59 protein-coding genes and 1 pseudogene (1 of these 60 running past the window's edge) are annotated in these 53,771 nt (G+C 71.2%); 38 read left to right on the plus strand and 22 right to left on the minus strand.

Features of this window, described 5'->3' with window-relative positions; translation table 11 throughout:
• Positions 1 to 40: 40 nt before the first annotated feature.
• Positions 41 to 241, minus strand: a complete 201-nt coding sequence (locus tag Z052_RS19085) for a hypothetical protein (protein ID WP_049930378.1) — start codon at positions 239 to 241, stop codon at positions 41 to 43.
• A gap of 97 nt (positions 242 to 338) precedes the next feature.
• Between Z052_RS19085 and Z052_RS20675 the strand changes: the two genes are divergently transcribed.
• From Z052_RS20675 to Z052_RS19105, 5 genes are all read left to right on the plus strand, one after another.
• A complete protein-coding gene (locus Z052_RS20675; RefSeq protein WP_007345353.1) occupies positions 339 to 515 on the plus strand; it encodes a hypothetical protein in 177 nt (58 codons plus the stop codon).
• A gap of 6 nt (positions 516 to 521) precedes the next feature.
• On the plus strand, positions 522 to 1,031 hold the full coding sequence (locus Z052_RS19090) for a cytochrome c oxidase subunit II (RefSeq protein WP_007345352.1): 510 nt from the start codon (positions 522 to 524) through the stop codon (positions 1,029 to 1,031).
• Positions 1,028 to 2,818 carry a b(o/a)3-type cytochrome-c oxidase subunit 1 gene (locus Z052_RS19095; RefSeq protein ID WP_049930380.1) on the plus strand — a complete coding sequence of 597 codons (1,791 nt, stop codon included), beginning with the start codon at positions 1,028 to 1,030 and terminating at the stop codon, positions 2,816 to 2,818. The genes Z052_RS19090 and Z052_RS19095 overlap by 4 nt, the downstream gene beginning before the upstream one ends.
• Complete coding sequence (locus tag Z052_RS19100) at positions 2,815 to 3,030, plus strand: hypothetical protein (RefSeq protein ID WP_049930382.1); 216 nt, start codon at positions 2,815 to 2,817, stop codon at positions 3,028 to 3,030. The genes Z052_RS19095 and Z052_RS19100 overlap by 4 nt, the downstream gene beginning before the upstream one ends.
• Before the next feature lie 99 nt (positions 3,031 to 3,129).
• The gene (locus tag Z052_RS19105; protein ID WP_049930383.1) at positions 3,130 to 3,516 is read left to right on the plus strand and encodes a co-chaperone YbbN; all 387 of its coding nucleotides are present in this window, start codon (positions 3,130 to 3,132) and stop codon (positions 3,514 to 3,516) included.
• 197 nt (positions 3,517 to 3,713) lie between these two features.
• On the opposite strand, the gene Z052_RS20355 is transcribed toward Z052_RS19105, so the two are convergent.
• Positions 3,714 to 3,851 (minus strand): hypothetical protein, encoded by a 138-nt coding sequence (locus Z052_RS20355; RefSeq protein ID WP_158093601.1) that lies wholly within the window; start codon positions 3,849 to 3,851, stop codon positions 3,714 to 3,716.
• Between the two features lie 82 nt (positions 3,852 to 3,933).
• Here Z052_RS20355 and sufU point away from each other — a divergent pair, with 82 nt between their 5' ends.
• From sufU to Z052_RS19120, 3 genes are all read left to right on the plus strand, one after another.
• Positions 3,934 to 4,356, plus strand: coding sequence for a Fe-S cluster assembly sulfur transfer protein SufU (sufU, locus tag Z052_RS19110; protein WP_049930385.1), 423 nt, complete (start codon positions 3,934 to 3,936; stop codon positions 4,354 to 4,356).
• 88 nt (positions 4,357 to 4,444) lie between these two features.
• Positions 4,445 to 5,179 (plus strand): Sjogren's syndrome/scleroderma autoantigen 1 family protein, encoded by a 735-nt coding sequence (locus Z052_RS19115; RefSeq protein ID WP_094521070.1) that lies wholly within the window; start codon positions 4,445 to 4,447, stop codon positions 5,177 to 5,179.
• A gap of 74 nt (positions 5,180 to 5,253) precedes the next feature.
• Positions 5,254 to 5,892: an IS6 family transposase gene (locus tag Z052_RS19120; protein WP_094521069.1), complete on the plus strand. Its 639-nt coding sequence runs from the start codon at positions 5,254 to 5,256 to the stop codon at positions 5,890 to 5,892.
• A gap of 294 nt (positions 5,893 to 6,186) precedes the next feature.
• Here Z052_RS19120 and glmM read toward each other — a convergent pair whose 3' ends face one another.
• The gene (glmM, locus tag Z052_RS19125) at positions 6,187 to 7,551 is read right to left on the minus strand and encodes a phosphoglucosamine mutase (protein ID WP_049930388.1); all 1,365 of its coding nucleotides are present in this window, start codon (positions 7,549 to 7,551) and stop codon (positions 6,187 to 6,189) included.
• Positions 7,552 to 7,683: 132 nt separating this feature from the next.
• Between glmM and Z052_RS19130 the strand changes: the two genes are divergently transcribed.
• Positions 7,684 to 8,274 carry a hypothetical protein gene (locus tag Z052_RS19130; RefSeq protein WP_086215826.1) on the plus strand — a complete coding sequence of 197 codons (591 nt, stop codon included), beginning with the start codon at positions 7,684 to 7,686 and terminating at the stop codon, positions 8,272 to 8,274.
• A 52-nt stretch (positions 8,275 to 8,326) separates the two neighbouring features.
• Here the strand turns inward: Z052_RS19130 and Z052_RS19135 are convergent, their stop codons facing one another.
• The 4 genes from Z052_RS19135 to Z052_RS19150 all read right to left on the minus strand — a co-directional run bounded on the left by Z052_RS19135 (position 8,327) and on the right by Z052_RS19150 (position 10,664).
• On the minus strand, positions 8,327 to 8,935 hold the full coding sequence (locus Z052_RS19135) for a hypothetical protein (RefSeq protein ID WP_086215825.1): 609 nt from the start codon (positions 8,933 to 8,935) through the stop codon (positions 8,327 to 8,329).
• Between the two features lie 43 nt (positions 8,936 to 8,978).
• Positions 8,979 to 9,371, minus strand: coding sequence for a hypothetical protein (locus Z052_RS19140; RefSeq protein ID WP_086215824.1), 393 nt, complete (start codon positions 9,369 to 9,371; stop codon positions 8,979 to 8,981).
• On the minus strand, positions 9,371 to 10,066 hold the full coding sequence (locus tag Z052_RS19145; protein ID WP_094521068.1) for an ATPase domain-containing protein: 696 nt from the start codon (positions 10,064 to 10,066) through the stop codon (positions 9,371 to 9,373). Before Z052_RS19145 ends, Z052_RS19140 begins: the two co-directional genes overlap by 1 nt.
• A gap of 124 nt (positions 10,067 to 10,190) precedes the next feature.
• Entirely contained in the window at positions 10,191 to 10,664 is a 474-nt protein-coding gene (locus Z052_RS19150; protein ID WP_049930396.1) for a chemotaxis protein CheW, read from the minus strand.
• A gap of 102 nt (positions 10,665 to 10,766) precedes the next feature.
• Here Z052_RS19150 and cheB point away from each other — a divergent pair, with 102 nt between their 5' ends.
• From cheB to Z052_RS19195, 9 genes are all read left to right on the plus strand, one after another.
• Positions 10,767 to 11,861: a chemotaxis-specific protein-glutamate methyltransferase CheB gene (gene cheB / locus Z052_RS19155; protein WP_176450746.1), complete on the plus strand. Its 1,095-nt coding sequence runs from the start codon at positions 10,767 to 10,769 to the stop codon at positions 11,859 to 11,861.
• A complete protein-coding gene (locus Z052_RS19160) occupies positions 11,861 to 14,194 on the plus strand; it encodes a chemotaxis protein CheA (protein WP_094521067.1) in 2,334 nt (777 codons plus the stop codon). Before cheB ends, Z052_RS19160 begins: the two co-directional genes overlap by 1 nt.
• Positions 14,191 to 15,009: a protein-glutamate O-methyltransferase CheR gene (locus tag Z052_RS19165; protein WP_049930399.1), complete on the plus strand. Its 819-nt coding sequence runs from the start codon at positions 14,191 to 14,193 to the stop codon at positions 15,007 to 15,009. The genes Z052_RS19160 and Z052_RS19165 overlap by 4 nt, the downstream gene beginning before the upstream one ends.
• A complete protein-coding gene (locus tag Z052_RS19170) occupies positions 15,009 to 16,223 on the plus strand; it encodes a HEAT repeat domain-containing protein (protein ID WP_094521066.1) in 1,215 nt (404 codons plus the stop codon). Before Z052_RS19165 ends, Z052_RS19170 begins: the two co-directional genes overlap by 1 nt.
• The gene (locus tag Z052_RS19175; RefSeq protein ID WP_049930402.1) at positions 16,224 to 17,096 is read left to right on the plus strand and encodes a CheF family chemotaxis protein; all 873 of its coding nucleotides are present in this window, start codon (positions 16,224 to 16,226) and stop codon (positions 17,094 to 17,096) included.
• Positions 17,097 to 17,174: 78 nt separating this feature from the next.
• On the plus strand, positions 17,175 to 17,888 hold the full coding sequence (locus Z052_RS19180; RefSeq protein ID WP_094521065.1) for an HAD family hydrolase: 714 nt from the start codon (positions 17,175 to 17,177) through the stop codon (positions 17,886 to 17,888).
• Positions 17,885 to 18,577 (plus strand): class II aldolase/adducin family protein, encoded by a 693-nt coding sequence (locus Z052_RS19185; protein ID WP_094521064.1) that lies wholly within the window; start codon positions 17,885 to 17,887, stop codon positions 18,575 to 18,577. Before Z052_RS19180 ends, Z052_RS19185 begins: the two co-directional genes overlap by 4 nt.
• 59 nt (positions 18,578 to 18,636) lie before the next feature.
• Positions 18,637 to 19,608 carry a ribose 1,5-bisphosphate isomerase gene (locus Z052_RS19190; RefSeq protein ID WP_086215819.1) on the plus strand — a complete coding sequence of 324 codons (972 nt, stop codon included), beginning with the start codon at positions 18,637 to 18,639 and terminating at the stop codon, positions 19,606 to 19,608.
• Positions 19,605 to 20,861, plus strand: a complete 1,257-nt coding sequence (locus Z052_RS19195) for a carbohydrate kinase family protein (RefSeq protein WP_094521063.1) — start codon at positions 19,605 to 19,607, stop codon at positions 20,859 to 20,861. The genes Z052_RS19190 and Z052_RS19195 overlap by 4 nt, the downstream gene beginning before the upstream one ends.
• A 30-nt stretch (positions 20,862 to 20,891) precedes the next feature.
• Here Z052_RS19195 and Z052_RS19200 read toward each other — a convergent pair whose 3' ends face one another.
• Both Z052_RS19200 and Z052_RS19205 read right to left on the minus strand, forming a co-directional pair.
• Positions 20,892 to 22,079, minus strand: coding sequence for a hypothetical protein (locus tag Z052_RS19200; RefSeq protein ID WP_094521062.1), 1,188 nt, complete (start codon positions 22,077 to 22,079; stop codon positions 20,892 to 20,894).
• Positions 22,080 to 22,186: 107 nt separating this feature from the next.
• Positions 22,187 to 23,308 (minus strand): asparaginase, encoded by a 1,122-nt coding sequence (locus Z052_RS19205; protein WP_094521061.1) that lies wholly within the window; start codon positions 23,306 to 23,308, stop codon positions 22,187 to 22,189.
• A gap of 305 nt (positions 23,309 to 23,613) precedes the next feature.
• On the opposite strand from Z052_RS19205, the gene Z052_RS19210 reads away from it, so the two are divergent.
• The 3 genes from Z052_RS19210 to Z052_RS19220 all read left to right on the plus strand — a co-directional run bounded on the left by Z052_RS19210 (position 23,614) and on the right by Z052_RS19220 (position 26,612).
• The gene (locus tag Z052_RS19210) at positions 23,614 to 23,835 is read left to right on the plus strand and encodes a hypothetical protein (protein WP_049930415.1); all 222 of its coding nucleotides are present in this window, start codon (positions 23,614 to 23,616) and stop codon (positions 23,833 to 23,835) included.
• Between the two features lie 189 nt (positions 23,836 to 24,024).
• Positions 24,025 to 25,683 carry a DUF255 domain-containing protein gene (locus Z052_RS19215; protein WP_094583348.1) on the plus strand — a complete coding sequence of 553 codons (1,659 nt, stop codon included), beginning with the start codon at positions 24,025 to 24,027 and terminating at the stop codon, positions 25,681 to 25,683.
• A 122-nt stretch (positions 25,684 to 25,805) separates the two neighbouring features.
• Positions 25,806 to 26,612 carry a TrmB family transcriptional regulator gene (locus tag Z052_RS19220; RefSeq protein ID WP_049930418.1) on the plus strand — a complete coding sequence of 269 codons (807 nt, stop codon included), beginning with the start codon at positions 25,806 to 25,808 and terminating at the stop codon, positions 26,610 to 26,612.
• Positions 26,613 to 26,652: 40 nt separating this feature from the next.
• On the opposite strand, the gene mptA is transcribed toward Z052_RS19220, so the two are convergent.
• The gene (gene mptA, locus Z052_RS19225; protein ID WP_049930419.1) at positions 26,653 to 27,579 is read right to left on the minus strand and encodes a GTP cyclohydrolase MptA; all 927 of its coding nucleotides are present in this window, start codon (positions 27,577 to 27,579) and stop codon (positions 26,653 to 26,655) included.
• 195 nt (positions 27,580 to 27,774) lie between these two features.
• Here mptA and Z052_RS19230 point away from each other — a divergent pair, with 195 nt between their 5' ends.
• The 3 genes from Z052_RS19230 to Z052_RS19240 all read left to right on the plus strand — a co-directional run bounded on the left by Z052_RS19230 (position 27,775) and on the right by Z052_RS19240 (position 28,934).
• On the plus strand, positions 27,775 to 28,068 hold the full coding sequence (locus Z052_RS19230; protein ID WP_049930420.1) for a 50S ribosomal protein L21e: 294 nt from the start codon (positions 27,775 to 27,777) through the stop codon (positions 28,066 to 28,068).
• A 1-nt stretch (position 28,069) separates the two neighbouring features.
• Positions 28,070 to 28,426: an RNA polymerase Rpb4 family protein gene (locus Z052_RS19235; RefSeq protein ID WP_049930421.1), complete on the plus strand. Its 357-nt coding sequence runs from the start codon at positions 28,070 to 28,072 to the stop codon at positions 28,424 to 28,426.
• Between the two features lie 73 nt (positions 28,427 to 28,499).
• Positions 28,500 to 28,934 carry a universal stress protein gene (locus tag Z052_RS19240; RefSeq protein ID WP_049930422.1) on the plus strand — a complete coding sequence of 145 codons (435 nt, stop codon included), beginning with the start codon at positions 28,500 to 28,502 and terminating at the stop codon, positions 28,932 to 28,934.
• A 43-nt stretch (positions 28,935 to 28,977) separates the two neighbouring features.
• Here Z052_RS19240 and Z052_RS19245 read toward each other — a convergent pair whose 3' ends face one another.
• Together Z052_RS19245 and Z052_RS19250 are read right to left on the minus strand one after the other, a co-directional pair.
• Complete coding sequence (locus Z052_RS19245; RefSeq protein WP_049930684.1) at positions 28,978 to 29,718, minus strand: class I SAM-dependent methyltransferase; 741 nt, start codon at positions 29,716 to 29,718, stop codon at positions 28,978 to 28,980.
• A complete protein-coding gene (locus Z052_RS19250; protein ID WP_094521016.1) occupies positions 29,676 to 30,479 on the minus strand; it encodes a hypothetical protein in 804 nt (267 codons plus the stop codon). The genes Z052_RS19245 and Z052_RS19250 overlap by 43 nt, the downstream gene beginning before the upstream one ends.
• Positions 30,480 to 30,581: 102 nt before the next feature.
• Here Z052_RS19250 and Z052_RS19255 point away from each other — a divergent pair, with 102 nt between their 5' ends.
• The 7 genes from Z052_RS19255 (at position 30,582) to Z052_RS19285 (ending at position 37,001) form a co-directional block, all read left to right on the plus strand.
• Positions 30,582 to 31,232, plus strand: a complete 651-nt coding sequence (locus tag Z052_RS19255; RefSeq protein WP_086215641.1) for a DUF655 domain-containing protein — start codon at positions 30,582 to 30,584, stop codon at positions 31,230 to 31,232.
• 115 nt (positions 31,233 to 31,347) lie between these two features.
• Positions 31,348 to 32,247, plus strand: coding sequence for a 16S ribosomal RNA methyltransferase A (locus Z052_RS19260; protein ID WP_086220330.1), 900 nt, complete (start codon positions 31,348 to 31,350; stop codon positions 32,245 to 32,247).
• 1 nt (position 32,248) lies between these two features.
• Positions 32,249 to 33,445, plus strand: a complete 1,197-nt coding sequence (locus Z052_RS19265; RefSeq protein WP_049930427.1) for a mechanosensitive ion channel family protein — start codon at positions 32,249 to 32,251, stop codon at positions 33,443 to 33,445.
• Positions 33,442 to 34,035, plus strand: a complete 594-nt coding sequence (locus tag Z052_RS19270; protein WP_049930429.1) for a HemK2/MTQ2 family protein methyltransferase — start codon at positions 33,442 to 33,444, stop codon at positions 34,033 to 34,035. The genes Z052_RS19265 and Z052_RS19270 overlap by 4 nt, the downstream gene beginning before the upstream one ends.
• An 81-nt stretch (positions 34,036 to 34,116) precedes the next feature.
• Positions 34,117 to 35,133 (plus strand): 5-methyltetrahydropteroyltriglutamate--homocysteine methyltransferase, encoded by a 1,017-nt coding sequence (locus Z052_RS19275; RefSeq protein WP_089308301.1) that lies wholly within the window; start codon positions 34,117 to 34,119, stop codon positions 35,131 to 35,133.
• On the plus strand, positions 35,133 to 36,206 hold the full coding sequence (locus tag Z052_RS19280) for a methionine synthase (RefSeq protein WP_086215646.1): 1,074 nt from the start codon (positions 35,133 to 35,135) through the stop codon (positions 36,204 to 36,206). The genes Z052_RS19275 and Z052_RS19280 overlap by 1 nt, the downstream gene beginning before the upstream one ends.
• Positions 36,207 to 36,251: 45 nt before the next feature.
• Positions 36,252 to 37,001, plus strand: coding sequence for a sugar phosphate isomerase/epimerase (locus tag Z052_RS19285; protein ID WP_089308300.1), 750 nt, complete (start codon positions 36,252 to 36,254; stop codon positions 36,999 to 37,001).
• A 9-nt stretch (positions 37,002 to 37,010) separates the two neighbouring features.
• Here the strand turns inward: Z052_RS19285 and Z052_RS19290 are convergent, their stop codons facing one another.
• The 3 genes and pseudogenes from Z052_RS19290 to Z052_RS19300 all read right to left on the minus strand — a co-directional run bounded on the left by Z052_RS19290 (position 37,011) and on the right by Z052_RS19300 (position 40,349).
• Positions 37,011 to 37,826 (minus strand): hypothetical protein, encoded by an 816-nt coding sequence (locus tag Z052_RS19290; protein WP_089308299.1) that lies wholly within the window; start codon positions 37,824 to 37,826, stop codon positions 37,011 to 37,013.
• A 77-nt stretch (positions 37,827 to 37,903) separates the two neighbouring features.
• The gene (gene eis / locus Z052_RS19295; protein ID WP_094521015.1) at positions 37,904 to 39,157 is read right to left on the minus strand and encodes an enhanced intracellular survival protein Eis; all 1,254 of its coding nucleotides are present in this window, start codon (positions 39,155 to 39,157) and stop codon (positions 37,904 to 37,906) included.
• 92 nt (positions 39,158 to 39,249) lie between these two features.
• Positions 39,250 to 40,349: pseudogene (locus Z052_RS19300) on the minus strand (NADH:flavin oxidoreductase/NADH oxidase).
• A 113-nt stretch (positions 40,350 to 40,462) separates the two neighbouring features.
• On the opposite strand from Z052_RS19300, the gene Z052_RS20680 reads away from it, so the two are divergent.
• Positions 40,463 to 40,624 carry a hypothetical protein gene (locus Z052_RS20680; protein ID WP_167373079.1) on the plus strand — a complete coding sequence of 54 codons (162 nt, stop codon included), beginning with the start codon at positions 40,463 to 40,465 and terminating at the stop codon, positions 40,622 to 40,624.
• 57 nt (positions 40,625 to 40,681) lie between these two features.
• Here the strand turns inward: Z052_RS20680 and Z052_RS19305 are convergent, their stop codons facing one another.
• From Z052_RS19305 to tbsP, 5 genes are all read right to left on the minus strand, one after another.
• Complete coding sequence (locus tag Z052_RS19305; protein ID WP_094494517.1) at positions 40,682 to 41,260, minus strand: response regulator; 579 nt, start codon at positions 41,258 to 41,260, stop codon at positions 40,682 to 40,684.
• A 298-nt stretch (positions 41,261 to 41,558) separates the two neighbouring features.
• Positions 41,559 to 42,836 (minus strand): aminotransferase class V-fold PLP-dependent enzyme, encoded by a 1,278-nt coding sequence (locus Z052_RS19310; RefSeq protein ID WP_049930443.1) that lies wholly within the window; start codon positions 42,834 to 42,836, stop codon positions 41,559 to 41,561.
• Between the two features lie 185 nt (positions 42,837 to 43,021).
• A complete protein-coding gene (locus Z052_RS19315; RefSeq protein WP_049930444.1) occupies positions 43,022 to 43,360 on the minus strand; it encodes a cupin domain-containing protein in 339 nt (112 codons plus the stop codon).
• 99 nt (positions 43,361 to 43,459) lie between these two features.
• Complete coding sequence (locus Z052_RS19320; RefSeq protein ID WP_094521014.1) at positions 43,460 to 45,151, minus strand: YcaO-like family protein; 1,692 nt, start codon at positions 45,149 to 45,151, stop codon at positions 43,460 to 43,462.
• Between the two features lie 103 nt (positions 45,152 to 45,254).
• Positions 45,255 to 46,076 (minus strand): transcriptional regulator TbsP, encoded by an 822-nt coding sequence (gene tbsP / locus Z052_RS19325; protein ID WP_094521013.1) that lies wholly within the window; start codon positions 46,074 to 46,076, stop codon positions 45,255 to 45,257.
• Between the two features lie 210 nt (positions 46,077 to 46,286).
• On the opposite strand from tbsP, the gene glyA reads away from it, so the two are divergent.
• The 6 genes from glyA (at position 46,287) to Z052_RS19355 (ending at position 52,019) form a co-directional block, all read left to right on the plus strand.
• A complete protein-coding gene (gene glyA, locus Z052_RS19330) occupies positions 46,287 to 47,534 on the plus strand; it encodes a serine hydroxymethyltransferase (RefSeq protein ID WP_094494516.1) in 1,248 nt (415 codons plus the stop codon).
• A 93-nt stretch (positions 47,535 to 47,627) separates the two neighbouring features.
• Positions 47,628 to 48,038: a DUF3054 domain-containing protein gene (locus Z052_RS19335; protein WP_049930450.1), complete on the plus strand. Its 411-nt coding sequence runs from the start codon at positions 47,628 to 47,630 to the stop codon at positions 48,036 to 48,038.
• A 278-nt stretch (positions 48,039 to 48,316) separates the two neighbouring features.
• Positions 48,317 to 48,571, plus strand: coding sequence for a hypothetical protein (locus Z052_RS19340; protein WP_049930451.1), 255 nt, complete (start codon positions 48,317 to 48,319; stop codon positions 48,569 to 48,571).
• 89 nt (positions 48,572 to 48,660) lie between these two features.
• Positions 48,661 to 49,662: an ornithine cyclodeaminase family protein gene (locus tag Z052_RS19345; protein WP_049930452.1), complete on the plus strand. Its 1,002-nt coding sequence runs from the start codon at positions 48,661 to 48,663 to the stop codon at positions 49,660 to 49,662.
• 36 nt (positions 49,663 to 49,698) lie between these two features.
• Positions 49,699 to 50,229, plus strand: a complete 531-nt coding sequence (locus tag Z052_RS19350) for a metallophosphoesterase (RefSeq protein ID WP_094521012.1) — start codon at positions 49,699 to 49,701, stop codon at positions 50,227 to 50,229.
• Between the two features lie 68 nt (positions 50,230 to 50,297).
• The gene (locus Z052_RS19355) at positions 50,298 to 52,019 is read left to right on the plus strand and encodes an aldehyde ferredoxin oxidoreductase family protein (protein ID WP_094521011.1); all 1,722 of its coding nucleotides are present in this window, start codon (positions 50,298 to 50,300) and stop codon (positions 52,017 to 52,019) included.
• A gap of 30 nt (positions 52,020 to 52,049) precedes the next feature.
• On the opposite strand, the gene Z052_RS19360 is transcribed toward Z052_RS19355, so the two are convergent.
• Together Z052_RS19360 and Z052_RS19365 are read right to left on the minus strand one after the other, a co-directional pair.
• A complete protein-coding gene (locus Z052_RS19360) occupies positions 52,050 to 53,765 on the minus strand; it encodes an ATP-binding protein (protein WP_094521010.1) in 1,716 nt (571 codons plus the stop codon).
• A protein-coding gene (locus Z052_RS19365) for a DUF5806 family protein (protein WP_049930460.1) crosses the window boundary here: on the minus strand, positions 53,762 to 53,771 show its end. 701 nt of this gene lie beyond the right edge of the window; the window shows 10 of its 711 coding nt (coding positions 702-711); its start codon lies beyond the right edge, outside the window; its stop codon occupies positions 53,762 to 53,764. Before Z052_RS19365 ends, Z052_RS19360 begins: the two co-directional genes overlap by 4 nt.

Genomic DNA, 53,771 nt, shown 5'->3' on the forward strand with positions numbered 1-53,771 from the left:
CCGCGGACCGGGGGCGGCGGGTCCCGCGGTTCGTGATCGATTACGCGTGCTCGGAGTCGGCCGAGTCGCCGGCGAACCCCGGGAGGGCCCCGCCGGTCGCGATCCGGAGGCTCCCCCAGATGAGCAGGACGTTCACCAGCGTCACCGCCACGACGAACTCCGCCCGATCGGCGATGAACACCATCGCGGGGACGAGTCCGCCGAGGACGAGGAGTACGGCCTGTTGGATCGAGAAGTCCATGCCGTAACCATGCGCTCGCCGGAAATATATAACACCCGTGTTTTCAGGGTGCGAGAACGGGTAGATCTTATATGGCTCTCTACTGTCAAAGTCGCCTATGGGCCAAAGTGAGGCAGCAAACGCTCCGACTGACGATGTCGGCGGCGAGGGAGAGGATTTCGACCCGATCGGCACGCTCACGCTCATCGGAATTTACTTCGCAATCTTGGTACTCGCGTGGGTGTACATCTACTTCGTAGAGTTCCTCGGCCGGGACCTCGTCGTGGTGGGGTGATCACACGTGCACATTCACGCCTACGAGAAGCTCTGGCTCGCGCTGTCGATCGTCCTGATTCTCGCGCTCATCGGCACCGTGACCTACGGCGCGGTCGGTCCCGGCGTGGCGATGGTCGCCGACTCGCAGTCGACGGTCGACGCCGCGGCGCTCGACGAGGACGAGCGGTTCTCCGAGCCCCGCGTCGAGCAGGTGGGCGAAAACGAGTACGAGGCGTACATCGTCGCCTACCAGTTCGGCTTCGAACCGTCTCCGATCGTCGTGCCGGCGAACAGCACCGTGACGTTACACGTCACCTCTCGCGACGTGATACACGGCTTCGAGGTCGTCGGCACGAGTGCGAACACGATGGCCGTCCCCGGCGAGGTCTCGGAGATCACGGTCGAGACCGAGGAGCCGACGGAGTACGGGCTCGTCTGTAACGAGTACTGCGGCGCCGGTCACCACGTCATGGAAGGAAAGATCAACGTCGTGAGCCAGTCGGAGTTCGAGAGCCGCGGAGGTGACTCAGAATGAGCACCGCCATCGAGTCCGAACAGACGTTCGTCGACAAGTTCCCGGACGAGGCGAGGGTCGTCCGCGCGGCCTTCCTGAGCTCCTTCTTCGCCCTGTTGCTCGGCGCGATCTTCGGGATCATCCAGACGCTCCACCGGACCGACGTCGCGCGGATCATCCCCTCGACCGACTACTACACCGTCCTCACCGCGCACGGCGTGTTCATGGTGATCAGCTTCACGATATTCTTCCTCGTCGGGCTGTTCACCTGGGCGCTGACGCGCAGTCTGGACCGGCCGCTCCTGAACATCAAGATCACGTGGACGTGGTACGGGCTGATGGCGACCGGCATGACGCTCACGGGGATCTCGATCCTCGCCGGGTTCGTCGATTCCATCGACATGAGCGCGGACGTGCTGTACACGTTCTACGCGCCGCTTCAGGCGCACCCGCTGTTCTACGCCGGGCTCACCGTGTTCATCGTCGGGACGTGGATCGCGGGCGCCGACTGGTTCCGGACGTTCCTCGCGTGGCGGCGCGAGCACCCCGACGAGCGGATCCCGCTCCAGACGTTCATGGTGCTGACGACGATGACGATGTGGTACATCGCCTCGTCCGCCGTCGCCGCCTCCGTCCTGCTGTTCCTGCTCCCGTGGTCGCTCGGCTTCATCGACCAGGTGAACCCGACGCTCACCCGGACGCTGTTCTGGTTCTTCGGCCACCCGGTCGTCTACTTCTGGCTCATGCCGGCGTACATGCTCTGGTACACCGTCCTGCCGAAGATCGCCGGCGGCCGCCTCTTCAGCGACCCGCTGGCCCGGGTCGTGTTCGTGCTGTTCGTCCTCCTCTCGACGCCGGTCGGGATCCACCACCAGTACCTCGACCCGGGGATCGCCGAGGGGTTCAAGTTCATCTCGATGACGAACACGATGTTCCTGCTGTTGCCCAGCCTGCTCACCGCGTTCACGGTCGTCGCGAGCGTCGAGTACGGCGCCCGTCAGCGCGGCGGCACCGGGCTGTTAGGCTGGCTCACGAACCTCCCGTGGCGCAAGCCGGAGTTCACCGGCATGATGCTTGCCGGCCTGATGTTCGCGGCCGGCGGCTTCTCGGGCATGGTCAACGCCGGGATGAACATCAACTACCTCATCCACAACACGCTGTGGGTGCCGGGTCACTTCCACCTCACCGTCGGGACCGCGGTCGCGCTGACGATGATGGCCGGGACCTACTGGATCTGGCCGCAGATCAGCAACAAGCCGATCTACAGCAGCCAGATCGGGCTGTTCCAGGTCGTCCTCTGGTTCATCGGCATGGCGCTGATGTCGAACGCGATGCACGCGCAGGGGCTCCTCGGCGTCCCGCGACGCACCGCCGAGCCGGAGTACTCCGGCTTCGACTACCCGACGATGTTCGGCGGCTTCGAGGAGCTCAACATCCAGATCGCGATCGGCGGGACCCTGCTCTTCGTCTCGACGATCCTCTTCCTCGGGAACCTCGTGTTGACGATGGGGAACCCGAAGGTGTCCGGGCTCGCGGAGCCGCTCCCCAGTCCGGTCTCCGGCGCGGAGGACGCGCCGCAGGTGCTCGATAACCTCCGCCTGTGGGTCGGCATCGCGCTCACGCTCGTCGTCCTCGCGTACGCGCTGCCGATCGCGGCGATCATCAACCGCGGCGGACTGCTCGGACCGGGCGTCGGCACCTATCCGGTGTGGCTCGCGCCGCTGTTCGACGCGCTGGCAGATGCGGCCGCCCCGCTGTTCGGCGCCGTCGCCGACCTCTCGGCCTCGGTCGTCGAGGTGGTCCGATGAGCGTCGACATCTCTCGCGGCGGGCTGCTCGTGACGCTCGCGATCTTCGGCGTGATCGTCTACGAGCTCCGGACCGTGCTCGACTTCGTCGGTGTCGAGCTGCCGATCATCCCGTACATGGGGGCCGTCTTCGTCCTCGCCGGGGCCTCCGTCTGGTACGTCACGCTGAAGGGCGGGTGGCGGACCGAGCCCGAGCCCGACGAACCGGCGTAGCGACGCCGGTCATTCCCGCCGACGCGCCCTCGCGCTCTTCTCTCCGACGCCGACCGCGTCGACGGAAGCAGTTATCACCGTCGACGCCCAATAATGCGTATGGAATCCAATACTGCCTCGAACGCCTCCGAGGCGCCCTCCTCCGGATCGTCCGGCACCGACCGGCCCGTTTCGCTCGCGGACGAGGACGCTCTTGACGCCTTCGTCGCCGACGCGGACGCCGCGCTCGTGGAGTTTTACACCGACGGCTGCGGCATCTGTGCCAGCATGGAGCCGGTGATCGGGAACGTGGCCCGCGGCGCCGAGGCCGACTTGGCGGTCGGCCTGGTGAATCCCCGCGACGACCCGCCGCTGGTCGAGCGGTTCGACGTGCGGAGCGTCCCGCTGTTCGTCCTCTTCGTCGACGGCGAGCCGGTCGCGCGGCGCGCCGACGGGTTCATTTCGGGCGACGACCTGACGGCGTGGGTCGACGAGCACGCGGCCTGACCGAGGCTGATGTGTCGGTCCGGACTCGTTCCGGGGGGCGCCGACGGACACCACCGAAGCCCCAGTCGCGAGCCGGGCGCACGCTCGTTGCGTTCCTCGCTCAGTCGCTCCACTCTGTCGCTGTGGTACGTACACCGCCTTTGCCCGCCTCACGACTGCCCCTTCGAGTGCCACCCCGTACCGCTCGGCCCCGCACCTCACACCTCCCCAGCCTCGGCGGACGCACCGGCGCGGGCGCCGCCGCGCCGGCCCGCCGCCTCCCTCGCGCGTGCTGGCTTCGCGGCCGCCGCTGACGGCCGCTCGCAGGTGCGAGCCACCGCACTTTCCGTACTCACTCGTCGTTTGACTCTCACCTATTTATAAACGATCGCGCTCGACGGAACCCTTTTGAGCCGGAGCGGCGTACTGTGCGCCAGTATGGGACTGGGCTCGGACATGTACCGACAGCAGATCCTCGACCACTACAAGAACCCGCGAAACTACGGGGAACTCGAGGATCCGGACTTCACGCACGTCGGCGAGAACCCCTCCTGTGGCGACACGATCCGGATGGACGTGGACCTCGACGACGAGGAGCAGACGATCGAGGCGGTGCGGTTCACGGGCGACGGGTGCGCCATCTCGATGGCCTCCGCGAGCATGCTCTCGGAGCGGCTCCACGGGATGAACGTCGACGAACTCGACGGGCTCGACACCGACGACGTCACCGAGATGCTCGGCGTCGACATCTCGCCGATGCGCGTGAAGTGCGCGGTGCTGGGGCGACAGGTCGCGCAGGACGGCGCGAAGATCCACCGCGGCGAGCTCGACCCCGACGACCGGACGGTCACCGAGGAGTGAGCCCGCGGGCCGACGGCGCCCGTCGGCTCCCGCCACGGCTCGTCCCGAGCCCACCGGACTTTTGCCCGCGAACCACGTTCGTCAGCCCATGAGCGACGACTTCGACAAGGAGGCGGAACGCGAGAAGCTCCGCGAGAAGTTCGCGGACGACGAGCAGAAGCGCGAGCACACCCAGCGGATGTCCGAGCTCCTCCTGAAGGGCGCGACGATGACGAACCGCCACTGCGAGGAGTGCGGCGACCCCATCTTCCGTCACGACGGTCGCGAGTTCTGTCCCACCTGCGGGAACGAGGCCGGCGGCGCGGCGGGGGCGAACGAGGCGACCGGGACCGCGGCGGAGCCGGACGCGGCGGGAGGCACCGAGGCGACGGGAGCCCCGCCGGACGTGGACGCCGGCGCGGCGGACGGCGTCGCCGAGAACGGCTCGGTGGGTGCCGACTCCGGTGTGACCGATTCCGCCACGACCGAGTCCGGTGCGACCGAGAGCGCGGGGCCGCGGCCCTCCCGCTCGGCCGCCGTGCAGTCACAGGGGTCGGCGCCGCCGCAGGAGTCAGCGCCGCCGCAGGGGTCAGCGCCGCCGCAGCAGTCCGACTCCCAGCGGCCCGAGCCGCGGCGGCCCGACTCCCGACCGCCCGAGTCCGGGCGACCCACCCCGCCTCAGTTGACGGACGACGCCGAGGGCGTCGGCACTGCCCGCGCGTCGCTGACCCGGACGCTGACGCGGTTCGCCCGCGCCGCCGAGGAGACGGACGACCCGCGGCGCGCCCGCGACCACCTCGAAGCGGCCCGCGAGGCGGCCGAGGCGCTGGCGGCGCTGGACTGACGCTACTTATAAACACGTCCCCGTGTCGCGGTCGCGTTAAGTTAGAGGATGAGGCGGACGAGTTCTGAGTGTCTATGGCAGAATTCGACCGCCTCAGCGAACGTATTGCGTGGATCGACTTGTCGTTTGTGGAGCGAGATCGAACGCCGCGATGGGCGATTGAAGTAGGGATCCGCTGTCACTTGGCTGGTATGTCACTACGTGAGGTAAGTAAACATCTTGAACTATTTGGGATCAAGCGGAGTCATGTCGCGATCCATAACTGGGTTCATAAAGCCGATCTACAGCCGATCTCGACCGTCTCAGAGGATCAACTCGCTGTTGACGAGAAGATGATCCGCCTCCACGGCCAGAAGTTCTGGCTGTACGGCGCGGTTGATCCACAGACGAACGAGATCCTCCACGTGAGTCTCTATCCGACCGCAAACAAACAGACCACGCGATGGTTTCTCACCGAGCTCCACCAGCGTTATCAGCTGAACAACGTGGAATTTCTCGTCGATGACGCAGACTATCTTGGACCAGTTCTCGCTGACGACGGCTATCGATTTCAAATCATTCGACATGGAAATCGGAATGCTATCGAACGTGTCTTTTGGGAAATAGAACGGCGAACATCATCGTTTGCGAATAGTTTCAGCAATGTCGCGCTAGAGACTGCTCAAAACTGGCTCGAAGCCTTCGCCGTCTACCACAATTCACGCCAAACTTAACGCGACCCGTGTCGCGGCCGCGGTCGAGGTCTCGGCTGTCGGTTAACAACCTGATCCCGGTAGATCGGCGGCGAGCCCCACCAGAGTCTCGGCCGACCGTTTATGAGTAATCGACTGCGGATCGCCGGCAATCACCGCCAAAGCCCCGCGACCGCGCCTCACGCCTCCCCAACCTCGCGGCTCCCTCCGCTTCGCTCCGGTCGCCGCGTCCCTCGCGCGTGCTGTCTCGCGGCCGCCGGTGGCGGCCGCTCGCAGGCACGCGCCACCGCAGTTTCGATTATCAAATAGCCTGCGCTACCGCCCGCTCTCGACGGCGACGCGCATGTCCGCCGCCAGCCGCTCGGCGCGGTCGGCGTCGGCGGACTCGGCGTAGATCCGGATCTTCGGCTCGGTGCCCGAGGGGCGGACCAGCACCCACGCGTCGCCGTAGTCGAGCCGATAGCCGTCCGTCGTGTTCGGCTCCGCGTCGGCGGTCTCGACGTAGGCGCGGGCGGCCGAGAGCATCTCGTCGCGCTCGTCGTCGTCCGCGTACTCGACGTTCTCCCGCACGAAGTGGTAGTCGGTGTACGGCGCGACGACCTCGCTGACGGGCGCGCCGTCCGCGGCCGCGAGCAGTTCGAGGAAGCGCGCGCCGATGTACGCCCCGTCTCGCGAGAGCCGGTACGGCGGGAAGAACAGCCCGCCGTTCCCCTCGCCCGCGATGGGGACGTTGACCCCCTCGTCGTGGAGGTCGCGCGTCCGGGTGATGATGTTCGTCGCGCCGATGGGTGTCAGTTCGAGGTCGGCGTCGTTGGCGGCGCAGACGTCGACGAGCCGCTGGGAGACGTTGACCGCGCTAACGACTGCGTCGCCCGGTTCGAGACAGGCGTCCGCCAGCGCCGCGAAGGAGGTGTCGCCGTCGACGAACCGCCCCCGCTCGTCGACGAAGACGGCACGGTCTGCGTCGCCGTCGTGCGCGATCCCCACGTCGGCGTCGGAGGTCGCGACCAGCCGCGAGAGGTCCGCGAGGTTCTCGGGGACCGGCTCGGAGTCGCGGCCGGGGAAGTGGCCGTCCGGCGTCGCGTTCACCGTCAACACCTCACAGCCGAGTTCGCGGTAGATCCGGGGGGACGCGACCGAGGCCGCGCCGTGACCGGGGTCGACCGCGACCGTGAGGTCGGCGTCCGCGACCGCCTCGCGGTCGACCGCAGCGGTCAGTTGGTCGGCGTAGTCGTCGACGGCGCCATCGATCGGCGTCGTCGCGCCGGCCGACCGCCAGTCGGCGTGGTCGTACTCGTCGTCGAGGACGCGCCGCTCGATGCGCTCTAACACGTCGACGGAGAGCTCGACGCCGTCGGCGCCCACCAGCTTGATGCCGTTGAACTCCGGCGGGTTGTGCGAGGCGGTGACGAGGACCGCGGGGACCCCGTCGGCCTCGCAGTAGTTCCCGACCGCGGGCGTGGGCACGACGCCGAGGCGGTCGACGTCGCAGCCGACCGCGGCGAGGCCGCTCGCGGCCGCGTTCGCGAACAGCTCGCCGGTGGTCCGCGTGTCGCGCGCGACGGCGACGCGGTCGGCGTCCCACACCGTTCCGGCCGCCTTCGCGATGTCGAGGACGAGCGCGGGCGTGAGGTACCGCAGCGCGACCCCGCGGATGCCACTCGATCCGAACAGCTCCATGCGGGGCCATCCGCCGGCCGAGGGGAAAGCGGTTCCGAACCGCTCGGCCGGTCGCGTGTCGCTCGACCGACATCCGCGGTCGTTCCCGCGACGACGCGTGCGGTTCATGCCGGTGGCGTTCGTTCGACCCATATGGACCACACGCGACGCGACGCGCTCGCCGGGAGCGCGCTCGCCCTGTCCGTCGCGACGGCGGGCTGTCTCGACTTCGCGGCGGGCGACGGACCGCAGGGCCCGGAGGGAACGCCGGCGACGCTGACCTGCGACGACGACGGGTTCGTCCGCCTCGGTCAGCCGTTCGAGGCGTCGGTCACCGAGACCCTCGTCGAGACGGACGAGACGACCGTTGAGCTCTCCACGGAGGGAGCGACCGAGACGTACGGCCAGTCGCTCCGGCTCGTCCTCCGGAACACCGGCGACGCTCCCGCCGCCACGCTCGGCGAATCCACCTACTCGCTCCAGCGCGAGACGGGGGAGGGGTGGCTCGACATCCGCGGCTCCACCTTGGGCGAGGCGGTCGAACTCCCCCGGACCGAGGCGTCGCTCGACACGAGTTCGGCGTACTCCTGGGACATCACGTTGACCGAGTCGGCGATCGCCGACGCGGTCGACGGCGTCGACTTGGAGGTCTGCCCGCCGCTGGGCGACGGCACCTACCGGTTCGTCTACTGGGGGCTCGTCGACGCGCCCCCGATCGGCGCGGAGTTCGAACTGGTGGGGTGAGGCCGGTTCGACGCGAGCCGCGGAGATCTCGGGCCACGGTGCGGCTCCCGGCTCAGAAGGGCTCCCAGTCCGACGGCTGGCCGACCCGGCCACGGACGCGGAACTCCCGCGCGTCGTCGTCGACGCGGGTCTCGACGACGACCTCGAACGGCTCGTGGAGGGTGTGAACGACCTGTTCGTCGTGGGCGGTCGAGCCGACGACCCCGACGAACGGCCACCCCTCGCCGGAGGTCTGCGAGGTCATTACCCGGGTGAACCGGTAGATACGCTCTGGCTCCCAGTACATCAACAGCTGGGACAGCGAGTAGACGCCGACTGCGCGGTCGCGGCCCACGGAGGACTCGACGATGTCGGTGAACTTGATCCCGATGTCGGTGAGGTTGCCGGCGCTGGCGACGTACTTCGTCGCCGGCGTGTCCTCGCGCTTGTCGCCCTGCTCGTGGGTGACGCAGTCGATGACGACCACGTCGTCGCCGTCCGCCCCCGTCAGCTCCTCGTAGTCCTCGCGGACCTTCTCCGCGGTCCGTCCCGTCGAGATCACGACCGGGCCCGTGGACCACCCTGCGAGCAGCCGGTTGAACAGGTCGTACTTCCCGCTCATCGGCGGACCGCTGATGAGGACGCTGTCGGCACCGCGGACAGCGTCGGGAAGCACAGTCATTTTGTGGACGTGAGAGTGTGTCGGGTAAAACCCTTCCGAGGGATCACTTTCGAAGCATGGAGGGGAGGTCGAGCGACGAGGGCGGGCCCTCCCGCGGCCCGTCGGTGAGTGTCAGTTCGCGTATCGCCCCGGGGAGCGCGGCCGGCACCGGAGACTCGCGCGGTGCGCCGGCGCCGTCGACGAGCGACGACCAGACAGCCTCGTCCTCCGGGTCGTCCCGCTCCGCCTTCGCCTCCAGCGCCTTCGTTCGCCCCTCGTCGTACGCCAGCTCGACGATGCTCCGGTCGTAGCCCCCCGAGAACGTCTCCAGCACGCGGTCGAGCTCCTCCGGGCGGGGGTTGTCGACGCCGGCCGCGACGCCCAGCGCGAAGGCGCGCTCGACCGCCTCCTCGCGGGAGAGGTCGTCCCACTCCGTGCCGAACGTGCGGTCGTACATCAGTGTGTCACCGTCGCCGCCGGGCCGACGCGGAGCCCGCCGTCGGTGAACTCCACGTCTTGGATGTCGGTGTCGACGTCCGTTCCCCGCATCTTCAGCACCTGGACCCCGCGGCGCATCCCCTCGTCTTCGAGGTAGTTGTGCATGAAGACGACGCCGTGCGCGAGGTAGTGCTCCTCGGAGTACGCGCTCGGGTCGGTCATCTCGGAGATCAGAAGCGTCGTCGCGTCCGTCCGCTTCAGCGAGGAGAGCAGCTGGATCATCGTGTCCTCGTCGTCGTCTAAGAGGAACCGCAGCAGCATCGTCGAGTCGAAGACGACGCGGTCGATGTCGCGGGAGTTGATGAACCCGGTGAGCCGGTTGGTGACCCCCGAGCGGTCGCGGCGGTCGCCGGGGAGCCCGAAGAAGCGCCGGCCGTCCGACGAGAAGGAGTCGAGGAAGGTGACGCGGTCGGAGTCGAGCGCGCGGTCGAACCCGAAGTCGTAGCCGCTCATGTCCTCGCGGATCCCGTCCTTCGTCTCGTGCATGCTGATGTAGAGGACGTCCTCGCCGTTCCGAGCGCCTTGGGCCGCGAACTGTGAGCAAAACGTCGTTTTCCCGCTCCCGGGCGGGCCGCTGACAACGTAGAGGCGGTCCTCGGGGAACCCGCCGTTGACGAGGTCGTCGAACCCCGGGACGCCGCTTGAGACGCGCATACGTAGGGACCCGTTGGACGGCTGATAAGCGTTGGCACCCGGTTCTCACCCGTGAGAACCGATCGCCGGCGGACGCCGACGGGGTCGCCGACGCGGTCGCCCGGCGCTCGCTCCGCCCTTTCGGCTACGCTTCCGCGGCCTCGACGTCGTCAAGGTCGCCTGCGATGGCCTCGTCGACGTCCGGCGAGACCCACACGACAAACCGGTCGTCCGACTTGACGATACCGCGGACGCCCTCGTCCTCGACGGTAGTGCTCTGATCGACGTCCTCGGGCGAGACGTCGCGAACCTGGAACACCTCATCGACCATCCAGCCGACCGTGCCGCCCTCGTCGATCTCGTCGTCGTCGAAGACGACGATCCGCTCTCGCGGACCGGCCTCGTCGATGTCGAACAGCGTCTTCGGGTCGACGATCGTCGTCGTCCGGCCGCGGAGGTCCATGACGCCCTCGACGTGGTCCGGCGAGTTGGGGATCCGCGTGAGCTCGCCGGCGTCGACGATCTCGTCGATGACGCCGATGTCCAGACAGTACGTCCCGTCGCCCAGGCCGAACTCCAGCACCTTGGTCGGTTCGGCGTCCGCCTCTGTGGCTGCCATGCCCGTACCTGCGGTGAACCGACAAATAACCGTGTTCCCTGAATTATCAGGGGTGATTACTGGGTCCGTGGATTTATGCTGATTCTGGGCGCGCTGTGGAGTATGAGCAGGACGACGGATCGGCGCGGCGGTCGGGACGGGTCGCCGCGGGTGGTGGTCGTTGACGATTCTCCGTTCATGCGGGGATTGATAAGCGACCTCTTGAGCGACGCCGGGGTCGCGGTCGTCGGCGAGGCGGGGGACGGAGAGGAGGCGCTCTCGGTGGTGGCCGAGACGCGCCCCGACGTCGTGACGATGGACGTCGAGATGCCCGGAATGGGCGGGCTCGAAGCCGTCGAGCGCCTGATGGAGGAGACGCCGACGCCGGTGTTGATGCTGTCCGCGCACACGGACGAGGGGGCAGAAGTCACCTTCGAGGCGCTCGACCGGGGCGCGGTCGACTTCTTCGCGAAGCCGGGCGGCGAGGTGTCCACCGGCGTCTCGCGGGAGTCGGACCGGCTCGTCGAGGCGGTGCGCTCGGTTGCGGACGCCGACCTCGACGCCGCGACCCGCGAGCGTGACGATCCAAGCGCCGCGGCGTCGCGCTCGCCGGGCGCCGCGTCGGAGGCGGACGCCGCGGACGTCGACGGCCCGCTGACGGTCGTGATCGCGGCCTCGACCGGCGGCCCGAACGCGGTCGAGCGCGTGCTGTCGGCGCTGCCGATGGCGGACTGCCGCGTGGTGATCGTCCAGCACATGCCCGAGGCGTTCACCTCGCGGTTCGCGAACCGGCTCGACGAGGCCTCAGCGTACGACGTGCGGGAGGCGAGCGACGGCGCCCGGATCGGCGCCGGCGAGGCGCTCGTCGCCCGCGGCGGAAGCCACACACGCATCGACAGCTACCGGTCGGGGCGGCTCCGGGTGAAGCTCGACGAAGACGACGACTCCCACACTGTCACCCCCGCGGCGGACGTGACGATGCGCTCCGCGGCCGAGGTGATCGACGACCCGCTCGTCGGCGTCGTGCTGACCGGCATGGGCTCGGACGCGGCCGAGGGGATCCGCGCGATGGCCGACGCCGGGGCGTACACGCTAGCGCAGAGCGAGGACACCTGCGTCATCTACGGCATGCCGAAGCGCGCCGTCGAGACGGGCGGCGTCGACGCGGTGTGCGACCTCGACGACGTCGCCGGCGCGATAGTGGGGGGTGAGGCCTGATGGACTCCCACCGCGCGGCGTTCGTCGCCGAGGCCGAAGACGGGATCACCGACCTCAACAACGCCCTGCTCGCGCTCGAAGCGGACCCCGAGGACGCCGAGGCGATGGACGACGTGTTCCGCGTCGCTCACACCCTGAAGGGCAACGCCGCGGCGATGGGGTACGAGGGCGTCTCCGACTTCGGGCACGCCCTCGAAGACCTGCTCGACGCGGTCCGACAGGGCGAGCGCGAGGTGACGCCCGAGCTGATGGATCTCCTCTTCGAGGGGGTCGACACCGTCGAGGCGATGGTCGACGAGATCGCCGACACCGGCGAGGTGTCGACGGACCCCTCCGACCTCGAATCGCGCCTGCGCGAGATGGAGGAGCACGGCACCGTCGGCGGGAGCGACGCCGGCGGAGACGGCGATTCGGCCGGCGGCGCCGGCGATGCCGCGGCCGACGAAGGCGACGCCGGCGGTGACGATGATGGCGGAACCGAAGCCGACGCGGACGGGGAGGCCCCCGACATCTCGGTGCCGGAGCCGCCGGCGGCCGCGGACGACCTCCCGGACCCGGTCGCGTACGCGGACGTGACGATCGGCGAGGCCCAGATGCCGGGCGTCGACGCGGCGCTCGTCCTCCAAGCCCTCGACGAGCAGTTCGACGGGCACGCCACCGACCCCGCGCCCGAGGCGCTGGAGGACGGCGAGTACGACGAGGGGTTCGACGCCTTCGTCGGCGGCGCCGACCCCGAGGTCGTCGCCGAGGGGCTCCGGGCGCTCACGCAGGTCGAGGCGGTGACGGCGGCCGCAGTCGGCGGCGGCGACGCCGCCGAGGTCCAATCGAGCGACCCGGACGCCGAATCGGCGGCCCCCGAGCAGTCCGCCGCCGAGTCGGGCGACGCCGGGCCCGAACCCGCCGACCCCGGCGACGCTGACTCGGGCGAGATCGACGCCGAAGGCGCGGCGGAGCCGGCCGCGGCCGACGCGGACGACGAGCCCGACCAGTCCGACGACGACGGCGAAGCCGAGCCGTCCGCTGACGACTCCAGTTCGCCGTCGGACGACTCCGGGTCCGCCGGCGGGACCGACTCCAAGTCCGGCGACGAGATCAAGTCGATCCGCGTCGATGTCGATCAGGTCGACGAGCTGTACGGGCTCGTCGAGCAGCTGGTGACGAGCCGGATCAAGCTCCGCCGCGAGATCGAGGGGACGGACGCGGAGTCAGACGCCTTAGACGAGCTCGACAAGCTCGCCTCCAGCCTCCAAGACACGGCGATGGACATGCGGCTCATCCCGTTCTCGCAGGTGTCCGACTCGTTCCCGCGGCTCGTCCGCGACATCTCGCGGGACCTCGACAAGCGGATCGACTTCGAGATCGAGGGCGACGATGTCGAGCTGGACCGCACGATCCTCACGGAGATGCGCGACCCGCTCGTCCACGTCCTGCGGAACGCGGTCGACCACGGGATCGAGTCGCCCGAGGAGCGCGAAGCGGCCGGGAAGGACCCGACCGGCCACGTGTCGCTCACGGCGGAGCGCGAGCGCGACCACGTGATCATCGAGGTGTCGGACGACGGCGGCGGGCTTGACCCCGACCAGCTCCGCGAGAAGGCGGTCGACGAGGACGTCAAGAGCCGCGAGGCGGTCGAGGCGATGGAGGACGACGAGGTGTACGACCTCGTCTTCCACCCCGGCTTCTCGACCGCGGAGGAGGTCACCGACGTCTCCGGCCGCGGGGTCGGGATGGACGTGGTCCGGACGACCGCGCGCGACCTCGACGGCTCCGTCTCGATCGAGAGCGAGCCCGGCGAGGGGAGCACGGTCCGGTTCCGGCTCCCGGTCACCGTCGCCATCGTGAAGGTGATGTTCGTCGACGTGGGCGGCACGGAGTACGGCATCCCGATCAAGTCGATCGCGGAGGTCGCCCGCGCCGACGACGTCGAGGAGGTCCACGGCGACGAGGTCGTCAGACACGAGGACGACCTCTACCCTGTCGTCCGGCTGAACGAACGTCTCGGCGAGATCGATCCGACCGCGGCGGAACGGCCGACCGAGACGCCAGCCGCCGACGGCGGCGTCGCGGCCGACGAGCCGGGAGACGACGGGTTCGTCCCGGCCGACCCCGCGGCGCCCGACGGGTCCGGCGAGGGCCCGAGCGACGACGGCATGCTCGTCCGGATCCGCGAGGAGACGCGCAAGGTCGCGCTCCACTGCGACGCGGTGCTAGACCAGGAGGAAGTGGTCGTCAAACCCCTCGACGGCCCGCTCTCGGGGACGCCGGGCCTCAGCGGCACGGCCGTCCTCGGGGACGGGGACGTCGTGGCCGTCCTCGACGTGGTGAGCCTATGAGCGGGTCGGCGGACGACGGCGAGACGGCGTTCGAAGGCGTCCTCCGGCAGATCGACGACACGGTGCCGTTCGAGCCGGGGTACTACAACGAGTCGTACCTCGACCGCCGGATCACGGCGCGGATGCGGCGGCGCGACACGGAGTCGCACGCCGAGTACGAGCGGATCCTCCGCGAGGACGCCGACGAGCGGCAGGCGCTGATGGACGCGCTCACGATCAACGTGACGGAGTTCTTCCGAAACCCGGAGATGTGGGACGTGCTCCGGGACGTGCTCCGCGAGCGGACCGCAGACCAGCGGCGCGTCCGCGTCTGGTCCGCGCCCTCGGCGGACGGCCGGGAGCCGTACTCCGTCGCGATGCTGGCCCGGGACGACCCGGAGATAGACGAGTCGCGGATCGAGGTGCTCGGCTCCGACATCAGCGAGGAAGCCCTCGAAAACGCCCGCGAGGGCGTCTACCACACGACGCGCACAACGGACATCGCCGAGGAGCTGGAGCCGCTCTCCGACCCCGACAAGTACGTCGAGCGCGACGAGGACACGTTTCAGGTGCGCCCGGCGGTCAAGCGCCTCGTCGACTTCGAGACGCACGACCTGATCCGCGACGGCGCCCGCGACCCGTTCGACGTGGTGCTGTGCCGGAACCTGCTGATCTACATCGACGTGGACCACAAGGCCGCCCTGTTCGACACGCTGGAGGCGTCGCTGGCGGACGACGGCGTCTTAGTGTTGGGGATGACGGAGAGCGTCCCCCCGGACCGCACCGACCGCTACGAACCGATCGACAAGCGACGACGGGTGTTCGGGAGGCGCTGATGTCGCTGTACCAGCACGTCCGGGACGGGAACGCGGAGCGCCTCCGGGACGCGCTCGGCAGCGACAGCGCGGCCGTCAGGCGGCGGGCGGCGGAGTTCCTCGGCGAAGTCGGCGAGGAGAGCGATCAGGCGACGGTCGACGGGCTGCTCCGCGCGGCGACGACGGACGACGACCCAGAGGTCCGCGGGTCGGCGGTCGACGCGCTCGACGCGATCGGCGAGGAAGCGCTCCAACAGCTCCTTGAGGAGCTCACGGGCGGCGGCGGCGACGCCGAGGCCGAGTGGGTCACCGCGCGGAAGTTCGCCCGCGCGCTGAAGGCTGACCGCCCGGAGCTCCGGATGGCGGCAGCGAACGCGCTCGGGCGGCTCGACGACGCGAGCGGGGTCCAGCCGCTCGTCGGCGCGCTCGACGACGAGGACGCCCGCGTCCGGCTCCGCGCGGCGCAGGCCTGCGGGACCTTCGCGGACGCCCGAGCGGTCCCCGGCCTCCGCGAGCGGCTGGACGACGACGACCCGCGCGTGCGCCGCGCCGCGGCCAACGCGCTGGGGACGATCGGCACCGACGAGGCGCTGTCGCCGCTGTTGGACCTGCTCGACGACGGCGACGAGTCGATCCGCCGGATCGCGGCCGGGGCCCTCGGGAAGGCGAGCACGCCCGAACCGGTCGAGCCGCTCGCGCGGGCGCTCGGCGACGAGAGCGCGGTCGTGCGCAACGCGGCGGTGTACTCGGTGATCGAGCTGCTCTCGAACGTGCCCACCCAACAGAGCCACGCGGTCCGCGACCAGGTGGTCTCGGAGCTGAAGGCGGCCGACGACGCGACCGTCGTCGAGCCGCTCGTCGAGATCCTCACCGACGGCCAGCAGAGCCGCCAGCGGCGGAACGCGGCGTGGATCCTCGGCCGGGTGGCGGACCCGGACGCGTCGACGGCGGTGGAGGCGCTCGCCGACGCGCTCGCGGACGACGACCCGCAGACCGCGCAGTTCGCGGCCACGAGCCTCAAGAGCCTCGGCGGGCCGGTCGTCGAGGACCGTCTGCTCGACAAGCTGAGCCCCGAACACCCGGAGGACGCCCGCGCGAAGGCGGTGTTCGTCCTCGGACAGATCGGCGGACAGGAGACGCTCAACCGCTTGGAAGAGTACGCGGACGACGACAGTCAGGCCGTCAGGAAGCGCGTGTTCTCGGCCGTCTCGAAGCTCCGCGCGGGGGGTCCGTAAATGGCGCAGGACCAGGGCGAGTACAAGATCACCGACACGCAGGCGAAGTTCGCGGTCGCGGTCCGCGAGGGGCGGAAGGTGAGCGACGTCTCGTGGACGCCCGGGCGCGTCCTGCTCTCGAACCGGCGGCTAATCCTGGCCGGCAACGACGGGAAGCGGACGATTCCGCTGTCGAAGCTGGAGCGGCTCGGCGGCCGCCACGACGCGAACCAGTCCGTCGCGCGCGTCTCCAACTACGTGAGCTTCGACTTAGGCGATCAGGTCATGCTCGTCGCCGCCTCCGACCACGAGTCGTTCGAGCGCGACGTCTACCGCGCCCTGCTCGACCAGAAGACCGTGATGGCGAAACACCCCGCGATCGAGGGGGGCGTCGTCCAGGACACCGAGTGGGAGCAGGCCCGCGTGAAGATCGACGAGAACGGGCTCAACGCCGCCTTGGAGCGCGGCGCGTTCGTGAAGTTCGACCTCGACGACATCAGCGGGCTCGACGCCGCGAAGCGCACGGTGAACGGCGAGAAAAAGCCCGTCATCGAGGTGTCGCACACGGACGACGAGGGGACGAGCATCGAGACGCACGTCGCTGGCGACCCGAGCCGGATGCGGTTCGTCGAGTCGTGGCTCCGGAAGGGCGAGGAGCGGTCGTCGACGAACGTCGACCTCTCTAGCCGCGACCGCGAGGTGCTGATGGCGCTGTACTCCGGCGTCTCGCCGTTCGAGATCCCCTCGTTCCTCGGGATGGACGTCGACGACGTCGAGGAGACGTTTGAGCGGCTGGTCGAGCTCGAAGTGGTCGAGGAGGTCCGGATCCGCCGCGAGGTGGCGCTCAACTCCCGCGGCCGCAACATCGCCAGCGAGGCGATGAACGAGCAGTGAGGCGCGGTCTCCCCTTCTCGACCGCGCGGTGTCGCCGCGTCGAATCACAGTTAAGTCGGTGCCGCGTCGAGTCCGCCCATGAGCTACGAGGCGGTCCTCTTCGACCTCGACAACACGCTGTACCCGTACGCCCCCTGTAACGAGGCGGGCAAGCGGGCCGCGCTCGACGCCCTCCGCGAGCGCGGGTACGAGCTCGACCGCGCGGCGTTTGACGACCTCTACGCGACCGGTCGACGGGAGGCGAAACGCGAGACGCGAACCACCGCCGCCTGCCACGACCGGCACGTCTACTTCAAGCGCGGGCTGTACCGTCGCTCCGGCGAGCCGGACGTCGCGGCCGCGCTGGCGGCCGGCGACGCCTACTGGGACGGATTCCTCGCGGAGATGTCGCCCTGCGACGGCGTCGAACCGGCCTTCGACGCGCTCGACGCGGCCGGGATCGACGTCGCGGTCGTGACCAACCTCACGACGCGGATCCAGCTGCGCAAGCTCACGGCGCTCGGGGTCGACGACCGGATCGACTTGCTCGTCACCTCCGAGGAGGTCGGCCGCGAGAAGCCGAGCGCGCTCCCGTTCACGACCGCGCTCGCCGAGCTAGACCGCCGGCCGAGCGAGGCGCTGGCGGTCGGCGACAACCCCGAGACGGACGTCGCCGGCGCGAACGCGGTCGGTCTCGACACCGCCCTCTTCGTCGCCGACGGCGACGCGCCCGCCGAGGCGGACCTCTCGGCGCGGCAGCGCCCCGACCGTCGGCTCGACGCGCTCACCGACTTGACGGAGGTGGCGGCGTGACCCGCGATGACGCCGGGGGAGACCCCGAGCCGGGAGCGAACCCCGACCTCCTGCGCGAGGCGCGTGACGCGGTCGTCGAGTACGCGCCGGTGCTCGCCGATCTGACGCCCGGCCGGACCGGGAACCTGAGCGTCCGCGACGGCGACGCGGTGGCGGTCACGCCCACCGGCGTCCCCTACGACTCCTTCGACGCGGGGGACGTGCCCGTGGTGTCGCTGGACGGTGAGCGGCTCGCCGGGCGCATGGCGCCGTCGAGCGAAGTGCCGATGCACACGGGCATCTACGGGCACGACCGGCCGGGCGCGATCGTCCACACCCACTCGCCGTGGGCGACGACGATGGCGACGCTCGGCCGGAAGCTCCCGCCGGTCCACTACATGATCGCCGCGGTCGGCCGTGAGGTGCCGCTGGCCGACTACGCGCCGTACGGGACCGAGGAGCTGGCCGCGAACGTCGTCGCCGCGATGGCCGAGGCGGACTCCGACGCCGCAATCTTAGCGAACCACGGGCTCGTCGTCACCGGCCCGGACGTGGAGACGGCGGTCGAGAACACCCGCCACGTCGAGGACATCTGCCGGCTCTACCTGCGCGCGTCCGCGGTCGGCGAGCCGCACGTCCTCACCGACGAGCAGATGGCGACCGTCGAGGAGCGGTTCGAGAGCTACGGCCAGCAGCCGGACGCGGAGTAGGGGCGGCGGCGCCGGCAGTCGGCCGGTTTTATAAATACACGGGCGGCTACCGGATCGGTATGACAGACACGGAGCCGGCGCCGGCGGTCCGTGAGACCGCCGAGTCGATCGCGACGATGGAGATCCGCGGCGCGGCGACCATCGCCTCCGCGGCCGCCGAGGCCCTCGCCGAGCAGGCGGAGGCGGCGGCCGCGGCGGACGCGACCGCGAGCGACCCCGCGGCGTTCCGCGCGTCGATGCGCGCCGCGGCCCGCACGCTCCGCGAGACGCGCCCGACCGCGGTGTCGCTGCCCAACGCGCTCCGATACGTCCTCCAGCGGATGGAGGGCGACTCGGTCGACCGACTCCGCCTGAGCGTCGCCGACGCGAGCGAGGCGTTCGTCCGCCAGCTCGACCGCGCGCAGGAGGACCTCGGGCGGGTCGGCGCGAACCGCCTCGCCGACGGCGACACGGTGATGACCCACTGCCACTCCACCGACGCGCTCGCGTGCATCGAGGCGGCCGTCGAGCAGGGGAAGTCGATCTCGGCGGTCGTCAAGGAGACGCGCCCGCGCCAGCAGGGCCACATCACCGCCGAACAGCTCCGCGACGCGGGCGTCCCCGTCACGCTCATCGTCGACTCCGCGGCGCGGCGGTACCTCGACGAGGTCGACCACGTCGTCGTCGGCGCGGACTCGATCGCCGCCGACGGCGGCGTCATCAACAAGATCGGCACCTCGGGGCTCGCGGTCAACGCCCGCGAGCGCGGCGTCCCGATCATGACCGCGGCACAGACGATCAAGCTCCACCCGGAGACGCTGACGGGCCACACCGTCGAGATCGAGATGCGGGACGAGAGCGAGGTCATCGACGCCGAGACCCGCGGGGAGATCGGTGAGATCGCGGTCGAGAACCCAGCGTTCGACGTGACGCCGCCGCGGTACATGGACGCGATCGTCACCGAGCAGGGGCAGTTCCCGCCCGAGAGCATCGTGACGCTGATGCGGGAGCTGTTCGGCGAGGGCGCAGCCGAGCCGTGGGCGGAACCATGAGCGGACGCGACGGCGCGGGCGACGACGACATCGTGTCCGAACCTGGCGACGGCGAGGGCGTCGACGACTGGGACGAGACGGTCGCGGCGTGGGGCCGCGAGGTCGACGAGTGGGAGGGCGAAGGTTCCGAGGATCGAGGGGACGGCGACGGCGGCACCGCGACCGACGGGGCAGCTGACGACGGCGCGGGGAACGACGCCGCGGGGAACGAGGCTGCCGACGGCGGTGCGCCCCCCGCCGGCGACGGGGTCGACCCGTCGGTCGACCGCGACCCCGACCTGAACCCCGACGACGCCGACCGCGTCCCGAAGGTCGTCTCGGCGGGCCACATCAACTGGGACGTGACGATCCACGTCGACCGCCTCCCCGAGCCCGACGGCGAGACGCGGATCGACCGGCTCGAACAGTCCGGCGGCGGTAGCGCCGCGAACGTCGCGGTTGGGCTCGTCGACCTCGGCGGCCAGTCGGTCGTCTACGGCAGCGTCGGCGGTGACGAGTCGGGCGCGCTGGCGCTGCGCGAGCTCGCCAGCGCCGGCGTCGATCCCGGTCAGGTACTCGTCGACGCCGCCGAGCCGACCTCGGTGAAGTACGTCATCGTCGACGGCGGTGGCGAGCTGCTCATGCTCGCGAACGACGGCGCGAACGAGTCGTTCTCCGCGGCCGGGCTCGACCGCGACACGCTCGCAGCCGCCGACCACCTCCACCTCACCGGCCAGCAGCCCGAGACCGCCGCGGCGCTCGCGACCGCGGCCGCCGAGGCGGGTGCGACCCGGAGCTTCGACCCCGGGCGCCGCGTCGCGGACCGGGAGTTCGACGCCGCGCTCCACGCGAGCGACGTGCTCTTCGTGAACGACCGGGAGGCCGACGCGCTCGCGGCGGCCACGGACGTCGATCCGTGGGAGCCGGAGGACCGCGTCGTCGCGATCAAGCTCGGCGACGAAGGCGCGACGGTGCGGACGCCGCACGGCAGCGTCTCGCACCCCGGGTTCGACGTCGACCCGGTCGACACGACCGGCGCCGGCGACGCCTTCGCGGCCGGGTTCCTCGCGGCCGCGCTGCGCGAGCCGGAGATCACCGGCGACGGGTTCTCGCACGACCCGCGCGACTACCAGGTCCCGATCCTGGTCGGCAACGCCTGCGGCGCGGTCGCCACCGAGTCGGTGACCGCGCGCACGGACCTCTCGTGGGACCGCGTGCGGGACCGGATGGGCGAGTCGCCCGAGACTGACCTCCTCATCGAGGTCCGCGGCTGAGACGCCGCGGTTTGACGCCGGGCCGCCGCGTCAGTCCTCGTAGTCGAACGCGACGGCGAGGTCGTCGGCGCCGAAGAAGACGAACCGATAGCGGCCGGGAACGAGGTCCGGACAGACCCGGAACGCGTCCGCCTGCGGCCCGTCCCCGACGAGCCCGGACTCGCTCATCTCGAACTCCCACGTCAGCGTCCCCCCGGGCGGGACGCCGATCGCCACGTCGTCGTAGCCGACGGCGGGGTCGCCCTCCGTCGCGCGGAGCTCGGTCCAGCCCGCCTCGGTCAGGATCTCCAGGTTGTACTGCCCGCGACTACCGACGTACGCCGTGCGACCGGAGACGTTCGTCAGTTCGATCCGGAACGCAGTCCCGCGGCCGATCGCGAGCGGATCGGACCCGGGGGCGTCGTCGCCGGGGATCACAACGCGGAGCGCGAGCGGGCCGTCGCCGCCGGCGCCGGTGCCGACCCCGCCCGCGCCGCCCCAGTTGACGCCGCCCTCGTAGAGCTGTGGGTGACGCTCGGCCCCCTCGGCGTCGCAGTCGAACAAGGCGGGGACGTTCGACGGCCCGTGGTCGGGTCGGATCTCCCCGGCGAGCCCCTCCGGGTCGCGGATTCCGTCGGCGTCGCGCACCGTCCCGGTCTCGCCCCAGCCGTCGGTGACCGAGAGCCGCGCCGCCCGGGGGAGGGGATCGCTCGTGACCCGGAGCAGCGCGGCCGAGTAGGTGATCGCCTCGCCGCAGGTGACATCGTCGCCCCCCGGCCCCTGAACCGTCGCGTTCGCGACGAGGGTCCCGTCCTCGACCGCGACCCCGCCGAACGCGATCTCGTCGTGACAGGTGTCCGGCCCGACGGACTCGACGTAGCAGAGCCTCGACGCCGCGAAGTCGGTCTCCTCGACGAACGCGCGGACCCGTTCGGGCGCGTCGTCGAACAGCCCCGCGCCCTCGCCGTGCTCCTCGGTGATCAGCGCGCAGAACCCGCGTCGCTCGTTCCGGTTCCACGCCGGCCCGGAGAGGGCCGCGCCGACCTGCTGAACCGCCGTCGTCACCCCGTCGCCGCCGCCCCCGCCGTCGCTCGCGTTACCGTCGCCGTCGCGTCCGTCGCCGCCGTCCGTTCCGTTTCCGCCCGGGATCGGGTCGCCCGCCTCGGTACACCCCGCGAGCGCGGCGGCGCCTCCGACGGCGACGCCGTGGAGGGCCGCTCGCCGCGTGAGACCAGTCATACCTCGCGGTACGCTGTCGATACGTAAGTCCCTCCTGTAGACGCAAACGCGCGTCTAACCAACCGGTCCGCGGCCGGTCCGGGAGCGCGGGACGCGTTCCGGCCGGCCTACGCCGGCGGTGCGAACAGCGCCTCGACCCCCTCGGCGTCGAGGTCGGCGGCGAGGCCGAGCGCGAGCGCGACGCGCGCCTTCGGGGCCGGGAGGTCGCCGGCGAACGTGACGCCGTGGTCGGCGAGCGTGACGGCGCCGCCGGCGGTCCCGTACACCGGCTCCGTCGGCCCGGCGGGCGGGCGCCCGGCCACGACGACCGGCACGGACTCGACCGCTTCGCCGATCGCCTCTCCGAGCGCCCCGGTGACGTTCCCGAGACCGGTCCCCTCGACGACGATCCCGCCGACCCCCGCGTCGAGCGCGTGTTCGAGCGCGCCCGCACCGACGCCGGTGCCCGAGTGGATCACCGGGACCTCAGGCACGCCCTCAGCACCCTCGACGGCGTCTGCGAGGGGATCGACCGAGACGCCGCGCTCGGGGGTGCGGACGACGCGCGAGGCGGCGCGGGTGAACGTCGCGACCGGACCCGCGCCCGGCGAAGTCATCGTCGACAGCGCGTTGCTGTGGCCCTTCACGACGTCGCGGGCGGCGTGGAGCTCGTCGTCGAACGCGACGTGGACGCCGCGCGAGAACCGGCTGTCCGCGGCCGCCCGAACCGCGAGCGCGAGGTTCGCCGGTACGTCGCTGGAGGGCTCGTCGAGCCGCCGCTGCGCGCCGGTGACGACGACCGGCGCGTCGAGGTCCGTGAGGAGGTCCAGCGCGAACGCGGTGTCCGCCAGGGTGTCCGTCCCGTGGGTGACGACGACGCCGTCGGCAGCCTCGTCCGCGCTCACGCCCGTCCGGTCCGGGCCTTCGCCCACCGCCTCGCGCGCCGCCGCCGCGGTCGCGAGCACGTCGCGCCACCGGACGTCGAACCCCGGCCGCGAGCAGACCTCTCTGGCCGTCACCCGCGCGTGGTCGCTCACGGCCGGCACCGCCGCCACGAGGTCGTCGCCGGTCTTCTCCGGCGCCGCACCGTCCTCGCCCGGTTCCGAGGCGATAGTGCCGCCGCAGGCCACCACCGCCACGCCCGGGCGACCGCCGTCGGTTCGCGCCGCGGGTCGCTCTCGGTCGCTTCCGGTGCCGCCGCGCCGGCCGTTCGAGTCGCCGCGCCGGTCGCGGTGATCGGTCTCGGTCATACCGGTCCTCGCTCCCCGACGGACAAAGCGATTGGTACCGCGGCAGGCGCTCGGCTCGGCGCGCGCCGGACCGCGACCGGGGTCGACTACCGGCGGCTCGCGGCGGTCGGACTGCTCCGCGGGCCCAGACGCTCCGAAACCCTCGGTTCGGCACAGATCTCGAAACAAAGGATTAGCGGAGCCGATAAACAGTTAAAATATCTCTGAGCGGGTTTTAAAACGTCCAAACCGACCGAGAAACGTGGTGAAATTCGTCGAACCCTCGTCGGGCTATATGTGGTCCCCCTTCCTACGGAGAGGTGTCCATGTCAACCCCCGCTCCCACGCAGATCGCCTCCGGCGAACGGCTCGCCGGGCTGATGACCGGCACCGTGAAAGCCGCCGCCTTCTGGGCGGCCATCGCCATCCCGGCCGCGTACCCCGCCCTCCTGTACGCGGGCCTCGACGGCGGCACCGGGCAGCTGTTCGTCGCCCTGCTGTTCGCGAACGCCCTCGCGCTCGCGCTCGGTCACGACCACAAGCGCTGAGACCGCCGCCGCCGACTCGACCGCTCGCCGACCGCCGAGGCGTCGCGTGGACACCGACGCTGCGCCCTCCCGCCCTCCTCCGGGCCGTTCTCATATCTCCGGGCCCTCCTCCCGGCCGCCCCCGCGCGCTTTCAGGCCGCGCCGTTCCGCTCTCGAAGCGCTTACCCCCGTCCCGGGCCGACTGCGGGTATGAGCGACGAGACCCGCGTCGAGTGGCGCGACTGGGGCCCCGAGGCGTTCGCCGAGGCCGACGAGCGCGACCGCCCGGTGCTGCTCTCGCTGTCGGCCACCTGGTGCGAGGGCTGTCACGAGATGGACGCGATCACCTACGCGGAGCCGCGGATCGCTGCCAACGTCAACGAGGGGTTCGTCCCCCTCCGCGTCGACGTCGACCGCCACCCGCGGGTGCGCGAGCGCTACAACATGGGCGGGTTCCCGACGACCGCCTTCCTCACGCCCGAGGGGAGACTGCTGACCGGCGCGGGCTACCTCGACGTCGACGGGATGCGGCAGGTCCTCGAATCGGTCCGACAGATGTGGACCGACAAGGGCCGCGACGCGGGGCGCGTCCCCCGGGCGCTCGACGCCGACCTGCCGCCCCGCGGCGACGTGACCGACGGGATAGAGAGCCACCTCGCCGGGCAGCTAGAGGCGAAGTACGACGCCGAGAACGCCGGCTGGGGGACAGACGCGAAGTTCCCGCTCCCGCGGACCGTCGAGTTCGCGCTGAAGCGGGACCGGAACCGCGCGCTCCGGACGCTCGACGCGGTCCGCGACCACCTCACCGACGACGTCGACGGCGGATTCTTCCGCTACGCGGGGACGTCCGACTGGGGGGACGTCGCCTACGAGAAGCCGCTCGACACAAACGCCGCCGTGACCCGCGCGTTCGCGAACGCCTTCCTCTACACCGGCGACGAGGCGTACCTCGACCCAGCGCTCGACGCCGTGGACTTCCTCACCGACGACCTCTGGACCGGCTACGGCGTCGGCGGCAGCCTCGGTCCCGGGCTCGGCCGCGCCTACTACGCCGCCCCCGCCGAGGACCGCGCGGACCTCGACGACCCCCGCCGCGACCTGACCGTGTTCGCCGGCGGCAACGCGCTCGCCGCGGACGCGCTGTTCGCGGTGGCCGCCTACACCGACGACGAGGGGGCCCGCGAGTACGCTGACCGGATCCTCGACGGCCTCGAACGCGACCTGATCGACGCCGACAGCGGCGCGGTCACCCACTACCGCGGCAGCGACGAGGCCGGCGAGTCCGACCTGTTGGAGGACGCCGCCCGCGTGGTCGGGGCGTACGTCCGCGCTGCCGGCGTCCGCGGCGAGGGGGCCGACGTGGCCTGCGCGGTCGCGGACCGAGCGATCGACCGGCTCCACGTCGAGGGGTCGTTCGTCGACGGGCCGCGCTCGGGGGCGGGACTGCTCGACCGGTCGTTCCGCCCGCTCGACGCCAACGTCGAGATGGCGACGGCGCTCCTCGACCTCGCGGCGCTCACCGGCGAGGACCGCTACCGCGAGGTCGCCCGCGAGACGGCCGAGGCGTTCGCCGGCGCGACCGAGCGCCTGAGCGTTCAGGTCGCCGCGTACGGGAGCCTCGCCGCCCGGCTCCGGCGCGGCACGACCGTCATCGCGGTCGGGACCGAACCCGGGAGCGACCTCCACCGCGCCGCGTGGCGGGTCGCCGACCACGAGAAGGTGATCGCACCGAACGCACACGAGGCCGACGCGCCCGCGCCGCGGACGGTGCCAGAAGGGACCGCGGTCGTCCTCGCGGGCGACGAGACCTCCGAGCCGGCGGAAACGCCCGACGAGTTGATGCGTCGCGTCGGCGACGCCCTAGCGTAAGCCGCGCCGATACGCCGGGCAAAAATCGCCGCGTCGCGCCGGTGGCGGCGAGGACGCCCGATCGGTCGGTCCGGATCGTAAACGGGCGACGCGTTTATACGGGTGCCGCGGCATCCCCGGGTATGGCATCTCTCCGCGACCTGGGGCTCTCAGAGTACGAGGCCCGGGCGTACCGCGCGCTCCTCCGGACCGGTCCGACGACGGCGAAGGACCTCTCTCGGGCCAGCGAGGTCCCGATGGGGCGGATATACGACGTGCTCAACAGCTTAGAGCAGCACAGCCTCGTCCGCAGTCAGGCCGCCAGCCGACCGAAGAAGTACGTCGCGGTCGAGCCCGACGCCGCGCTGGACCGCCTGCTCGACGAGAAGAAACAGGAGCTGCGGACGCAGGCCGAGCAGTACGAGTCGGTGGTCGACGACCTCTCCGCCGAGCTCGACGCCGGCGAGCCGGTCGACGGCCAGTTCTGGACCGCGGCGGTCGGCGCCGAGGAGGCGACGGACCTCCTCTTGGAGCGGATCGCCGCCGCGGAGCGCAGGGTGGTCGTGGTCGCGGGCGCGCCGGCGACTGGCTTCGACCTCGGCACGATCGGTGAGCGCGTCACCGCCGAGCTGGAGTCCGCGCTCGAACGCGGTGTGGAGATCCGGGTGCTGCTGTCGCCGGCGACGGTCGACGAGCTCCCGCGGAGCGTTGGCAGCCGGTACACCTCCGAACTCGCCGACATGGACGGGTTCGAGGTCCGGACGTCGCCGAACGTGGACGGGACGTTCAACGTGTTCGACGAGATCGAGGTGTGCATCGAGGTGCCACACCCCCTGTCGGCGGACGAGCCGTTCGCGATGATCGACGTCAAGGACATCGACTTCGCGACGAGCGTGAAAGAGCAGTTCGAGCCGCGGTGGGCGGAGGCGGAGCCGCTGACGTTCGGGTGAGCTGACACCGAGACGGGACGCGGCGCGCGGTGCGAGACGCTTACCGGCCGAGTTCGCCGCGCAGGTCGCCTAGTCTGACCTCGCGTTCGGCGTGGGCGTTGTGCTGGTGGATCGACTCGTCGTTCGACTGTTTCATGCGGATCACGGCGTCGTCCGAGAGGTGCGGGAACTCCTCGACGGTGCCCTCGGCGAGCGCGCGGACGCAGTCCTCGACGAACTTCGCGTCGGCGTGGGCCTCGTAGGTCATGTGGTCCTCGTCGGGCCGCTTCGCCATGTTGTAGATGCGCGCGCTCATCGAGTCCCGGGCGACGTCGATCACGTCGCGGAGGTCGACGTCGGGGTGGCCGTCGGTCGTGATCGTCAGGGTCGCGTGGCCGCGCTGGGAGTGGCCCGGTTGCGGGACGGCGTCCAAGAACTCCTCGGTCGTCTCCTCGTCGATGCCGAGTTCGGCGAGCTTGTCGCGGGCCCGCGACTCGCTCATCCCCTGCGAGCAGGGGCAGACGGTCATCCCCGTCACTTCGGCGCCGATCTCCTCGCGCGTGCCGTCCTCGGTCGCCTCGGCGCTGGCGACGATCGTCGCCGTACTCTGCGTCTCGATGTCGGAGGCGGGCGTGTTCTCGCGGGTGACGAGCTCCGCCGTCATCGACACCTCGGCGGTGGTGGTGTAGTCGTGTTTCTCGAGGAGTCGCTCGGCGGCGTCGCCGCAGACGTCCTCGACGCGGTACGCCTCCTCGCGGGTGATGTCTTCGAGGATCTCGTCGACCGTCGCGAGGTTCCGCGACATGTCGATCCCCTTGCGACCGCTCGGGAGGTCGACGAACACCTCGAACTCCGCCATGAGGACGATGGGCCGTTTGTCGCCGCGCGCCAGCTTCACGAGCTTCTCCACGCCGGTGACCCCGACCTGCGACAGCCCGACGGTGACGTCGGGGGCCGAGGCCTGTACGTCCGGCAGCTGATGACTCATTACGAACATGATAGTGACTCTCGGGATTAGCCCTTTCGGAAGGGGGAGGTACGTCGGGTAGTCGCGCGCGTGCGTCCCGGCCGCGCACGACGCGAAACGTGAGGGGCACCGCCGATCCGCGCGTGTGAGACCTCCACGCCCCGCGGGCCGTAACGCACGATTTATAACGGCGGCAGCGGAAGGTGTTCCAAGACCATGCCGAGTTCCAATGGGCCGCAGAAGGCGACTCGCGACAAGCTCTCGAACAAGCCCCGCAACCGCGGCACCTCCCCGCCGCAGCGAGCGATCCAGGAGTTCGAGGAGGGGTCGCAGGTCCACCTCAAGATCGACCCGAGCGTCCCCAAGGGGCGCTTCCACCCGCGCTTCGACGGCCGGACGGGCACCGTCATCGGCAAGCAGGGGTCGGCGTTCAAAGTCGAGATTCCGGACGGCGGCAAGACGAAGACGCTCATCGTCACCGCCGCTCACATGCGGGCGCAGCAGAACTGAGATGACGATCTTCAAAGAGAAGCTCGACGAGGAGTACGTCACCACCTCCGAGGCGAAGGAGATCCTCGTGGAGATCGAAGACGAGCGCGCGGCCGACGAGGACCGCGATCTCCGCTACGAGCTTGCCCGCGCGATCGAACACGTCAACCGCTTCGCGGACCTCGACGCCGACGAGTCCCGCGAGCTCGTCGAGGAGCTGACCGACCTCGACCAGGTCGACGTGCCGACCGCCGTGAAAATCACCGACCTACTCCCGGAGGACCGCACGGAGCTCCGCTCGGTGTTCGCCCAAGAGCGCTACTCGCTCGACGGCGAGGAGCTCGACGAGATCCTCGACGTCGTCGCGAAGTACGCCTGACCGCGAGATTCTTCCGGCCCGGTGGGGGTCCGTCGCCACGTTTTTTCAGATTTCCGCCCGTATGTCGGGCCGCATGTACCAGACCACCCTCGTTCCGACCGGCGAGGGCGTCGCCGCCCTCGACGCGGTCGACGACGCGATCGACGTCACGGCGGCCGACGGGACGGTACACGTCCTCGGCGTCGTCGAGGAGATCCCGATGTACGACCGGTCCGGCAAGCCGGAGAAGTTCGACGACGACGACCCCGAGCGCCGCGACGAGCTGGAAGCGGCGGTCGACCGGGTCGCGACGGCCGTCGCGGACGCCGGCATCGACAGCGAGACCGCGGTCGAGTCCGGCGTCCCGGCCCACGAGATCGCGGCGTACGCCGACGCCGTCGACGCGGACGCCGTCGTGATGGGCAAACGCGGCCTCGACGCGGCGGCCGGCGACCTGCTCGGGAGCACGACCGAGCGCGTCATCCGGAACGCCGACGCGACGGTCGTCTCCGTCCCGGTCTCCGAGTGAGCACGCGCGGCCGCCCCCGCCCCGCGTCGTCGGCCCCCGTGCGTCACCGGTTCCGGCCGGTCTCAACGGCGATCGTCCCGAAGAGCCGCTGATCGCGCTCCCGGACCGCGGCGCCGTCGTCGAGCGCGCGACGCGCGGCGGCGGTGCGCTCCGCGAGCCTGCCGAGCGGGTCGTCGCCCCGCGCGTCGAAGAGGCGACCGTTCACCGCCACGAACGCCCGGAGCGCGGCGTTCGCCGCTCCGTTCCCCTCCGGGACAAACGCCGCGACGACGACGGCGTCCGCGAGGTCGCACCAGCGGCTCACGACCCGGTACGGGTCGGCGAACAGCGACGTGACGAACGTCGCGAGGACGCCGTCGGCGGCCGCGACGGGCGGGCGCTCGGCGTCGCCCTCGACGAGCGAGACGTTCCCCCAGTCGTGCCGCTCGACGAGCCCGGCCGCGCGGTCGAGCATCCGCGGCGAGACGTCGACGCCGACGACGCGCCCGCTCGGCCCCACCGCGTCGCGGAGCGCGGGGAGGTTCACTCCCGGCCCGCAGCCGAACTCGACGACCGTGTCGCCGGGGGCGAGGTCGAGCGCGCGGACGCAGGCGGCCCGGACGCCGCCGACGGACGCCGTAGCTCGCGCGAACCAGTCGTAGACCCGCGCCCACGCGTCGTAGCCGCGGCGGATCCGACGCAGTCGACGCGGATCCGTTTCCGGATCGCCGGCCACCACGGAGTCGCCGTCACGGTCCCGGGTCACGAGTCGACGCCGACGGCCGCCGGCGGGGTCTTCGGCCACCACCGCGCCGGCCCGTCGCGCGCGACCGTCGAGCGACACCGCTCCGAGTCCGTACAGCCCCGCGGCCGCTGGTAGGCGATCCCCCGCTCGGCCAGGTACGACACGTACCCGTCGTCGACGCGGTCCAGCTTCTCGTGACAGACCCACCGGTCGCCGCACGTCCCGGCGGCGACGCTCCGGTACGGGCAGGTGAACGTCGTCTCCTCGATGCCCGCCTCGGACGCGGTCTCGTCGACCCGCACGCCGACGGAGCGGTACGCCAGCCGGAGTCGCCGGACGACCGCGCTCGGCGACGACGCGCCGAGGAACAGGACGTGCGCGAGCGCGTATCCGAAGTCGTGGAGCAGCCGCTCGCCGCGCGTCAGCGACGCTCGGTCCCCTTCCAGCCGCGTCCGGAGCGTGCCGTACCACTCCGCTATCTCGCGGACCTCGTCGCGCAGCGCCGCCGCCTCCGCGAGCGCCTCTCGCCGCTCCGTCAGGGGCGTCGGCCCGTCGGAGAGACGGAACGACGGCACCGCCTCGACGTGTTCGAGCACGCGCTCGCGGAGGCAGTCGCCGTCCGCGTGCGCCGCGGCTCGGCGGCGGAGCTCGGGGTACCAGTCCCGCGTCAGCGCGCCGTACGCGCCGTCGAGGAGCTCGTCGACCCGTGCCGCGTCCTCCGCTCCGCTCGCTCCGCCGCGATCCGTTCCGCCCGCCCCGGCGGTCGCCCCCGGGAACGCCTCGACGAGTCGCATCACCGCCGCCGGCTCCGGTTCTGCCATGGTATCACGTGTCACTCGACGCTATTGAATCCGCCCGGCGGCGGCCGCCGTCGCCGCGGCCCCGGCAGCGGTTTTTTCACCGCTCGGAGCGTTAAACGATACATGGACAACGCCGACGGCGACGGGACGCCGGAGGACGACCGAACGGGCGGCGACGCCGCCGCGGACGCCGGGGAGACGCCGGACGAAGACGCCGCCGGCGACGGCGGGGACGGACCGACCGCCGTCCTCCTCGACGTGCTGCCGAACGGGCGTCCCGACGACGACCGCCCGCAGTCCCGCAAGTCGCCGGTGGCGTACGGGCTCGGCGACGACTCGTTCGCGCTGTACGAGCTGATGCTCGCCGCCGACGCGGACGTCTCCGTCGGCGACCGGCTCGGGCTGGACGGGCCCAACGTCGGCCGCTACCGAGAGGTCTCCTTCGACGGCCTCACCCGGAACGCGGCCGCGGAGATCGAGTACGCGGCCGAGGCGATCGTCGAGGCCGACGAGGAGCGGTTCGTCGACTTCTACAACGAGGCGGGCCCGATCACCCTCCGGCTCCACCAGCTGAATCTGCTGCCGGGGATCGGCAAGAAGCTGCGGAACGACCTGCTCGACGAGCGGAAGCGCGGGCCGTTCGAGAGCTTCGCCGACGTCGAGGAGCGCATCTCCGGGCTCCACCGTCCCCGAGAGGTGATCCTCGAACGGATCGTCGAGGAGATCCGCGAGGACGACCTGAAGTACCGGACGTTCGTCGGCCGCGAGGAGTGAGCGACGGGCGGCCCGTGCCCCCCGCGACCGTGGGCACGACCGGGAGTCGCCGCGATCCGCCGCCGCGACGCCCCCGGAACGAGACTTTTACCCGAACACCGCGTGTATCCCGGCCATGACCGACTCACCGACGGGTGAAGCCGCCGGCTACGGGAGCCGCGATCCCGACGCGCTCGCGCGGCGGGCCGGCGCGCGGGCGGACCCCGACCGCGACCAGCACTTCCTCGTCGACGACCGGGTCCTCGACCGGATCCCCGGCTACCTCCCGGCCGACGCCGACGGGAGTCACCTCCTCGAGATCGGCGGCGGCGCGGGCGCGCTCACGGACCGCCTGCTGGCGGCGGCGACGGCCGACGGGACCGCGGACTCCGGCCGCGTCACCGTGATCGAGCGCGACGGGGCGTTCGCCGACTTCCTCCGCGAGGAGTTCGCCGCCGCCGTCGCCGACGGCCTCCTCGACGTGGTCGAGGGCGACGCGCTCGACGTCGACCTCCCGCCGTTCTCGGCCTGCGTCGCCAACCTCCCGTACGGCGTCTCCTCGGAGATCGCCTTCCGCCTGCTCCCCGAGAAGAAGCCGCTCGTGTTGATGTTCCAGGCGGAGTTCGCCGACCGGATGGTGGCGTCGGCGGGCGAGTCCGAGTACGGCCGCCTCTCGGTGTCGGCGCAGCACTACGCCGACGTAGAGATCGTCGAGCGCGTCCCGAAGGAGGCGTTCGACCCGCAGCCGGCCGTCGAGAGCGCCGTCGTGCGCTGTGCGCCGCGGGACCCCGACTACGTCGTCGGCGACGAGGCGTTCTTCCTCCGGTTCGTGAAGGCGCTGTTCACCCAGCGGCGCAAGACGGTGCGGAACGCGGTGCGGAACACGGCGCACATCTCCGGGCTCGACGAGCCGGAGGCCGTCGTCGACGCGGCCGACGAGGAGCTGTTGCGCAGTCGCCCGGGGAAGCTGGACCCGGCGGCGTTCGCCGCGCTGGCGGAGCTGGCCCGCGAGCGCGGCTCGCCCACGGGGGCGTGACATGACCGGGTGGATCGGCCTCGTGGCGGCGGTTCAGCGCGCGCTCACGGGCAACGCGGAGCGGTTCGCCGCCTCCGCGGGTATCGTCGCCGCCGTGCTGATCGTCCGGTACCTCACGCGACGGCTGCGCCACGGCGACCGAGACCTCTCCTCCACCCAGCGGCTCCTGCTGTCGGCGGGGGTCGGCGTCGCCACCGCCGCGGGGGCGATCACGCTGATCGCGGTGTGGGACCGGAGCGGCGCGCTCTTCGAGACGGCGCAGTCGGCGCTCAGCGCCGATCAGGTGTCGAACGTCGTCCTCAGCGTGATCCTCTTGGCTATCGCGTACGCGCTCACCGACTTCCTCGGGGGCGTCATCCGCGAGATCGGTGCGGAGAGCGCGTCGATCTCGCAACACCAGCAGGAGGTGATCCTGCGAATCACGCAGCTGACCGTCTACACGTCGGCGGTCCTCGCGGTGGTGGGGCTGTTCACCGACAACGTCGGCAGCCTCCTCGTCGGCGCGGGGTTCCTCGGCATCGTGGTCGGCATGGCGGCCCGCCAGACGCTCGGGGCGATACTGGCCGGGTTCGTGCTGATGTTCTCCCGGCCGTTCGAGGTCGGCGACTGGGTCGAGATCGGCGACCACGAGGGGACCGTCACCGAGATATCGATCATGAGCACACGGCTCCGGTCGTTCGACGGCGAGGTGATCACGATGCCGAACGACGAGGTCCGGTCGGGGTCGATCGTCGACCGATCGCGGCGGAACCGGCTCCGGGTGGAGGTCGAGGTCGGCGTCGACTACGACACCGACGTCGAGCGCGCGGTCGCGGTCGTCGAGGAGGCGGTCGCGGGCGTCGAGGACGTCGCCGAGATGCCCGAGCCGAACGCCGTGACGAAGCGCTTCGACGACTCCGCGGTCGTCCTCGGCCTGCGCTACTGGATCCGCAACCCGAGCATGCGGAAGCGCTGGCGGACCCGGACCGCCGCGATGAACGCGATGAAGGGCGCGCTCGAGGACGAGGGGATCGTCATCCCGTTCCCGCAGCAGACGCTCTCCGCTCGCGCCGAGGGCGCCTCCGGGCCGCAGTTGGACGCGGCGGTCGAGGGCCGGGCGGCGACGCGGCCCGGCTCCGCCGACCCGAACGGCGCCGATGTCGACGCCGACGACGCCGGCGAAGCGACCGACGGCGACGCCGGGGAGGCCGACCGATGACCGACGACGCGAGCGAGGGCGACCTCGCGGCGCGCCGGGGTCTCGACGACGCCGTCGTCTACCAGCCGGCCGAGGACTCCGGCCTGCTCGCGGAGGCGGCGGTCGCGGAGGCGCGCGGCCGCGTGCTGGAGGTCGGAACGGGGTCGGGCTGGGTCGCCGCGCGGGTGGCGAGCGAGCGCGACCTCGACGTGGTCGGCAGCGACCTCAATCCGCACGCCGCGCGACAGGCGCGCGACCGCGGCGTCGGGGCCGTCGTCGCCGACCTGCTCTCGCCGTTCCGCGCGGACGCGTTCGACACGGTGTGTTTCAACCCGCCGTACCTCCCGACCGACCCCGAAAACGAGTGGAGCGACTGGATGGAACACGCGCTCTCGGGTGGCGAGTCCGGCCGGGAACTCATCGAACCGTTCCTCGCCGACGTGGGGCGCGTCCTCGCGCCGGGCGGGGTCGTCCTCCTGCTCGTCTCCTCGCTCACCGGGTACGAGGAGGTGCTCGCACTCATCGAGGAGGCCGGGTTCGACCACGAGGTCGTCGTCGAGGAGTCGTTCCCCTTCGAGACGCTCACGGTACTGGCGTTGCGTCGGGCGTAGCGGGGTCGCTCGGCAACTGATTACTACAAAACATAACGCGCATTAGCAAATATTATACGACGGTATATCCAACGATCGGTGATGACCGAACGTGTCGCGGCGACGCCGGGGCTGTATCCGCTCCCGGACCGGGCGAAAGAGACGCTCTCGGACCTGAAGGGCCACCAGAAGGGGGACCTCCTGAGCGGCGACGAGAGCGAGGCGATCGTGGCGGCGTACGACGAGGTGCGCGCCGAGTACGTCGACGACCAGCTGGACGCCGGCCTCGACCTGATCTCCGAGGGGCAGGGCCGCTGGGACGACATGATCGCGCACCCGCTGACCGTCAGCGACGCCGTCGAGACCGGCGGCATCGTCCGGTACTACGACAACAACAACTTCTACCGGGACCCGCGGGTCGTCGACGACCTCGACTTCTCGGGCGACGTGGCGGGCGAACTGGAGAAGGCGACCGACCTGCTCGCCGACGCCGACGGGGTCGACGACGCGTCGCTCGCGGCGACGCTTCCCGGGCCGTACTCGCTCGCCGACCTCGCGACCGACGAACACCGCGGCGACGAGGCCGATTTCCAGGCCGCCATCGCCGAGTTCCTCGCGGGCGAGGTCGAGGCGTTCCCCGACCACGAGACGCTGTTCCTCCTCGAACCGTCGCTCGTCACGAACCCGCCCGCCGAGGGCGAGGAGGCGGGCGCGACGGACGCCATCTCGACGGTCGCCGACGCGACCGACGCCGACGTGGTCGTCCAGACGTTCTACGGCGCGCTCGGCGAGAAGCTGTACGCGCACCTCGTCGACGAGGCGGGCGCGGACGCGCTCGGGCTTGACCTCGTCGCCGGCGACCGGGACGACACCGTCTACAACGTCCAGGAGTTCGGCTCGACCGACTCGCTGTCGCTCGGGCTCGTCGACGGGCAGAACACGCTGGTCGAGGAGCCGGAGACGATCGCGGAGCGCGTCGAGTGGTTCGAGTCGCAGATCCCGCTGGAGGGGTTCGACCGGACGTACCTCACGCCGAACACCGAGCTGTTCTACCTGCCGACGAACAAGTACCGCGCGAAGCTGAACGCCCTCGCCGACGCCGCGGAGGTGCTCGATTAATGGTCCGAAACCCGTCCGCCAACCGCGACCAGTTCCGTCCGGACGACCACCCGAACGACGCGTTCCTGCTCACGACCGTCGTCGGCTCGTACCCGAAGCCGAAGTGGCTCAACCGCGCCGACGAGCTCGTCGACGACCCCGACTCGAAGTTCGACGAGTCCGACCTCGAGGAGGCGCACGACGACGCCTGTCGGCTCATCACGCACGAACACGAGCGCGCCGGGCTCGACACGGTCGTCGACGGCGAGATGCGCCGCAACGAGATGGTGGAGTTCTTCGCCGACCGCATCGACGGCTACGAGTTCAACGGGCCGGTGAAGGTGTGGGGCCACAACTACTTCGACAAGCCGAGCGTGGTCGAGGAGGTCGCGTACGACGAGCCGTGGCTCGTCGACGAGTTCGAGTTCACCTCGAACGTCGCAGAGCGCCCGGTGAAGGTCCCGATCACGGGGCCGTACACGCTCGGCTTCTGGGCGTTCAACGAGGCGTACCCCTCCACCGAGGAACTCGTGTACGACCTCGCGGACCTCGTCAACGAGGAGGTCGAGAAGCTGGTCGAGGCGGGCGCGCGCTACATCCAGATCGACGAGCCCGCGCTGGCGACGACGCCGGAGGACCACGCCATCGTCGGCGAGGCGCTCGAACGCATCGTCTCGGGCATCGACGAGGACGTCCGGATCGGCCTCCACGTCTGCTACGGCGACTACTCGCGGATCTACCCCGAGATCAACGACTACCCGATCGACGAGTTCGACGTGGAGCTGTGTAACGGCGACTTCGAGCAGATCCCGACGTTCACCGACCCCGAGTTCGAGCCCGACCTCGCGCTCGGCGTCGTCGACGCCCACACCGCCGAGGTCGAGCCGGTCGAGGAGATCAAAGCGAACATCCGGCAGGGCCTCCGCGTCGTCCCGCCGGAGAAGCTCACGATCTCGCCCGACTGCGGGCTGAAGCTCCTCCCGCGCGACATCGCGTACGGCAAGACGGAGAACATGGTGACCGCGGTCCGCGAGGTCGAAGCGGAGATCGACGCCGGCGACATCGACCTCGACAACCCGCTCGCGGACGACTGATCCGCCGACGCTATTTATAAGAAGTCGCCGCACCCACCGTCCGGCATGGACATCGGGGTGACGGTCGGCGACGACCTCGACCGCCTCGCGGCGTCGCCGGCGCGGTTCGACTTCTGCGAACTCGGCGTCGGCGAGCCGACGCTCGTGCCGGACGAGGTCGACCCCGGCCGCCTGACGGACGCGCTCGGCGGCCGCGACCTGCTCGTCCACCTGCCGTACAGCCAGCGACTGGCCAGCTACGTCCCCGAGGTGAACGACGCCATCGTCGACTACCAGCGCCGGCTCCTGACCGCGGCCGGCGACCTCGGCGCGGAGAAGGCGGTCCTCCACGCCACCTCCGCCGACCGCGACGACGTGGCGTTCCGCGAGACCGCGGCCGACCAGCTCCGGCGCGTCGCCGACGTCGGCCGCGAGGCGGGCGTCGAGGTCGTCGTCGAGAACGTCGGCCACCAGCACGCGGGGCTCCAGCTCTCGGTCCTCGGCGACCTCGCCCGCGAGACCGACACGCCGATCTGCTTCGACGTGGGCCACGCGTACATGGAGGGCGGCAACAAGGCGATCAGGCGGTTCCTCCGCAGCCACGGCGACCGGATCTCGCACCTCCACTGTCACGACGTGCGCCGCCGCGGCGACACCCACCTCCCGGTCGGGGCCGGCGAGGTCGACTACGACCTCGTCGCGTCCGAGCTCGACGACTTCGGCGGGACGGTCGCGCTGGAGGTGTTCACCGACGATGCGGCGCTGCTCCTCGACTCGGCCGAGCGCGTCGCCGACCGCCTCGGCGCGTCCTTTTGACTCCGCGGCTCAGTTCGCTCCGCCGGCCGCGTCCTCGTCGTCCGCTCCGGGCGCGTCGTCGCTCGCGTCGGCCGCATCGCCGCTCGTCTCGGCCGCGTCGCCGTCGACCTGCTGTTTGATCGACTCCAGCTCGGACTCCACGTCGACCTCCGGCGGCTCGTCGGCGGCGTCACCGCTCGCATCGCCCTCACCGGGCGCCTCGTCGCCCGCGTCGTCGCTCTCGCCGGGTTCGGTCACGTCGATCCGGACGGGGTTCGCGCCGTCGCCTCGGTCGGACCGCTCCTCGGCGTCCCCTCGGCTCCGCGCGTTGCGGTCGCCGTCGGGGTCGCCGCCCAGCCGCCGGTCGCGCGCCGCGTCCGCCTCGCGGCGCCCCTCGTCGATGCGGGACTCGATCTCCGCGGTGAGGTCGCGCGCGTCGGCGATGATCGAGCGCGAGGCGGCGTCCTCGGGGAGGTCGGCCTCCGAGAGCGCGGTCCGGAGCTCCGAGAGGGAGCGCGAGAGCCCGGCAGTCGCGCCGTCGCGCACGTCCGCGAGGCGGTCGCCCGCCCCCTCTGCGCCCTCGGCGACGCTCCGCCCCGGGTCCGCGAGCCGGAGCGTCCCCCGGAGCAGTTCGAGCGACTTGATCGTCGTCTCCAGCAGCGCGATGACCGTCGGGATGGTGTACTGCTCGGTGAACCGCACTAGCTCCGAGAGCCGCGGCGGCCGCGGGGGACCCCGGCGGTCGCGCTCGCTCTCCCGGAGGTCGGCCCGGAGCTCGCCCAGCACGTCCTCGAGCTCGTCGAGCCGCTCCTCGAGGTCGTCGTCGCGTCGGTCGCGGGAACTCATGCCACCTGCTACGGCGCGCGCGGATAAAAAGCCCGGCAGCGGTCGCGCCCGGCCCAGACCGGCCGCACCGCCGCCGGTCAGAAGGCCTCGCGCAGGAACGTCGGCCGCGGCGGGAAGAGTGCGCCGAGGTCGGCGGCGAGCCCCTCGCCGAAAGCGCCGTCGCCGACGTCCAGCGCGCCGTGCGCCCGGAGGTCGTCGACGCCGCGGTACCCGGCGTACAGCTGCGAGAGCGGGCCGATTCCCGCCGCTACGTCGGCGTCGTCCGGGCTTCCGGGGTCTCCGCCGGCGTCGACCCGCTCGGCGTCGACCTCGCCGCCGGCGACTGTCACCCGGATCGGTCGGTCGTGCCAGCCGACGAGCGGGTCGTCGACCGCGAGCGTGAACTCGGCGTCGAGATCCGGGTCGGGGGCCAGCTCTCGCAGCGCCGCAGGGACATCGACGAGCCGGAACATCGGTCCGGCGCGAACCTCCTCGGTCACCGCCCGCGGGTCGTCGACGCGGTCGAGGAGGCTCACGTCCGCGGGGAGGCGGAGCCGGACGCGCTCGACCTGCGAGTCGTGGTCCCGACAGAAGCGGAACACCTCGTCCCACGCGAACGGGTCGGCGACGGCGGCGTCGGAGACGACCATCGCCTTCCCGTCGCCGTCGTCGCGCTCGGTGAACGTGTACGACAGCAGCGCGCGGAGGTCGTCGTCCCGTCCGAGGCCGTAGACGAAGGGATCGGTCTGCCACCCGCGGAGGGTGTTCTCGCGCCACCACGCCGCCGTCCGCGCCATCGTGAAGTCGTACCGGTCCGCGGTCGCGGCGAGGAGGTCTGCCGCCGCCTCGTAGTCGCCCTCGTCGAGCCGCCGGAATTTCCCCGTTTCGTCACCTCTGTCAGTCGCGTCGGCCGCGAACGCCAACTGTTCCGGCGGCGTCTTCACCCACCGATATCGACTCACCGTCCCCCACCCGTACCGGCGGTAGAAGGGGTGTTCGAACGGCCACAGCACGGAGTACCGAATCTCGTCTTCCCGGTACTCCGTCAGCGACTCGCGGAGGAGCCGCTCGATGTGGCCCTGGCGCCGGTGTTCCGGCGGGGAGGCGACCGCGGAGAGGCCGGCGGCGTCGCGGTCGCGCCCGCGGATCCGGAGCGTGAAGTCGTGGTGGCCGCACACCGCGACCGCCTCCTCGCCGTCGAACAGCCCCCGGTACTCGGCGAGGTGCTCGCGGTCGTCGTCGTCGGCCTCGGGGTCGTACGGCCCCTGCTCGGGAGAGAAGGCGTACCGCATGAACGCGCTGAACTCGTCGTCGCGCTTCTCCGGGAAGGGCCGGTAGTCGAGGTCGCCCATACGCCGTCGGCACCCGGGAGCCTGATAAGTGTTCCCGGCGCCTGCGTGTGGTTCTCACGCCACCGCCGCCCGCGGCCGGTCGCGCGGCCGGCTTAGTCGAACCGGCCGCGGCGGTACTGGACCGGCCACTCGACGTCCGCGCCGAGTTCGTGGGCGGCCTCTAGCGGCCAGTGCGGATGGCGGAGCAGCTCGCGGCCCAACGCCACGAGGTCGGCCCGCTCGTTCCGCACGAGGGCGTCGGCGTGGGTCGGCTCCGTGATCCCGCCGACCGCGGCGACGGGCACGTCGGTCCCCTCGCGGATCGCCTCGGCGTACGGCACCTGGTATCCCGGCCCCGCGCTCGGGAGCTCCTGGTCCGGGTGGATGCCGCCGCCGGAGACGTCTATCAGGTCGGCGCCGGCGTCGGCGAGGAGGGGGGCCAGCCGCACCGAGTCGTCCACGTCCCACGACTCGCGGTCGGGGAGCCAGTCGGTCGCGGAGATGCGGACGAAGACGGTTTCCCGTCCGGCCAGACGTCGCGGACGGCCGCGACGACCTCGCGCAGGAGTCGCGTGCGGTCCTCGAAGCTTCCACCGTACTCGTCGTCGCGGTCGTTGGTGACGGGCGAGAGGAACTGGTGGAGGAGGTAGCCGTGGGCCGCGTGGACCTCCGCGACCTCGAACCCGGCGTCGCGCGAGCGTTCCGCGGCGGCCGCGAACGCGTCGATCACCTCGTCGATCCCCGCCTCGTCCAGCCGGCGGGTGTCGGCGAGTCCGTCCTCGCCGACCTCCGCGTGGGGGTAGGGCTCGCCGGTCGCGGAGACGGTCTCCCACCCGTCCGCCTCGTCCCCCGGAATAGGGTCGCCCCCCTCGGCCGGCGGCCGGTGTGAGGCCTTCCGACCGGCGTGTGCCAGTTGGATCCCCGGCGCCGCACCCTGCGACCGGACGAACTCGACGATCGGTTCGATCGCCTCGGCGTGCTCGTCGGACCAGATCCCGAGGCAGTCCGGCGTGATCCGTCCGCGGGCCTCGACCGCGGTCGCCTCCGTCATCACGACCCCGGCGCCCCCGGCGGCGCGGGCGCCGAGGTGGACCCGGTGCCAGTCGGTGGCCAGGCCGTCGTCGGCGGAGTACTGACACATCGGCGACAGCATGATGCGGTTCCGGAACTCGGTGTCGCGAAGCGAAAGCGGCGTGAACAGCGTGTCGGTCACGGATCGGCGCACGACCGCCGCGACGTAAGGCCCTCCGATCCCCCGCCCGGATCGCCGCCGCTGGTTTAGGCCGACCGAAATATATATGCCCGCCGCTCCCTGAGCGGGGTGTAATGACAACGGGAGACCGGATCGAGCCGGACGCCGAGCCGGCGACCGAGGAGCGACCGACGGTCGCCGCGACCCGCTGCTCGGAGGAGCGGACCGTCTTCGCCGAACAGGGCAACACCGACGCGTGGATCGCGACCGACCTCACCGTCGATCTCGAACGGTAACGCGTCCTCAACGGCGCTCGACCGGCGCGGCGTCTCCTCCCGCCCAGCCCGTCGTGTTCACTCTTCCGAGCGGAGCGTCTCTCCGGTCGAACCGGCGGTCCGCGGCGTCGCAGCCGTTCCCGTGCCCCCTTCTTCCCTGCGCTGCGCGTCGGCGAGCGCGCGGATCCGGTCGAGGATCGCGTCGTATCGCCCGCGGTCGGATCCCTTCTCGAAGTAGGCGTCCGCGCCGGCGCCGAACGCCGCCGCCTCGCACTCCTCGCTCGGACACGTGCTGTGGAACACGACCGGGAGCGCCGGGTCGACCTCGCGCAACCGTTCGGTGAGGTCGACGCCGTGCCCGTCCGGGAGCCGCTGTTCGGTCACGACGCAGTCGACCGCGACCCGCTCGCCGCCGACCTCGATGCCGGTCTCGACGGCGTCGACCCCGTCGGCGAGGCGCTTCACGGACCGGACGTGGACGCGGTCCGTGATCCGCTCGGCGAACGTCTCGAAGAGCTCCGCGGAGCGGGCGTCGGGCTCGATCTGGAGGACGGCGATCGGCGCTTCGCGGTTCTCCTCGCTGACGGTCGTTTCGACTCGGTCGGTGGCTGCGGTCGTGTCCGCGTGTGTTTCGGACGGCGGTGTCTGGTCGGTCATGGGTTGTGGCGCTGGCGACGACTCGTCGAAGAATAACTTACTACGACAGTTGTAATCCTTCTACCAACAGTAGCCGCGGGAACGGTATAATAATTCCGCGATCACCGTTGTCACGCCCCTCAAACGCGATTATCCGGTAGTATTAGGTGAAAATTCCCGGACGTACGGAGGATTTCTCTCTCTGGGCCGCACGCGGCGCGACGCCGTGGGCGCGCGGCTCACACCGGAGTACCCGCTGACGGGATCGAGCGTCGCCGAAGGACCCGTTACGGCGTCGAACGCCGCCGGCCGAGAGGCCTCAGGCGAACAGGTCGCGCGCCTCCCGGACCGCGTCGACCAGGGCGTCGACCTCCTCGACGGTGTTGTAGAAGTAGAAGGAGGCGCGCGCGGAGGCGGCGACGCCCATCTCGTCGTGGAGCGGCTGCGTACAGTGGTCCCCGGCTCGGATCGCGACGCCGTAGTCGTTGAGGATGCTGGAGAGGTCGTGGGCGTGGACGCCGTCGACGTTGAACGCGACGAGGCCGCCGCGGTCGTCCCCGGGCGGGCCGTATATCTCGACGCCGCCGAGTTCGTCGAGTTCGTCGTACGCGTACTCGGCCAGCAGGTCCTCGTGGGCCTCGATCCGGTCCATACCGATCGCTTCGACGTACTCGATCGCGGCCGCGAGGCCGATCCCCTGAGCGATGGATGGGGTTCCGGCCTCGAACTTCCACGGCAGGTCCTCCCACGTGGAGTCCTCGAAGGAGACGCGCCGGATCATGTCCCCGCCGTAGAGGTACGGGCTCATCTCGTCGAGGATCTCCTCGCGACCGTAGAGGACGCCGATCCCGGTCGGGCCGCACATCTTGTGGCCGGAGAAGGCGAGGAAGTCGACGTCGAGCTCGTCGACGTCGACCGGGCGCGTCGGCACCGACTGCGCGGCGTCGGCGAAGACGTACGCGCCGTGATCGTGGGCCAGGTCGGCCAGCTCCCCGATCGGGTTCACGGTGCCGAGCGTGTTCGAGACGTGGACGACCGACACCATCTCGGTGTCGTCGTCGACGAGCTCCGCCGCGTGGTCCATGTCGAGCCGCCCCTCGTCGGTGACGTCGATGAAGCGCACGTCGGCGCCCGTCCGCTTGCCGATCTGCTGCCAGGTGACGAGCGAGGCGTGGTGTTCCATCTCGGAGAGGACGACGTTGTCGCCGGGGCCGAGCTCCTCCAACCCCCAGGCGTACGCGACGAGGTTCATCGCCTCGGTCGTGTTCTTGGTGAAGACGATCTCCTCGCGGCCCGCCGCGCCGATGAAGTCGGCGACCGCGTCGTGGGCCTCCTCGTACGCGACGGAGGCCTCCTGGCTCAGCTGGTGGATCCCCCGGTGGACGTTCGCGTTGTAGCTCCGGTAGTAGTCGGAGATGGCGTCGACGACCGGGTCGGGCGTGTGCGAGGTCGCTGCGTTGTCGAGGTAGACCAGCGGGGTGTCGTCGCCCGCGCCCTCGCCGGCCGTCTCCGGGTCGCCGCCGACCTGCCGATCGAGGATCGGGAAATCGGCGCGGAGCGCCTCCACATCGAACGGGTACTGTTCGTGGACTCCCATTACCTGTTATCAGGCCCCGAGCATTAACACACCTTCGGTCCGGTACGTCTTGCGGGTATCGCAGACGCGCGATATCGGCCGGTCCGCGGCGGGGTACCCCCCGGATCCGCCCCGCGGCGACCTGCGCCTCGGACCGCCCGGCACCTCCTCGGATCCGCCCCCGCTCCGACGACTCCCGCGGCCGCCTACTCCCCCCAGTCCGGATCCGCCCGCGGCGGCGAGAAGATGTCGAAGCCGACGACCGGCTCGTCCGTCCGGTTCTCGGCCGCGTGCGGCTCGCCGCCGGGGATCACGTAGGTGTCGTCGGGGCCGACGACGCGCTCCTCGCCGTCCGCGACGAACGTCAGCCGCCCGGCCGTGATCACGCCGACCTGCTCGTGCGGGTGGTCGTGTTCGGGCACCGTCTCGCCCGGTTCGATCTCGAACCGCTGGATGCTCACGTCGTCGCCGACGGCCCCCTGCGTGAGGAACACGCCGTCGACCGCCTCGACCGCCTCCGCGTCCGCGTCGGGTGCGACGTCCATACGGTCCCCCGCGACCCCGAGCCACCTAAATCCGCGGGCACGGGCAGTCGGCGCCGGGAGGGTCGGACCGCACCGTCGGCGTCTCCGACCCAGCCGCAGTCACGGGAACGGGTGGTACGGCCGGTCGAGCGCGGGCTCGAACCCCATCGACCGCGGCACCTCGCGGGCGCGGTCGCCGAAGAACGGGTCGCCGGTGAACAGCGGCTGTGCGCCCGGCACGAGCACCCGCGCGGCCTCGAAGCCCACCGCAGCGAGGTCGCGGGTCGTCACCCGGGCGACGTACGGGTCGAGCCCGACGGCCTCGACGCGGTCGACGACGGCCGACAGCTCGGCCTCGCCCGTCAGCTCCGGCTCCCCGAGCCCCTCGGCCGAGACGGACGCGTCCGGGTCGAAGAACGCGGCCGTCTCCCCGGGCAGGTCGGCGTGGTGGCCGATCGCCGCCCCCTGCTCGTCGGCCGCCTCCCGTCCCATCGAGCGGAGCTCGGTCCAGTTCTGGAGCGCCTCGGCGAGCGCGCTCCGCGCCGCCGCGGCCGGGTCGAGGTCGGCGCCCGACCCCGCGGCGAACCGCGGCCAGTCGCCCTCGCGGCTGACCCCGACCGCGACGACGGGCACGTCCACGTCGGTCGTGGCGAGCAGCGGCGTCACCGACAGCGACTCCGCCCGCGCTCGCTTCTCCAGTTCGGCGAAGCCCGGGTCGTCGACGTCGAGCCCGAGCGGCTCCGTCGTGGAGTACCAGCTCGTCATCGTCGCGTCGCGCTCGATCGCCTCGTACAGCCCGGAGAGCGCGGCGTCCGGACCCGAGCTACCGAGGCCGAGCCCGGTCGTGATCGGCGGCCGGTACCGCCGCTCCGGCGGCGGGAAGTGAACGAACTCCGCCGGGAGGCTCGCCGGTTCGCCCGTCCCGAGTCGTTCGCCGCGGACCCACGGGAGCCGGTCGTCGCGGTCGTACGCCTCGGCGCCGTCGGGGCGGACGAACGCGTCCGGGGTGACCGGGTTCGGAACGTTCGCGGCCGGCGCGCGCGTGAACGACGCCTCGCGGTAGACGCCCGCCGCGTACCGCTCTAGCCCCTCGCCGAGCGCCTTCATGAACGCGGCGTCCCAGTCGGCGGCCGCGCCACCACCGAAGTCCGCCGCGTCGGCGTCGGAGAACGGGGTGGTGTCCGCGACCCGCGCGACGTAGTACGGCACGGGGAACGACTCTTGCTCGCCGACCTCCGCCAGCGCGCCGATCCGGCGGTCGACGGCGCGCTCCGCCCGGTCGATCGCCTCGTCGAGGCCGCGGTCGGCGTGGTCGCGCGGGAGCGCGTCCCCGGGGCCGTCGCCGCAGCCGCACCCCGGTACCGGGAGGAGGGTCCGCTCGCCGCCCGGCACCTCGACGACGGTGTCCGCCACCGGGTCGCCCGCCAGGAGCCGGATCGTCCGGCGTCCGGCCACCGAGCCGGCGTAGCGCACCGCGGACCGGCGGCCGGTCGGCGCGTCGGCGGGCTCCGCCCCGCCGCTCTCGACCCGGGCGCGCAGGCAGTCGTAGCAGGCGTCGTCGAAGACGGTCACGGCGGCGTCGAGGTCGGCGAGGGGAACGCCGCCGAGCCCACCCACCTCGACCGCGACCCACCGATCGAGCATGTCGTCCGCGGCCCCGAACGTCGCCGACCCGGCGGTGTCGACGACGACCGCGGCGTCGAATCCGTCGAGGAGGTCGGCCTCGACCGGCATCGCGTTCACGTCGACGTCGCCGAGCGCGGCCTCGGCGGCCTCGACCGCGGGGCCGTCGCCGACAAGTCCGATGTCCATACCCGGTCGACGCGAGGCGGCGAAAAAAAGCCGCGGGTCCGCGGCGCGCGGCGGCTCGTTCGGCGCGTCCGCGGAGGGAGTCCGAGAGCGCTCGCGGGCGCGCTCAGGCGGGCGTCGCCGCCAGCATCTCGGCGGCCTCGGCGGCCAGCTCTGCGGCGTCGATGTCCCGGAGCCGGTCGTCGCCGAGCTTCAGGCGGAGCCGCGGTCGGCCGACGTCGATCGGGACCTTCTCCGTGTCGATGATCCCCTGATCTTCGAGGCGCGTCTTCGTCCGGGAGAACGTCGCCTTCGAGGCGATACCGACGTCCTCGCCCCACTTCGAGATGTCGTAGAGGAGCACGTCGTTCTTCGCCGCGACGAGCAGCGAGACGGTCACCTCGTCGAGGTCCACCCCGTCGTCGCGCTCGGTCGCGTCGAGGACGGCGTCGAAGTCCGACCGGGCCTCCTCACCGATCTCGGACTCCAGCGTCTCGCGGACCCGGGCGATCGCCGGCGTGCGGAGCGCGTACGCCTCTGCGTCGTCGAAGGCGGCGCGCTGGGTCTCGTACACCTCCTCGACGAACTCCGCGTCGTCGGTCGAGAGCGCGGCGACGCCCTCCCCCGCGGTGACCAGGGCGACGACCCGAGAGGGCGAGACGAACAGGGCGTTGTCGACCTCCCCGTCCAGCACTCGGATGTCCAGGTCGCCGTCGGCGACGAGGTCCGCGGCCCGGGACGCGACGACGAAGTCGTCGAGCACGTCCTTCAGGGTGCGTTCGTCGGCGAGCATCGACAGCTTCGGGAGGTCGTCCCACCCGACGGCCGTCTCGACCAGCGATACGATCGTCTCTGCGGCGGGGTCCACGACGAGCAGCTCGTCGTCGTCCCCGTCGAAGGCCGCTTCGAGCGCGACCTCGACGTCGGCCGCCAGTAAATTCGATACCATTTGTCTCTCGGTATGAAAGCCGGTTGCGTATTTAATATTAACGGGGTTCATGGAACGAATAACCCGATAAGCGTGCTTGAGGCGGGTAAATTCGGCAGATCGGGGTTACCCAAGCGCAGTCGACGCGAGGCGGCCTCGCGTCCGGTCGCCGCGGGTCGCACGCGCGCCGGCGACGGAAGGATTAATGCGCGGTCGCGCCCGGGTTCGCACATGGACCACGAGCACGTCCGGGAGGTCGATCCGGCGGTCGCCGACGCGCTGGCGGGCGAGCGCGACAGACAGGAGCAGACGCTCGCGATGATCGCGAGCGAGAACCACGTGAGCGAGGCGGTGCTGGAGGCGCAGGGGAGTGTCCTCACCAACAAGTACGCCGAGGGCTACCCCGGGTCGCGCTACTACGCCGGCTGCGAGTACGCCGACGAGGTCGAGGAGCTGGCCATCGAGCGCGCGAAGGAGCTTTGGGGCGCCGACCACGTCAACGTCCAGCCGCACTCCGGCACGCAGGCGAACCAGGCGGTGTACTACTCCGTCCTCGAACCGGGGGACAAGATCCTGTCGCTGAAGCTCAACGACGGCGGCCACCTCTCGCACGGCCACCCCGCGAACTTCACGGGGCAGCTGTACGAGGTCGAGCAGTACGAGGTCGACCCCGAGACGGGGTACATCGACTACGAGGGGCTCCGGGAGGTCGCCGAGGAGTTCGACCCCGACATCGTCGTCTCGGGCTACTCCGCGTACCCGCGCGCCGTCGAGTGGGAGAAAATCCAGGCGGCGGCCGACGCGGTCGACGCCTACCACCTCGCGGACATCGCCCACATCACCGGGCTCGTCGCGGCGGGCGTCCACCCCTCGCCGGTCGGCGTCGCCGACTTCGTCACGGGCTCGACCCACAAGACGATCCGCGCCGGCCGCGGCGGGATCGTGATGTGCGACGCGGAGTTCGCGGACGACATCGACTCGGCCGTCTTCCCCGGCGGGCAGGGCGGCCCGCTGATGCACAACGTCGCCGGCAAGGCGGTCGGGTTCAAGGAGGCCTTAGAGCCCGAGTTCGAGAAGTACGCCCAGCAGGTCGTCGACAACGCGGAGGTGCTCGCCGAGACGCTTCAGGAGCACGGGCTCTCTTTAGTCTCCGGCGGGACCGACAACCACCTCGTGTTGGCCGACCTGCGCGACTCCCACCCCGACCTCTCCGGCGGGGACGCGGAGGACGCGCTCGCGGCCGCGAACATCGTCCTCAACGGGAACACGGTCCCCGGCGAGACGCGGTCGGCGTTCGACCCCTCGGGGATCCGCGCGGGCACCGCCGGGCTCACCACCCGCGGCTTCGACGCCGACGCGATCGAGGAGGTCGGCGACCTGATCTACCGCGTCGTCGACGACGTCGACAGCGACGACGTCATCTACGAGGTCGGCGAGCGCGTCGTCGAGCTCTGCGAGGCGCACCCGCTGTACGAGTAACCGACCGCTCCGATGCGGGATCGCCCTGTCGCGAGACCGCACCGGCGCGGACGAATCCGTGCGTAAAAGTGGGGCCGGCTCGCAGGGGTCGGTATGGACGCTCCGCCGTTTCTCGCCGCCCGCCTCGACCGCGGCGCCGCACCGTTCGCCGTCGGGGACGTGATCGCGTTGATCCTGTTACTGACCGTCGGGACGCTCAACCACCAGACCGTCGAGTTCCTCACCGCGAACCCGCTGTACTTAGCGGGCGTGTTCGCTCCCTTCCTGATCGGCTGGGTCGTTGTCGCGCCGCTCGTGGGCGCCTACTCCGCCGGCGCGGTCGAGACCGCGAAGTCCTCGGTCCCGCTCGTGATCCGGTCGTGGATCCCGGCCGCGGTCGTCGGACTCGCGCTGCGCGCGTTCGTCTTCCGCGGCGGGGCAGAAGTCACGTTCGCCGCCGTCATGCTCGTGTTGGGATCCGTCGCCCTCGGCGGCTGGCGGGCCCTCTACTTCCGGTTCCGATAGTCACCCGCGCTCTCTGCGCGCCGAGCGCCCGACCGCGGTGCCTCGCTTCTCGCTGACGCGGTCGACCGGCCGACTGTGGTGTTGCTCTCCTTGCTGGCCGTTCTCCTCCCCGACCTCTCTTCCCACTGGTCCCTCCTCTCGCCGACTACCCATCCCGAGTCGACGGAGCCTCGGGCCAAGCCATAAGTTACGAGTAACATCCGCGTGTTCACGAACGAACTGCTTCCGAACCGCGGGAAAAATTTAATGTGGACTTTCGACTACTATCTAATGGAAGCATGACTGGATACTACGACTACGTGCTTGGGCTCATCCCGGTGGCGTTGATCGGTGTGACCGCCTCGCTCACGCTGGTCGGACTGTCGTTGACGTCGGCGCTCCCGGTCGGTGCCGTCGCCGCGGCCACGGTGATGGCTCACGCGATGTTCGTCCGAAATCCAGTCGCGGACGGCGCCCCCGAACGGCGGCCGTTCGACGGCGACGCCGGCGAGCGCTCCGCGGGCGGCGGTTCCTCGGCGGGCACCGCCGACTGAGGCGCGGAGTGATTCCCGGTCGCCGCGGCGTCGCGTTTCCGGCCGCCGCGTCCTGTACCGTTTAGTCCCCGCGCCACGAGTGGCCGACTATGACGGAGACCCTGTTCCTCACTAGCTCCGAGGTCGACGACCTCGCGGACCCAGCCGACTACGTCGCCGCCGTGCGCGACGCGTACCGACAGGTGGGCGAGGGAGCGCCCGCCGAGCCGCGGACGAAGCTCCTCAACCGCGAGCCGCCGGGCATGCTCACCACCTACGCCGCCCTCCTCCCGGAGACGGGCGCGATGGGCGGGTACACCTACTCGGCGGGGTTCGGCGCGGGCGACGCGTGGTTCATGACGCCGCTGTTCGACGCCGAGTCGGGCGAACCGCTCGCGCTGCTCGACGGCGCGTCGATGAACCCGTTCAAGACCGGCGCCGCGGGCGCGGTCGCGGTCGACGCGCTCGCCCGCGACGACGCGACCGAGCTCGCCGTGATCGGCAGCGGCGCGCAGGCGCGCGGACAGGTCGCGACGACCGCCACGGTCCGCGAGTTCGAGGCGGTCCGCGTCTTCTCGCCGACCCGCGAGAACCGCCAGGCGTTCGCCGCCGACTTCGGCGACCGGCTCGCCGCCGACGTGACCGCGGTCGAGAGCGCGAGCGCCGCGCTGGCGGGGGCCGACGTGGTCATCACCGCGACGACCGCCAGCGACCCCGTGATCGCCGACGCCGACGTGGAGCCGGGGACTCACGTCACGGCGATGGGCCAGTACCACCCGGAGAAGAACGAGCTCCCGCCCGAGCTCGTCGCTCGGGCGACGTACGTCCCCGACCTGAGGGCGCGCGCGACGCAGGACGCCGGCTCGTACCTCGCCGCGGTCGAGGCCGGCCTGATCGAGGCGGGCGAGGGGATCGCCGCCGACCTCGGCGCGGTCGTCGCGGGCGACCACCCCGGCCGGGCGAGCGACGACGCGGTGACAGTCTTCGACTCCGGCGGCACCGGCGTCGAGACGGTCGCGGCCGCGCACATGCTGTACGAGCGCGCGAGCGAGAAGGGTCGGGGGCAGACCATCGACTTCGCGCCCGCGAGCGAGGCGCTGACTGGCGAGTAGGCGGGGGTTGAAGTGGCGCGCCGCCGACCGGCCGGTATGCTGATCGGCATCGTCTCAGACACGCACGACGACTCGGCCGCGGTCGAGGCGGCCGTCTCGCTGTTCGAGCGCGAGGGGGTCGACGCGGTCGTCCACTGCGGCGACTTCGTCGCGCCCTTCTCAGTGACCCCGTTCAACGCCGACTTCGCGTTCCACGCGGTCCGCGGGAACAACGACGGCGAGTGGGCGGTCGAGTCAACCGTCGAGGAGTTCGGCACCTACCACGGCGAGGCTGCCGCGCTCTCGTTCGGCGACGGAGACGGAGCGGGTGACGCCGTCGACGTCGCGGTCACCCACGGCACGAGCGACCTCGTCGTCGACGCGCTCGTCGACTGCGGCGACTACGACTACGTGCTCCACGGGCACACCCACGCGCACGGCGCCGAGGCGCGCGGCGGGACCGTCCGGGTGAACCCCGGCGGGCTCCCGATCCCGGTCGACGGCGCGGACGACGCGTTCCGCGTGGCGACGCTCGACACGGCGGCCTCCGGCGTCGACGCCGTGACCCACCACGTCCTCGACCGCTGACGCCCCGTGGTAACGGACGCGCCGCTCGCACCCCGAGTTTTATCGCCGCTCGCTCGCTCCGTACGTCCATGAGACACGCACAGGGCCCGCTCCTCACGATCGACCTGACGGAGCGGACCGCGTCGACGACCCGGATCGACGACCGGCTGGCGTCGTTCGTCGGCGGCCGCGGGCTCAACACGTCGCTCGCGTACGACCGGATCCCGTTCGACGCCGACCCGCTCGGCCCGGAGAACCGCCTCTTCCTCTCGACGGGTCCGATGCAGTACTCGACGACCTCCTACACCGGCCGGATGGCCGCCACGGCCGTCTCGCCGCTCACGAACGGCCTCTGCTCGTCGAACGCTGGGGGATTCCTCTCGCGGAACTTCACCGGCGCGGGGTACGCGGCCGTCGAGATCACGGGCGTGAGCGACGACCTGCTCGCGGTCCACGTCCGCGAGGTCGGGCCGGACGGCGAGCCGGACGTGACCTTCGAGGCGGTCGACGACCTGGAGCAGGCCGAGGTGTCGGCGGTCTCCGATCGGTTCGCCGAGACGCACGACCTCGGCCCCGAACACGTCGCCTGCGTCGGGCCCGCGGGCGAGAACGAGGTCCGCTTCGCGTCGGTCATGACCTCCGACACCCGGGCGTTCGGCCGCGGCGGGCTGGGCGCCGTCCTCGGTGCGAAGGGCGTGAAGGCGCTCACGTTCGCCGGCGACGCGGACGCCGAAATCGAGGTCGACTGGCCCGACGAGGCGGCCGAGGTCCACCGCGAGGCGGCCACCTCCGACTCGATCATGAAACGGCAGGGGACGACGAGCGTGACGGAGCTGGCGAACGAGGTCGATGCCCTCCCGTCGTACTACTTCGCGGAGACCTCCTTCGAGGGCGTCGAGGGCATCTCCGGCGACCGCGTCGAGGAGAAGAAGTACGAGAAGGGGACCTGTTCGCAGTGCGCGTTCGCCTGTAAGCTCCCCACCCGCGACGAGGCGACCGGCGTCGAGACGGAGGGCCCGGAGTTCGAGACGGTGATGGCGTTCGGCTCGAACGCGGGCGTCGACGACGTGGTCGACGTGATGCGCGCCAACGAGCTGTGCGACGAGCTCGGGATGGACACCATCTCCTGTGGCGACGTCGTCTCCATGTTCTTAGAGAGCGAAGACGAGTTCGGCAACGCGGACCTCGTCCGCTCGCTCGTCGAGCAGATCGCCTATCGCGAGGGCGTCGGCGACAAGCTCGCGGAGGGCGTCCACCGCGCACACGAGGAGTTCGGCGCGGACGACTGGACGGTCAAGGGGATGGCCTTCTCCGGCCACGACGGCCGCGCGCTCAACGGGCAGGGACTCGCGTTCGCGACCGCGAACCGCGGCGCGGACCACATGTACGGGGAGTTTTACCCCTACGAGTACCCGCTCGTCGACCCCGACGAGGCGTTCGACCCGCAGGGCCTCGACGGGAAGCCGCCGAAGCTCGTCGCGAAGGAGAACCGCAACGCGGTCCTCGACTCGGCGGTGGTCTGTAAGTTCTCGCGGGGAACCGTGACCGACGACCGGCTCGCGGCGCTGCTCGACGCCGACTACGACGACCTCCAGTCGCTCGGCGCCCGGGTCGTCGAGTTAGAGCGCGCGTTCAACAACGCCCGCGGCTTCGACCGGAGCGACGACACGCTCCCGTACGCCGACGCCATCGACGGGTTCGACGCGGCGCTCTCCGAGTACTACGCGCTCCGCGGCTGGAACGACGACGGCACCGTCCCGGGGCACGGCGACGGGCTCGACCCGGCCGGCGCGGCGCCCGCCGACGACTGACGGGCGCGCTCGGCCCGCGCCTCCGCCCGCCTACCCGTCGCCCGGGTCGAGGTCGACGCCGCGGAACTCGAACCGGGCCCCGCCGGCCTCGCTCTCGGCGAGCTCGACCGCCCAGCCGTGCGCCTCCGCGACCTCGGCGACGATCTTCAGTCCGAACCCGGTCCCGTCGTGGTCCGTCGTCACGCCCGCCTCGAACACCTCTCCGCGGTCTTCGGGGTCGACGCCGGGGCCGTCGTCTTCGAGGTAGAAGCCGTCGTCGAGCGCCCCGACCGTGACCGCCACGTCGGGTCCGGCGTGGGCGACCGCGTTGGCGATGAGGTTCTCGAGGGCCTGTCGCAGGCGGCTGCGGTCCGCGGCGACGACGGCGTCCGTCTCGACCGCGATCGTCGCCGACTCGGTGTCGACGGTCTCCCAGCACTCCGCGACGAGGTCGGGCAGCGCGACGGGCTCGGTCTCGTCGATGCTGGCGCCCTGCCGCGCCAGCGCGAGCAGGTCCTCGATGAGCACGTCCATCCGGTCGAGCGAGCGCTCGACCGCGCCCAGCTCCTCCACGTCGACCGACTCCTCCGCGAGCCGCTCCGTGACGATCTCGAGGTTTCCAGTGGCGACGTTGAGCGGACTTCGGAGGTCGTGCGACACGAGGCTGGCGAACTCCTCTAACCGGTCGCGCTCGCGCGCGATCTCCGCCTCGCGCCGCCGGAGCTGCCGCTCGCGCTCGATGCGGACCAGCACCATCGTCACCGTCGCCGCCCAGATGCGCGCCACCGCGAGGTCGGAGTCGTCGAAGGCCTTCGGGGCCGTCGCGCCGACGTTCAACACGCCGTACCGCCCGAGCGGGACGACGAGCTCGCTCCGGATCGTGGCGTCGTCGCTGTGGCGGTCGGGGTCGTCGTGGACGTCCGCGACGTACGTCGGCTCGCCGCTCTCGAAGACCTCCCAGGTGATGCTCGGCTCGTCGGCCGCGAACGTCGGATGCTCGCCGACGACGTCGTCCGCGGTGTCCGTCCAGACGATCGGTTCGAGCGCGTTTTCCCGCTCGTCGTACAGCCATATCGCGGCGATCGGGTGGCCCAGCACGTCGTCGACGTACGACACCGCCGCCTCGGCGGCCGTCTCCCTGTCGGTCGTCTTCAGCAGCTCTCTGGTCGCCTCGTGGAGGGATTCGAGCGTCTTCGTGCGGCGCTGGAGCGCCAGCCGCCGCGTTCGCTCGTTCGTGACGTCGATCGCCGTGACGACCGCGTACGGGTCGCCACCGATCTCGAACGGGCCGACGCTGACCCGAACCGGGACGAGGACGCCGTCCCCGCGGCGCACGGCCAGTTCGAACCCGTCCGCCATCGACCGCGCCTCACCGGCGCGCGTCGTCTCGATCAGCGCCGTCACGTCGTGTCGAGACCCGTCTCGTTCGGCTCTCGCCTCCTCGCCGCTAAGGGGGGCACTCTCCTCGCCGTCTCCGGGTGCGCTCCCCTCGGCACCCCCCGGCGCAACCCCCTCCGCGTCTCCGGCTGCGCCCGCTTCGCCGCCGTCTCGGTCGGCGACGGAGGGCGGCGACGCGACGCGTCCCCAGTCCAGTTCGGTCGGATCCTCGAAGACGTCGCCGATCGCTCGGCCGGAGAGGTCGTCCGGATCGAGCCCGAACACTGTCTCAACGCTCGGCGTCCCGGCGTGGACGACCCCGTCGCCGTCGACGACGAGGGTCGGGTCGGGCGTCGCGTTGATCGCTTCCGGAAAGTGGTCCATGGTCACTCTTCT

It is taken from the genome of Halorubrum sp. C191, from assembly GCF_002727095.1.
Classification (GTDB): domain Archaea; phylum Halobacteriota; class Halobacteria; order Halobacteriales; family Haloferacaceae; genus Halorubrum; species Halorubrum ezzemoulense.

Excerpts from the sequence above, each read along its gene's own strand:
- Z052_RS19205 (WP_094521061.1), bottom strand. The coding sequence starts at position 23,308 with ATGACCGAGACCGATCACCGCGACCGGCGCGGCGACTCGAACGGCCGG.
- Z052_RS19215 (WP_094583348.1), top strand. The coding sequence starts at position 24,025 with ATGAGCGACGAGACCCGCGTCGAGTGGCGCGACTGGGGCCCCGAGGCG.
- Z052_RS19305 (WP_094494517.1), bottom strand. The coding sequence starts at position 41,260 with ATGACCGACCAGACACCGCCGTCCGAAACACACGCGGACACGACCGCA.
- Z052_RS19310 (WP_049930443.1), bottom strand. The coding sequence starts at position 42,836 with ATGGGAGTCCACGAACAGTACCCGTTCGATGTGGAGGCGCTCCGCGCC.
- eis (WP_094521015.1), bottom strand. The coding sequence starts at position 39,157 with ATGGGCGACCTCGACTACCGGCCCTTCCCGGAGAAGCGCGACGACGAG.
- Z052_RS19100 (WP_049930382.1), top strand. The coding sequence starts at position 2,815 with ATGAGCGTCGACATCTCTCGCGGCGGGCTGCTCGTGACGCTCGCGATC.
- Z052_RS19220 (WP_049930418.1), top strand. The coding sequence starts at position 25,806 with ATGGCATCTCTCCGCGACCTGGGGCTCTCAGAGTACGAGGCCCGGGCG.
- Z052_RS19340 (WP_049930451.1), top strand. The coding sequence starts at position 48,317 with ATGACTGGATACTACGACTACGTGCTTGGGCTCATCCCGGTGGCGTTG.
- Z052_RS19250 (WP_094521016.1), bottom strand. The coding sequence starts at position 30,479 with ATGGCAGAACCGGAGCCGGCGGCGGTGATGCGACTCGTCGAGGCGTTC.
- Z052_RS19235 (WP_049930421.1), top strand. The coding sequence starts at position 28,070 with ATGACGATCTTCAAAGAGAAGCTCGACGAGGAGTACGTCACCACCTCC.
- glmM (WP_049930388.1), bottom strand. The coding sequence starts at position 7,551 with ATGGAGCTGTTCGGATCGAGTGGCATCCGCGGGGTCGCGCTGCGGTAC.
- Z052_RS19280 (WP_086215646.1), top strand. The coding sequence starts at position 35,133 with ATGGTCCGAAACCCGTCCGCCAACCGCGACCAGTTCCGTCCGGACGAC.
- Z052_RS19195 (WP_094521063.1), top strand. The coding sequence starts at position 19,605 with ATGAGCGGACGCGACGGCGCGGGCGACGACGACATCGTGTCCGAACCT.
- Z052_RS20675 (WP_007345353.1), top strand. The coding sequence starts at position 339 with ATGGGCCAAAGTGAGGCAGCAAACGCTCCGACTGACGATGTCGGCGGC.
- Z052_RS19285 (WP_089308300.1), top strand. The coding sequence starts at position 36,252 with ATGGACATCGGGGTGACGGTCGGCGACGACCTCGACCGCCTCGCGGCG.
- Z052_RS19140 (WP_086215824.1), bottom strand. The coding sequence starts at position 9,371 with ATGTACGACCGCACGTTCGGCACGGAGTGGGACGACCTCTCCCGCGAG.
- cheB (WP_176450746.1), top strand. The coding sequence starts at position 10,767 with ATGAGCAGGACGACGGATCGGCGCGGCGGTCGGGACGGGTCGCCGCGG.
- Z052_RS19165 (WP_049930399.1), top strand. The coding sequence starts at position 14,191 with ATGAGCGGGTCGGCGGACGACGGCGAGACGGCGTTCGAAGGCGTCCTC.
- Z052_RS19150 (WP_049930396.1), bottom strand. The coding sequence starts at position 10,664 with ATGGCAGCCACAGAGGCGGACGCCGAACCGACCAAGGTGCTGGAGTTC.
- Z052_RS19265 (WP_049930427.1), top strand. The coding sequence starts at position 32,249 with ATGACCGGGTGGATCGGCCTCGTGGCGGCGGTTCAGCGCGCGCTCACG.
- Z052_RS19315 (WP_049930444.1), bottom strand. The coding sequence starts at position 43,360 with ATGGACGTCGCACCCGACGCGGACGCGGAGGCGGTCGAGGCGGTCGAC.
- Z052_RS19355 (WP_094521011.1), top strand. The coding sequence starts at position 50,298 with ATGAGACACGCACAGGGCCCGCTCCTCACGATCGACCTGACGGAGCGG.
- Z052_RS19085 (WP_049930378.1), bottom strand. The coding sequence starts at position 241 with ATGGACTTCTCGATCCAACAGGCCGTACTCCTCGTCCTCGGCGGACTC.
- Z052_RS19105 (WP_049930383.1), top strand. The coding sequence starts at position 3,130 with ATGGAATCCAATACTGCCTCGAACGCCTCCGAGGCGCCCTCCTCCGGA.
- Z052_RS19115 (WP_094521070.1), top strand. The coding sequence starts at position 4,445 with ATGAGCGACGACTTCGACAAGGAGGCGGAACGCGAGAAGCTCCGCGAG.
- Z052_RS19130 (WP_086215826.1), top strand. The coding sequence starts at position 7,684 with ATGGACCACACGCGACGCGACGCGCTCGCCGGGAGCGCGCTCGCCCTG.
- Z052_RS19230 (WP_049930420.1), top strand. The coding sequence starts at position 27,775 with ATGCCGAGTTCCAATGGGCCGCAGAAGGCGACTCGCGACAAGCTCTCG.
- Z052_RS19180 (WP_094521065.1), top strand. The coding sequence starts at position 17,175 with ATGAGCTACGAGGCGGTCCTCTTCGACCTCGACAACACGCTGTACCCG.
- Z052_RS19350 (WP_094521012.1), top strand. The coding sequence starts at position 49,699 with ATGCTGATCGGCATCGTCTCAGACACGCACGACGACTCGGCCGCGGTC.
- Z052_RS19145 (WP_094521068.1), bottom strand. The coding sequence starts at position 10,066 with ATGCGCGTCTCAAGCGGCGTCCCGGGGTTCGACGACCTCGTCAACGGC.
- glyA (WP_094494516.1), top strand. The coding sequence starts at position 46,287 with ATGGACCACGAGCACGTCCGGGAGGTCGATCCGGCGGTCGCCGACGCG.
- mptA (WP_049930419.1), bottom strand. The coding sequence starts at position 27,579 with ATGAGTCATCAGCTGCCGGACGTACAGGCCTCGGCCCCCGACGTCACC.
- Z052_RS19175 (WP_049930402.1), top strand. The coding sequence starts at position 16,224 with ATGGCGCAGGACCAGGGCGAGTACAAGATCACCGACACGCAGGCGAAG.
- Z052_RS19095 (WP_049930380.1), top strand. The coding sequence starts at position 1,028 with ATGAGCACCGCCATCGAGTCCGAACAGACGTTCGTCGACAAGTTCCCG.
- Z052_RS19260 (WP_086220330.1), top strand. The coding sequence starts at position 31,348 with ATGACCGACTCACCGACGGGTGAAGCCGCCGGCTACGGGAGCCGCGAT.
- tbsP (WP_094521013.1), bottom strand. The coding sequence starts at position 46,076 with ATGGTATCGAATTTACTGGCGGCCGACGTCGAGGTCGCGCTCGAAGCG.
- Z052_RS20680 (WP_167373079.1), top strand. The coding sequence starts at position 40,463 with ATGACAACGGGAGACCGGATCGAGCCGGACGCCGAGCCGGCGACCGAG.
- Z052_RS19120 (WP_094521069.1), top strand. The coding sequence starts at position 5,254 with ATGGCAGAATTCGACCGCCTCAGCGAACGTATTGCGTGGATCGACTTG.
- Z052_RS19190 (WP_086215819.1), top strand. The coding sequence starts at position 18,637 with ATGACAGACACGGAGCCGGCGCCGGCGGTCCGTGAGACCGCCGAGTCG.
- Z052_RS19345 (WP_049930452.1), top strand. The coding sequence starts at position 48,661 with ATGACGGAGACCCTGTTCCTCACTAGCTCCGAGGTCGACGACCTCGCG.
- Z052_RS19270 (WP_049930429.1), top strand. The coding sequence starts at position 33,442 with ATGACCGACGACGCGAGCGAGGGCGACCTCGCGGCGCGCCGGGGTCTC.
- Z052_RS19320 (WP_094521014.1), bottom strand. The coding sequence starts at position 45,151 with ATGGACATCGGACTTGTCGGCGACGGCCCCGCGGTCGAGGCCGCCGAG.
- Z052_RS19335 (WP_049930450.1), top strand. The coding sequence starts at position 47,628 with ATGGACGCTCCGCCGTTTCTCGCCGCCCGCCTCGACCGCGGCGCCGCA.
- Z052_RS19160 (WP_094521067.1), top strand. The coding sequence starts at position 11,861 with ATGGACTCCCACCGCGCGGCGTTCGTCGCCGAGGCCGAAGACGGGATC.
- Z052_RS19170 (WP_094521066.1), top strand. The coding sequence starts at position 15,009 with ATGTCGCTGTACCAGCACGTCCGGGACGGGAACGCGGAGCGCCTCCGG.
- Z052_RS19135 (WP_086215825.1), bottom strand. The coding sequence starts at position 8,935 with ATGACTGTGCTTCCCGACGCTGTCCGCGGTGCCGACAGCGTCCTCATC.
- Z052_RS19200 (WP_094521062.1), bottom strand. The coding sequence starts at position 22,079 with ATGACTGGTCTCACGCGGCGAGCGGCCCTCCACGGCGTCGCCGTCGGA.
- Z052_RS19240 (WP_049930422.1), top strand. The coding sequence starts at position 28,500 with ATGTACCAGACCACCCTCGTTCCGACCGGCGAGGGCGTCGCCGCCCTC.
- Z052_RS19290 (WP_089308299.1), bottom strand. The coding sequence starts at position 37,826 with ATGAGTTCCCGCGACCGACGCGACGACGACCTCGAGGAGCGGCTCGAC.
- sufU (WP_049930385.1), top strand. The coding sequence starts at position 3,934 with ATGGGACTGGGCTCGGACATGTACCGACAGCAGATCCTCGACCACTAC.
- Z052_RS19275 (WP_089308301.1), top strand. The coding sequence starts at position 34,117 with ATGACCGAACGTGTCGCGGCGACGCCGGGGCTGTATCCGCTCCCGGAC.
- Z052_RS19255 (WP_086215641.1), top strand. The coding sequence starts at position 30,582 with ATGGACAACGCCGACGGCGACGGGACGCCGGAGGACGACCGAACGGGC.
- Z052_RS19210 (WP_049930415.1), top strand. The coding sequence starts at position 23,614 with ATGTCAACCCCCGCTCCCACGCAGATCGCCTCCGGCGAACGGCTCGCC.